We start from the raw sequence: 55,683 nt of genomic DNA on the forward strand, positions 1-55,683 counted from the left end.
CGGCCATCACCAGGCCGGAGAGCAGGGCGGCGGCGCCCGGGCGGCGGCCGACGCTGCGGCCCATCGCGGCGAAGCGGGCGTTGGACGGCTCGCGCTGCCAGGCCTTGGAGGGCCAGAACAGGACCTTCTCGGGGATCAGGCAGAGGATCGCGGGCACCAGGGTGACCGAGGCGATCGCCGTGACGGCCACCGCGATGGCCAGCGACGGGCCGAGCGCCTTGAACATGCCGAGGCTGGACAGGACGAGCACGGCGAAGGCGACCACGACGGCACCGGCGGCGGAGGCGATCGCCTCGCCGACCCGGCCGACCGCGTTGGCGACGGCCTGCTTGCGGTCGTCACCGGCCCGCAGCCGCTCGCGGTAGCGGAACATCAGGAACAGGAAGTAGTCGGTACCGACGCCGTAGAGCACGACGGTGAGGATCTGCTCCATCGAGTTGTCGGCCTTGAGCCCGAACAGCTTGCTGGCGTCCGCGATCAGGCCGTTGGCGACCATCGAGTAGATGATCACGGAGAGGATCGGCAGCAGCGCGATGATCGGGCTGCGGAAGATGATCCCGAGCGTGAGCAGGATGATCACGACCGTGCCGAGGCCGATGAGCATGCCGGCCGTCTTGCCGGCGTCCTTCTGGTCCAGGTTCATCGCGGCCGGGCCGCCGACCTGGAACTTCAGGGTGCTGCCGGAGGCGAGCGCGGTGCCCTCGTCGCGGAGCTTCTTCGCGGCGTCGGTGAACTCGTCCGACTGCATCTTGGTCTTGTCGATGGAGACCATCGACATCGCGTACTTGTGGTCCTGGGAGTAGGACGCCGGAGAGACCGGGACGACCAGCTCGACCAGCGGGATCTTCTTGTCGGCCAGCCCCTGGGTGACCTTGGCCATGGTCGCCGCGTCGCCCTCGTCCAGCTTGCCGCCGTCGGTGCGCTCGAAGAGCAGCAGCGCGGACGGCGAGATGTTGGACGGGAAGGCCTTCTGCTGGAGCTCGGCGGCCTGGATGGACTCGTAGTGCTTGGGCAGGAAGGCGGCCTCGTCGGTGTTCGCCTTCAGCGGCGGGGCGGTCGCGACGATCGCGACCGCGGCGATCAGCCATGCGCCGATCACCCACCAGGGGCGGCGAACGACGAATTGTCCTAGTCGGTGGAACATGCTCGTGTGCCTCCTGGGCATGGTTCACCGCAGCCCTTGGGGGACGGGACGCTGGGCGACGGCAGGACCGGCGCGGGGAGTGCCGACGGCACTCCCTTGCCGGTCGGCAGGTAAGTAGGTTTGGGGCATCATCCTACGAGTACTTGCTTGCCGCCCGGCAAGGAGCCCCCGTGTGCTTCAACCCCCGTCGGGCCGCCCGAAGCGGCCCCGGCCCAGTCTCTCCCGGACGCACCCCTCCTGACCTCGTGCTCCGGGTGGAGTCATCTCCCCCTCAGGGTGGAGGAGCATCCCCTACCCCCCAGGAGGAGATCTCGGGGTCGGAGGGTAGGGAAAACCCCACCCGGGCCCCGAAGGAAGCACCAGGAAACGGCCACCCGCCAGCCGGATTACCCGTCAGGACCGGCTTCCCTACTGTCGATCGGGACGCCGGAGCGCAGCCGGCGCACCCCAGAGCGGCGGTCCCCCGACCCAGGGCCCCCGCCGCTCCCGTCCGGCGACGACCGCCGCTCTCCCAGGGGGGAAACCACCGTGAAGCCCGTGAAGTCCAGACTCGGCCTGGCGGCCGCGATGGGCGCCTGGAGCGCCCGGCACCGCAAGACCGCCGTGTTCGGCTGGCTGCTCTTCGTCGTCCTGGCCGCCGCGCTCGGCTCCGCCCACGGCAGCGTCAAGATAACCGACGCCGAGTCGGTCCCCGGACAGGTCTCCCGGGCCGCGCGGATCCTCGACGAGGCCGGGCTGAAGAGCCCGGCCGGCGAGACCGTCCTGGTCCAGAGCGCCACCCGCACCGCCGACGACCCGGAGTTCCGCACCGCCGTCGGCCAGGTGGTCGCCGCCGTGAACGGCACCGGCCGGGCCGCCGAGGTCCGCTCGCCGTACGACACCAAGGCGGTCTCCGCCGACGGCCACTCCGCACTGGTGACGCTGACCCTCAAGGGCGACCGCACCGAGGCCGCCGACCAGGTCCAGCCGGTGCTGGACGCGGTGGCCGGCGTGCAGAGGCAGCACCCGGGCCTCACCGTCGTCCAGCTCGGCGACGCCAGCTCCGGCAAGTGGATGCGGGACCAGGTCGGGAACGACTTCGCGCGCGCCGAGTGGACGGCCGTGCCGCTCGCCCTCGGCATCCTGCTGGTCGCCTTCGGCGCGCTGGTCGCCGCCGTGCTGCCGGTGGTGCTCGCGCTCACCGCCTTCGTCGCGGCCGCCGGACTGGTCGCGCTCGGCAGCGGCTTCCTGCACACCAGCGGCGACGCCTCCTCGGTGATGCTGCTGGTCGGCCTCGCCGTCGGCGTCGACTACTGCCTCTTCTACCTGCGCCGCGAACGCGAGGAGCGGGCCGCCGGGCGCGACGCCGCCACCGCGCTGGCCGTGGCCGCCGCCACCAGCGGCCGGGCGGTGCTGGTCTCCGGCGTCACCGTGGTGGTCGCCATGGCCGGGATGTTCCTCACCGGGATCGCCACCTTCAAGGCGATGGCCTTCGCCACCATCCTGGTCGTGATCACCGCCGTGCTCGGCTCGCTCACCGTGCTGCCGGCGCTGCTGTCGATGCTCGGCGACCGGGTCGAGAAGGGCCGGGTGCCGTTCCTCGCCAAGCTGCGCCGCCCGGACGCCGCGCGGACCGGCGGACGCTTCTGGAACGCGGTGCTGACCCCGGTGCTGCGCCGCCCGCTGGCCGCCACCCTGCTCGCCGGCGCCTTCCTGCTGGCCCTGGCCGCGCCGCTGCTCACCATGCACACCGCCAAGCTGACCTTCCAGCAGCAGCTGCCCGCGGGCAACGCCCTGGTCGCCGCCTCGCAGAAGATCGAGGCCGCCTTCCCCGGCAGCCCCGCCCCCGCCACCGTCGTGATCAAGGCCGCCGACATCGACTCCCCCGCGATGACCGCCGCGATCGCCGACCTCAAGGCGAAGGCCCTGGCGAGCGGGCGGATGCACGGACCGGTGGAGGTCACGGTGCACGCCGACAGGAACGTCGCCACCGTCGACATCCCGCTCAACGGCACCGGCAACGACGCCACCAGCAACGACGCCCTGAGGACCCTGCGCGAGGAGCTGGTGCCCGCCACCGTCCTCACGGTGCCCGGCACCGAGGCCCCGGTCACCGGCGACACCGCCGGGTCGTACGACTTCAACCGGAAGATGGGCGACTCGATGCCGCTGGTCTTCGGCTTCGTGGTCGTCCTCGCCTTCCTGCTGATGCTCACCACCTTCCGCTCCCCGGTCGTCGCGGCCACCGCCGTGGTGCTCAACCTGCTCTCGGTCGGCGCCGCGTACGGCGTGCTGACGCTGGTCTTCCAGCACGGCGTGGGCGCCTCGCTGCTGGGCACCGCCGGGGTCGGCGCGGTGGAGTCCTGGGTGCCGCTGTTCCTCTTCGTGATCCTCTTCGGGCTCTCGATGGACTACCACGTGTTCGTGGTCTCCCGGATCAAGGAGGGCCACGACCGCGGCCTGCCGACCCGAGCCGCGATCGCCGACGGCATCCGCTCCACGGCCGGGGTGGTCACCAGCGCCGCGGTGATCATGGTGGCGGTGTTCTCGGTCTTCGGCTCGCTGTCCATGCAGGTGATGAAGCAGATGGGCGTCGGCCTCGCGGTCGCGGTGCTGATCGACGCCACGGTGATCCGCGGGGTGCTGCTGCCCTCGGTGATGACCCTGCTGGGCGACCGCAACTGGTACCTGCCGCGCTGGCTGAACTGGCTGCCGGACCTCTCCCACGGCGAGCCCGTCCCGCCGGCCGACGCCGACCGGGGCCTGCCCACCCAGTCGGCCGGGCCGGCGGAGGGGGCCCGCCACCGCCGGGCCGGGGTCTGAGCCTCCCCGGCCTCCCCGACCCGTCCGACCCGTCCGGCTTGTCCCACCCGCCCGACGCGTCCGGTGCCGGGCCCCGCAGCGCGCGGGGCCCGGCGTCCGTGCGTCATGATGATCACCGTCCGGGGTCCCCCGGATGAACGTCGGCGGAATGGGAACCCCAGTCATGATCCCCTTCGACGAGGGCCGCGCCCGGCTGCTCCTCGCCCAGGCCTGCGAGTCGGCCGGGCTGGCCGCCCCCGACGGGGCCACACTGCTCGCGCTCGGCGAGAACGCCGTCTTCGACCTCGGCGACCCGGCCGTGGTCGCCAAGGTCGGCCGCGGTCCCGAGCTGTACGACCGGGCGCACCGGGAGCTGGCGCTCGCCCACTGGCTGGCCGGCCAGGACGTGCCGGTGGTCCGCCCGTACGACGCGGTGGCGCCCGAGCCGCAGCTGGCCGACGGCCACCCCGTCACCTTCTGGCACCGGCTCGCGCCCGCCGTCCGGCCCGCCCGCCCGGTCGACCTCGCCCCGCTGCTGCGCGCCCTGCACCAGCTGCCGCCGCCGCCCTTCACCCTCGGCCGGCGCGACCTGCTGGCCCCGGTCGAGCGCTGGCTGGCCTCCGCCGAGGGCCACGTCGACCCGGCGGACGTCGCCTTCCTGCGCCACCGCCGCGACGCCTTCGAGGCCGCCCTGCCCGACCTCGTCCCGCGGCTGCACCCCGGGGTGATCCACGGCGACGCGCTGCCGCGCAACATCCACGTCGGCCCGGACGGGCCGGTGCTGCTCGACCTGGAGTTCATGGCGAACGACCTGCGCGAGCACGACCTGGTGGTCCTCGCGCTCAGCCAGGACCGGTACGGCGTGCCCGCCGAGGAGTACCGCGCGTTCACCGAGGCGTACGGCTGGGACGTGCGCGAGTGGCCGGGCTTCACGGTGCTGCGCGGCGCCCGGGAGACGGCCAGCGCCTCCTGGGTGGCGCAGCAGGCGGCCAGCAACCCGGCCGCGCTGAAGGAGTTCCGGCGCCGGGTCGACTCACTGCGGGACGGGGCCACCGAGGTGCGCTGGTACCCGTTCTGACGGGCGCCTCCGGTACCCGCGGCGGCGCGGGGCCGCCACCGGGGCGAGTGTGAGAAGACTCTTACGGCGGTTCGGTCCGGTCGGCAACCGGTGCACGTACGATCGGCGTCCTATCGGACAGTCATCCTGACCCGAGAGATCGGCACCGTACTCGCACCTCAGGAGCCGCCGCCATGCACCGGACCGCCCGCCGCCCCTCCGCCCCGAACCGACTGTCCCGATCCCGGCGCCGGCTGCTCGCGGGCTGTGCCGCGGTGGCCGCCGCCCTGGGGCTGGCCGCGTGCGGGACCGCCAGCGGGGCGCTCCAGCCGCCGAGCGCGGCGGCGACCTCCGGGACGGCGTCCCCGGCCGACGCCCGGCCGAGCGGGACGGCGGCGACCGCCCTCACGCCGACCCCCGGCTCCGACGCCGTACCGCCGGGCGCGGGCTCCCCGGCCGCCTCCCCCTCCTCCCCCTCCTCCCCGTCGGCGCCGGCCAAGCCGCACCCGACCGCGGCCACCGGCACCCCCCTCTCCGCCACGCCCACCGCACCGGCCACCCCGACCGCACCGGCCGCCGACCCGTCCTCGCCCGCCGCGCCGCCCCCGCACACCGGGGCGGGCACCGTGATCGGCTCCACCGCCTCCGGCGGCCGCACCGTCGCGCTCACCTTCGACGACGGCCCCGGCCCGGCCACCGGCCAGATCCTCGACCTGCTGGCCCAGTACCACGCCAAGGCCACCTTCTGCCAGATCGGCCAGAACGCCGCCGCCAACCCCGCCATGGTCAAGCGGATCCTGGCCGCCGGGCACCGGCTCTGCGACCACAGCGTCCACCACCCGCAGCCCTTCGCCAAGCTCCCCCACGACAAGGCCGCGTACGAGATCACCGCCGCCCGGAACATGATCCTCCAGGCGGGCGGCCCCGGCACCGAGGTCGGCTGGTTCCGCGCCCCGGGCGGCGGCTTCAACGCCGACAACGAGCACATCACCGCGAGCCTCGGGATGTCCTCGCTCGGCTGGTCCGTCGACCCGCGCGACTGGGCCCGCCCGGGGACGCCGGCGATCGTCTCGGCCGTGCAGAAGCAGCTCAAGCCCGGCGGCGTGGTCCTGATGCACGACGGGGGCGGCGACCGCGGCCAGACCGTGGCCGCGCTCAAGCAGCTGCTGCCCTGGCTGGTCGCCCAGGGCTACACCTTCGACTTCCCTGCCGCGTAGGGCCGTCGGGGCCCGCCGCCGCGGAGTTTCCCCCTCGTTCACCGACCGGACGGCGGGCGCGCGTACCGCCCGCCCCGGCCGTCGCACTAGCCTCCGGGCATGACTGCCGGTCCCCCGTCGAGCAAGCAACTCCCGCACCTGGAACCGCGCCTGGGCTTCGGCCGGGCGATCGCGGCACTGCTCCTGCTGGCGCTGTGCGCGGTGGCCGGCCGGCTGTTCGCGGCCGGGGTGGTCGCCTACCGGGAGCCGGAGACCTGCACCCAGCAGCTCTGCCTCGGCTCGGCCGCCACCCAGGCGTACTGGGCCGGCGCCCTGTTCTGCTGGCTGACCGGCATGCTGGCGGCGGGCCGGGTCGGCCGCTCCCCCGGAGCCGGGGCCCCGAACCGGCTTCCCCCCGGCGGCGTGCTCTTCCTCGCCCTGCTGCTCGGGCCGCTCGGCGCGGCCTTCGGCCCCGGCGGACCGTACCGGCCCGCCCTGCCCGCCCTCGTGATCCTGGCGGCGCTCACCCTGCCGCTGGTCGTCCACTCCGAGTCCCGGCTCCGCGCGCAGCACCGCGCGTACCGCGCCGCCCGGACGGTCGCCGACCGGCTCGCCGCCCACGGGGTGAGCACCGCCGGCACCGTCACCGCCGTCCAGCCCGGCGAGCCCAGCGGCTACGCCCAGCCCCAGTTCCGGCTCACCGTCGGCTACACCACCCCCGACGGCGTCCAGCGCAGCCTGGTCTGCGCGATCCGCATCCAGGCCTACCTCGCGCCGAGGGTCGGGCAGCTGATGACCGTCCGCTACGACCCGCTGGCGCCGGACACCGCCGAGGCCGCCATCGTGCCCCCGCCGGAGGGTGTCCGACCGCGGGCCTAGGTGTTCCGTCCCGTGAGGTCGGGGACGCGGCCGGCGGGCCTCACCGGGCGGGCCAGCGCGGGTCGACCACCGCCTGCGGGTCCTTGCCGCGGCGCAGCCAGGCCTGGAGGCCCTCGGCCCACTGCCGGTACCAGTCGATCTGCCGACGGTGCAGCTCCGCGAGCGGCACCGCCCCCACCTCGGCCGGGTAGCGCCCGGCCAGCGCGACGGCGACCCGGACGGCGGCCAGCGCGTCGCTGCCCGCCTCGTGGGCGTCCGTCAGCTCCACCCCGTACAGCTCGCAGACCCGTTGCAGGGTGCGCGAGCCCTTGCGGTACTTGTCCACGGCCCGGTCGATCACCAGCGCGTCCAGCACCGGCCCGACCGGCCGCCCCAGGCGCTCGGCGAGCGTCGCCAGCCCGTGCCGGCGCAGCTCGGCGTCGAGCAGCGACAGGTCGAACGGCGCGTTGAACGCCACGACCGGCCGCCCGGCGGCGATCCGCTCGCACAGCGCGGCGGCTATCTCCTCCACCGCCTCCTTCGCCGGCCTGCCCTTGCTCCGCGCCACCTCGTCCCCGATCCCGTGGATCGCCTCCGCCTCGGCGGGTATCGGCACCCCCGGGTCGATCAGCCAGTGCGCGGCGTCCACCCGGGCGGCCCCGACGGTGTCCACGAGCGCGGCCGTGACGATGCGGTCCACGGCCGGGTCGGTGCCCGTGGTCTCCAGGTCGAAGCCGACCAGTGGCTGCTGCCACCAGCTCATCAGGTGTGTCCTTCCGTCCTGCCTCTCGAAACAGCCCCTATCATCACCCGCCCCACCGACAACCCGTCCCGCGGGGAGCCCGATCATGGACCCGGTCGCCCTACGCTGCCCCTCGGACCCGCACGAAGGAGCCGACCATGAGTACCGCCCCGAACCTGCCCGTGCCCCCTCACCGGCACGACGAGCCCCATCCGCTGCGGACCATCAGAGAGATCCGCGGGTCACTGCCCGAGGACCAGGTCGAACACTTCGACGCCGAGCTCGCCGACACCGACATCGACGCGCTTCCCGCGATGCTGCACCGCTGGGCCACGCTGGGCACCGACGGCTTCCTGGACTTCCTCCTGACGACGCCCTTCGACGGGCTGGAGTTCGGGGCGCGCTCCTACGACGGCGAGGGGGACCCCGAGTGACCTATCTGCTGGACACGAACGTGGTCGCCGAGATCACCACGCGGCCGAAGCCGGCCCCCGCCGTCATCGCACGGGCCCGGTCCGTCCCGGCCACCGAGCACTCCCTCAGCGTCATCACCGTCGCGGAGATCGAGGCAGGCGTCAGAGCCGTCTCCGACCCGGTGCGTCAGGCCGCTCTCGGACGGGTCCTCGACGGCCTCCGGGCGGAGTACGAGGGGCGGATCGCCGTCATCGGAGAGCGGGAGGCCGCCGCATACCTCTCCGTTCACCGTCGACTCAAGAGCCTCGGGGCCACCATCGATCCGCCCGACGCGCTGATCGCGGCCACGGCCATCGCGAACGGCTGGACGCTCGTCAGCCGCAACGTCAAGCACCTGGCGCGGACCGGTGCGACCGTGCTGAACCCGTGGACGTACTGACAACCCGTCACGCCCGACCCGGCCGGGCGTGCCGGGAGGCACGCGCTACCGGGCCGGGGGCCGGGTGGGGAGGGCGAGGCGGGTGGGGAGGACGCTGGAGGCGACGGCGAGCAGCAGGCACAGGAGGGTGCTCGCGGCGAGCGGGGTCCAGGGCAGGCGGAGGGGGACGGCGGCCTGGCCGGCCAGGACGCGGTGGTCGAGCAGCGCGGTGGTGCCGTACTGGGTGAGCGCGGTGACGGCGAGGGCGAGCAGGGCGGCGGTGGCGACGACCAGGACGGCCTCCAGGGCGACCATCCACGTCACCTGGCGGCGCACCGTCCCGGCCAGCCGCAGGACGGCGAAGTCGCGGCGGCGGTCGGCGGTGCTCATCACCATGGTGTTGACGATGGCGATCAGCGCGTAGAGCAGGGCGGGCCCGAGGATGGTGGTGGTGGCGATCCAGGCGTAGTGGGCGCCGGGGTCGGGTCCTGGGTCGCGCGCGTCGGTGAGGGTGCCGCCGAGCCGGTCGGCCGGTTCGGCGTCGAGGTGGACGGCGGCGGGGCGGGCGTCGGCGAGGTGGCCGGCGGCGGCCTCGCCGCTGAGCAGGACCTCGTCCAGGCCGAGCTGGGTGCGGTAGACCAGGGCGAGCCGCAGGCTGGTGACGGTGCCGTCGGCGAGGCGCAGGTTGACCTGGTCGCCGAGCTTCCAGCCGTGGCCGCGGGCCTGGTCGGTGGAGGCGGCGAGGGTGGCGCCGTGCAGGTCGGCGGCGCTGCCGTCGACGGCGGGCAGGGTCCAGGCGGTGGCGAGGTCGCCGTCGACGACGGTGGCGGCGGAGGGCACGCTCGCGGGCGAGTCCTCGCCGTGGTCGTCGAAGTCGGCGGTGGCGGCGCCGAGGCCGGTGACCACGGTGGCGGTGGTGGCGGTGGCGTGCAGGTCGGGCCGCGCGGCGGTGAGCCGGTGGGCGGCGTCGGCGGGCAGCGGGGCGGCGGCGGGGCGCAGCACGTACCGGGCGGCGGTGGTGGCCCGGTTCTGGGCGGTCATGGCGTCGGCGAAGGCGGCGGTGGAGCCGATCACGGTGCCGGTGAGCGCGATGGTGAGGAAGGCCGGGGTGGCGGTGGAGACGGTGCGGCGCACGGCGGTGAGGGCGTTCTGCCGGGCGAGCAGCGGGGCGGCGGCGACGGCCCGGGTGAGCGGGGCGCTGAGCAGCCGCAGCAGCGGCGGTACGACGGCCGGTGCGAACAGGGCGAGCGCGGTGATGGCGAGCAGGTCGGCGCCGAGGACCCACTGGGAGGCGAGTTGCGGGTCGGCGGGCTGGTCGCCGGGGGCGGCGGGCAGGGTGGGCGCGGCCAGGTAGTAGCCGACGGTGGCGGCCAGGGCGGTCAGGGCGAGCAGCGCACCGGTCCAGCGCAGCGGGGTCATGACCCGGCGGTCGGCGGCGGCGTCGCCGAGCGCCTCGACGGCGCGCACCCGGCCGGCCCGCAGGGCGGCGGTGACGGCGCCGAGCAGGGCGACGAGCAGGCCGACGGCGGCGGCGAGCAGCATCGGCCCGGCGGCGGGGCGCGCGGTGAACCCGTCGGGGGCGGCGCCGCGGGCGGCCAGCCAGGCGGCGAGGGCGGGGGCGCCGGGCAGCGAGAGCAGGCAGCCGCTGACGGCGGCGGCGAGGGCGACGACGGCGGCCTCGCCGGTGATCAGCTGGACGATCTGCCGCGGTGTGGCGCCGACGGCGCGCAGCATCGCGATCTCCTGCCGGCGCTGGGCGACGGCGAAGGCGAAGGTTCCGGCGACGACGAAGACCGCGACGAAGGCGGCCATCGCGGCGGTGAACTGGAGCACCTTGTGCAGGGAGGGCGCGCCGAGCGGGGAGTCGTCGCCGACGGTCTCGTTCAGCAGGCTGCCGGTGGTGGCGACGAGCAGGACGCCGAGGGTGAGGGCGACGTAGGAGCCGGCGAAGGCGGCCTTGCGGCGGCGCAGGCTCGCGGCGGCGACGGGCAGCAGGGTGAGCGGTGAGGTCATGCCGCCGTCTCCAGGGCGGTCATCCGCTCGGCGACCTGCTGGGCGGTGGGGCGGGGCAGGTCGTCGACGATCCGGCCGTCGGCGAGGAAGAGGACGCGGTCGGCGTAGCCGGCGGCGACGGGGTCGTGGGTGACCATGACGGTGCTCTGGCCCTCGCGGTCGACGAGGTCGCGCAGCAGGGCGAGGACGTCCCGGCTGCTGGCGGAGTCGAGGGCGCCGGTCGGCTCGTCGGCGAACAGCATCCGGGGCCGGGTGATCAGGGCGCGGGCGATGGCGACGCGCTGCTGCTGGCCGCCGGAGAGCTGGGAGGGCAGGTGTCCGGTGCGCTCGCCGAGGCCGACCTGGGCGAGGGCCCGGCGCACCTGCGCGGGGTCGGGTCGGCGGCCGGCCAGCCGCAGCGGCAGGCCGACGTTCTGTTCGGCGGTGAGCGAGCCGACCAGGTTGAAGGCCTGGAAGACGAAGCCGATCCGTTCGCGGCGCAGCACCGTCAGTTCGGTCTCGCCCATCCCGGAGAGGTCGGTCCCGTCCAGGGTGACCCGGCCGCTGTCGGGCCGGTCGAGGCCGGCGCAGCACTGCAGCAGGGTGCTCTTGCCGGAGCCGGAGGGGCCCATGACGGCGGTGAACCCGCCGCGGGCGAACTCGACGTCCACCCCTCTGAGTGCCCGTACGGCCTCCGGCCCGGTTCCGTAGGTGCGGTGTACGTCGTCGAGGCGCAGTACGGCCCCGCTCTCCCCCGTGATCTTCACGGGGGCTACACCTACCACGGGGGTCACGGCCCTGACCAGGGCGTTTGGGGGAATCGTTATGCCGTCAGCCGCCCTGCCCCGGCGCGGGCTTCGGCTTCGCGGACTCCGGTCCCGCCGACGGGGCGGTGCAGGTGGACGTCGACCGGGTCCTCGTGGACGACGGTGAAGCCGTGGCGTTCGTACAGCCGCTGGGCGGCGCTGCCGCGGAGGACGACGAGGCGAAACGGTTCTCCGGCGGCGTCGGCCTCGGCGAGGAGGTGGCGCAGGACGGCGGTGCCCAGGCCCCGCCCCTGGAGGTGCGGGGCCAGGTAGAACAGTTCCAGGTGGCGTCCGCCCCGCTCGTCGGGGCGGACGGTGACGCAGCCCGCGAAGGCCCGGTCGACCAGGAGTACGGAGGTGTACCTGGTCGAGAAGGACGCCCGCACCCGCTCGCGGGAGCGAGCCGGGTCCCAGCGGCCGAGGCGTTCCAGGTCGGCGCGCATGACCCGGGCCTTGAGGTCCGTGACGGGTTCGAGGTCGTCGGGGGTGGCGGGGCGCAGGCTCCAGGCGGGGTCGCTGTTCACGGCCCGCAGTCTGGCAGCCGCGCCGCCGCCCCGACCAACTGCCCTAGGAGACGGACCGGGAGTCGGCCCAGATGCCCTCGAACTCCTCGCGGTAGACCTCCAGCAGTCCGGGCTCGGTGCCGCCGGGCTGCTGGCCGGCGCCGCCGCGCAGCACCAGGGCCGGGGACTCCATGCCGCGGGCGCGGCGCAGGTAGGGCTGGATGACGCCGAGGTCGCGGCCCTGGCGGCGGCCGCCCGCCTGGCCGGGCGTGCGGGGGCCCTCGACCAGGTAGGCGGTGAAGCGCGGGGTCTCGTCGAAGACCCGGATCTCGAAGCCGCCCTGGTCCCGCAGCCGGGCCCGGACCCGCCGTACGTGCATGATGTTCATCTCGATGGAGCGGGACAACTCGCTGCGCCCGAGGCCGAGTTCGCGTTCGCGGCGGCGGACGGCGCTGCTCGCCGGGTTGAGGAAGAGCAGCCGGACCCGGCAGCCTTCGCCGGCCAGCCGCACCAGGCGCTTGCCGGTGTAGTTCTGGCAGAGCATGCCGAGGCCGATGCCGAGCGCGTCCAGCCGCCGGGCGCCGTCCAGCAGGTCCTCGACGGGCAGGTCGCGCTGGAGCCGGACCCGGTCGGCGTGGACGGCGACGACGTCCGCGTACCGGCCGGCCACCAGGGACTCGACGACGTCGGCGGGCACCCCGCCGGCGCCGCCGTCCAGGACGGCCAGCAGCCGGGCGGCGGCGCGTTCGGTCTGGGCCAGCACGGTCTGGGTGAGCACCCGGTTGCGGGAGACGACGTGCCGGGCCACCTCCAGTTCGTCCAGCGCCAGTTCGATCTCGCGCCGGTCGGCGAGGTACGGCTCGAAGCAGGGCCAGTGCTGCACCATCAGCTCGCGCAGCTGGGGCAGGGTGAGGAAGACCAGCGGGTCGTCGTCGGCGGGGTCGAGCAGGTAGCCCTTGCGGCGGCTGACCTCGCGCACGGCGCCGGCCCGGTGCGCCCACTCCTCGCCGGCCGGGCCGGCCGCGGCGGTGACCCAGTCCTCGCCGTGGGCGGGGGCGTAGATCGGGTGCAGCACCTCGTCGACGAGGGCGCGCAGCCGCTGTTCGACCAGGTTGAGCCAGACGTAGGCGCGGCCGGACAGCCGGACCCGCTGGTAGGCGTCCTCCCACTCGGCGGCCGACCAGGCCAGGGCGGGTATCTCGACGGGGCCGCTCTGGGCGGGCACCAGGGCCCGGCCGGTCAGGGTGGGGCGCATGACCACCGTGGGCGCCTCGCTGCGGGCCGCGCCCCGGCCGGGCCCGTCGGGCCCGGTGCCGCGGCCGCCGGCGGGGAACACCATGCGCCACCTCATCTGGTCGCCGCACCGACCCCCGCGGGCGCGGGGACCGTTGACGGGCTGTCGGGAGTCGGCCCAGGCGGCCGGACGATCAAGGGTACTGCCCGTCGCGAGCCGCCCGCAGCCGGATGCCCGGGGGCTCTCCCGCACCACCGGGAGCACTCTTCACACGAATGCCCGACGGGCGCTCGTTCGGCCCAACCCGGGCCGGATCTCCCGGACGCCGGGGGAGGGCTCGGGGAGTATGCGCTGTGCCGCGCGTCACGGCGACTGTGCCGTGCGTCACGGCGCACGCTTGCGCACATGCCCGGCCGTCCGGCCGGGAAGAGAGCGTCCGGGTCCGGGCGGACGGCCGGGCCATTCATCGGACTACACGTCAGTTTCCGTCGGCAGCAAGGAAGTTGAGGAGTCATGCAGGTCTGGCCCGGTACTCCCTACCCGCTCGGCGCCACCTACGACGGGGCCGGCGTCAACTTCGCGGTGTTCTCCGAGAGCGCCGACCGGATCGAGCTGTGCCTGATCGCCGAGGACGGCTCCGAGACGGCCGTCGAGCTGCGCGAGACGGACGCCTTCGTCCGGCACGCCTACCTCCCGGGCATCCAGCCCGGCCAGCGCTACGGCTTCCGCGTGCACGGCCCGTACAACCCGGGCCTGGGCCAGCGGCACAACAGCGCCAAGCTGCTCCTGGACCCGTACGCCAAGGCGATGAGCGGGCACATCGACTGGGACGAGTCGGTCTACGGCTACCACTTCGGCGCCCCCGAGCGCCGCAACGACCTCGACTCCGCCCCGCACACCATGCACTCGGTGGTCATCAACCCGTACTTCGACTGGGGCACCGACCGCCCGCCGCGCACCGACTACCACCGCACCGTCATCTACGAGGCCCACGTCAAGGGCCTCACCCGGCTGCACCCGGGCATCCCCGAGGAGATCCGCGGGACGTACGCGGGCCTGGCCCACCCGGCGGTGATCGAGCACCTGGCCAAGCTCGGCGTCACCGCGATCGAGCTGATGCCGGTGCACCAGTTCGTCCGCGACCACCGGCTGCGGGACCTGGGCCTGGCCAACTACTGGGGCTACAACACCGTCGGCTTCTTCGCCCCGCACTCCTCCTACTCCTCCACCGGCGACCGCGGCCAGCAGGTGCAGGAGTTCAAGTCCATGGTCAAGGCGCTGCACGCGGCCGGGATCGAGGTGATCCTGGACGTCGTCTACAACCACACCGCCGAGGGCAACCACCTGGGGCCGACACTGTCGCTGCGCGGCCTGGACAACGTCTCCTACTACCGCCTCGCCCGGGACCAGCGCTTCTACGAGGACACCACCGGCACCGGCAACAGCCTGCTGATGCGCAGCCCGCACGTGCTCCAGCTGATCATGGACTCGCTGCGCTACTGGGTCACCGAGATGCACGTCGACGGCTTCCGCTTCGACCTCGCCGCCACCCTCGCCCGGCAGTTCCACGAGGTGGACCGGCTCTCCTCCTTCTTCGACCTGGTCCAGCAGGACCCGGTGGTCTCCCAGGCCAAGCTGATCGCCGAGCCCTGGGACCTCGGCGAGGGCGGCTACCAGGTGGGCAACTTCCCCCCGCTGTGGACGGAGTGGAACGGCATGTACCGGGACACCGTGCGGGACCTGTGGCGCGGCGAGACCGCCGCCCTCGCCGAGTTCGGCTCCCGGCTCACCGGCTCCTCCGACCTCTACCAGGACGACGGCCGCCGACCGATCGCCTCGATCAACTTCGTGACCTGCCACGACGGTTTCACCCTGCGCGACCTGGTCTCGTACAACGAGAAGCACAACCAGGCCAACGGCGAGGAGAACCGGGACGGCGAGTCCTTCAACCGCTCCTGGAACTGCGGCGTCGAGGGCCCCTCCGCCGACCCGGCCGTCGAGGAGCTGCGGGCGCGCCAGCAGCGCAACCTCATCGCCACCCTGATGCTCTCCCAGGGCGTGCCGATGCTCTCGCACGGCGACGAGCTCGGCCGCACCCAGCTGGGCAACAACAACGCCTACTGCCAGGACAACGAGCTCACCTGGGTGCACTGGCCGCAGGACGACGGGCCGCAGGCGCGGCTGCTGGAGTTCACCCAGGGGATGATCTGGCTGCGCCGCGACCACCCGGTGTTCCGGCGGCGGCGGTTCTTCCACGGCCGGCCGGTGTCCGGGCGGCCGGGGGCGGCCGGGCCCGCCTCCGGCGTACCGGGCCGGGGCGGGCACGGCCCCGGCCCGCAAGGCCCGGGCGGGCCGGCCGTCGGCGGGTTCGACGACCTCACCGACATCGCCTGGTTCACCCCGGCCGGCGAGGAGATGACCAAGCGCAACTGGGGCGCCAGCTACGCCAAGTCGCTGACCGTCTTCCTCAACGGCTACGCGATCTCCGAACCGGACCGGCGCGGCGGGCGGATCGTCGACGACTCCTTCCTGCTGCTGTTCAACGCCCACTTCGAACCGCTGGAGTTCACCGTGCCCGCCGACCACGGGCAGGAGTGGCAGGTCGTGGTCGACACCGCCCGGTCCCGGCTGCCCGCCCCGGGGACGGGCGCCCGGGTCAAGGCCGGGGACTCCCTCTGGCTCACCGACCGCTCGCTGATGGTGCTGCAACGGCCCGCGTAGCACGGTGACGGCGGCGCCGGACCGGCTCGTACGGGGGCGCGCGGCGCCGTCGGACGGCCGGGGCGGTCACCTGTTCGGGTCAGCAGCGGGTCTTGGCGGCGGCCTCCCCCGGGTACCTATGGAGCTATGACCCCCGCCGCCGAGCCCGCGCAGCCCCGCCCGGCCGCCGCCGTCCCCTCGTCGTCGTACCGCCTCCAGCTCCAGCCCGGCTTCACCCTCCGCGACGCCACCGCCGCCGTCCCCTACCTGGCCGCCCTCGGCGTCTCCCACCTGCACCTCTCCCCGCTGCTGGAGGCCGTCCCCGGCTCCACCCACGGCTACGACACCGTCGACCACACCAGGATCAGCGAGCAGCTCGGCGGCGAACCGGCGCTGCGCGCGCTGGCCGCCGAGGCGCACCGCCACGGCCTGCGGCTGATCGCCGACGTGGTGCCCAACCACATGGCCGTGCCCGCCCCCGAACGGCTCAACCGGCCGCTGTGGCAGGTGCTGCGCGACGGGCCCGACTCGCCGTACGCGCACTGGTTCGACATCGACTGGACCGCCCAGCCGGGCCCCGCCGACGCCCCCGGGCGCGGACGGGTGCTGCTGCCGCTGCTCGGCGACCGGCTCGGCGCCGTGCTGGACCGGCTCACCGTGGACGGCGACACCCTGCGCTACCACGAGCACGAGCTGCCGCTGCGCCCCGGCACCGCCGGGCTCCCGCTGGAGGAGCTGCTCGCCCGCCAGTGGTACCGGCTCGCCTGGTGGCGCCTGGCCCGCACCGAGCTCAACTACCGGCGCTTCTTCACCGTCAACGAGCTGATCGCCCTGCGCGCCGAGGACCCGGAGGTGTTCGCCGCCACCCACGCCGTCCTGCTCGCCCTGCACGCCGACGGCGTCCTGGACGGCTTCCGGATCGACCACCCGGACGGGCTCGCCGACCCGCGCGGCTACCTGCGGCGCCTGGCCGACGCCACCGGCGGCGCGTACGTGGTGGTCGAGAAGATCCTCACCGGCGAGGAGCGGCTGCCCGAGGACTGGCCGGTGGCCGGCACCACCGGCTACGACGCGCTGCGCCGGATCGACGGCGTGCTCCTCGACCACGCGGGCGCCTGCCGGCTGGCCGGGGCGTACGAGTCCTTCCTGCACGGCGGCCCGGTCCGGGACCTCTGCGCGGACCCGCACCCCGCGGTCGCCGAGGCCCGGCGCGGGCGGGCCGACATGACCGGGCCGGACGGCGAACTCGCCGCCGAGGTCGAGCGGCTGGTCCGGATCGCGCTGCGGATCGGCGCCGCCGAGCCCGCGCACGCCGACCACGCGCCGGGGCAGCTGCGCGCGGCGCTCGGCCGGCTGCTCACCGGCTACCCGGCGTACCGGCCGTACGCCCGGCCCGGCGAGGCCGTCCCGGCCGCCTCGGCGCGGCAGCTGCGGGCCGCCCTGGACGACTCCGCCGACCCGACCGACCGGCTGGTGGCCGCGCTCGCGCTCGGGGAGCTGGGCCGCGGCGCGGACAAGGACGAGTTCTGCGCGCGCTTCGCCCAGACCGCCGCCGCGGTGGCCGCCAAGGGCGTCGAGGACACCGCCTTCTACCGTTGGAACGCCCTGCCCGGCCTCAACGAGGTCGGCGGCGAGCCGGCCCGGCCCGGACTGCACCCGGCGGAGTTCCACGACTGGTGCCGCGCCCAGGAACGCACCTGGCCGCACGGCATGACGGTGCTCTCCACCCACGACACCAAGCGCAGCGCCGACGCCCGGGCCCGGCTCGCCGTGCTCGCCGAGCGGCCGGACGCCTGGGCCGCCGAGGTCGACGCCTGGTCCACCGCGGCGGGCCCCGCCGCGCCCGGCCTCGACCGGGACGCCGACTGGCTGCTCTGGCACACCCTGGTCGCCGCCTGGCCGATCGACCCGGACCGGCTGGTCGCCGCCCTGCTCAAGGCCGTCCGCGAGGCCAAGCTGCACACCTCCTGGACCACCCCCGACCCCCGCTACGAGCGGGCCCTGGAGCAGCGCGCCCGCTCCGTCCACGGCAACCCCGGGCTGCTCCCCCGGGTCGAGGGCGCCGTGCACGCCCTCGCCCCGTACGCCCGCGCCAACACCCTGGCCGCCGCGCTGCTGCACCTCACCGTGCCGGGCGTGCCGGACCTCTACCAGGGCAGCGAGGAGCCGCTGTACACCCTGGTGGACCCGGACAACCGGGGCGTGGTGGACCTCGGCGCGCTGGCCGTGCGGCTCACCGACGCGGCCGCGCCGCGCCCCGGCGACCTCGCCCGGGAGAAGCTGCACCTCACCGCCACCGCGCTGCACCTGCGCCGCTCCCGGCCGCTCGGCTCCTACCGCCCGCTGCCCGCCGCCGGCCCGGCCGGCGACCACCTGCTGGCCTTCGCCCGGGGCGCGGACGTGGTCACCGCCGTCACCCGGCTGCCGTACGGGCTGGAGCGGGCCGGCGGCTGGCGCGACACCGTGCTGGAGCTGCCGGCGGGCGGGCCGTGGACGGACGAGCTGACCGGGCGGGGCTTCCCGGCGGGCGCGGTGCCGGTCGCGGAGCTGCTGACGGCGCTGCCGGTGGCGCTGCTGACGAGGAGGGGCTGATGCCGGTCTACCAGGTGTGGGCGCCCCGCGCCGCCACCCGGGTACGGGTCGAAGTCGACGGCACGGCCCACGAGTTGGCCCGCCGCCCGGACCGGGACGGCTGGTGGTCCGGCGAGGCCCCGGCGGGCGACTACGCCTTCCGGCTGGACGACGGCCCGCCGCTGCCCGACCCGCGCTCGGCCCGGCAGCCGTACGGCCCGGACGGGCCCAGCCGCGCCGTGGACCACGCCGGGTTCCGCTGGTCGCGGACCGGCTGGCACGGCCGGGCCCTGCCCGGCGCGGTGCTGTACGAGCTGCACGTGGGCACCTTCACCCCCCGCGGCACCTTCGAGGCCGCCGCCGAACACCTGGACCATCTGGTCGAGTTGGGCGTGGACTTCGTCGAGCTGATGCCGGTCTGCCCGTTCCCCGGCAAGCACGGCTGGGGCTACGACGGGGTCTCCCTCTGGGCCGTCCACGAGCCCTACGGCGGGCCCGAGGGGCTCAAGCGCTTCGTGGACGCCGCCCACCGCAAGGGCCTCGGGGTGGTGCTGGACGTCGTCCACAACCACCTCGGCCCGTCGGGCAACTACCTTCCCGCGTACGGTCCGTACTTCACCGACCGGCACCACACCCCGTGGGGCGCGGCGGTCAACCTGGACGCGCCCGGCTCGGACGAGGTGCGCGCCTACCTGATCGGCAGCGCGCTGGCCTGGCTGCGCGACTACCGGATCGACGGACTGCGGCTGGACGCCGTGCACGCCCTCGCGGACGACCGGGCCGTCCACTTCCTGGAGGAACTCTCCACCGAGGTCGGGAAGTTAGCGGCCGCCACCAACCGGCCGCTGTTCCTGGTCGCCGAGTCCGACCGCAACACCCCGGCCACCACCACCCCGCGCGAGGCGGGCGGGCAGGGCCTCACCGCCCAGTGGAGCGACGACTTCCACCACGCCCTGCACTGCGCACTCACCGGCGAATCCCACGGCTACTACCGGGACTTCGCCCGCGAGCCGCTCGCCGCCCTCGCCCGGACGCTCACCCGGGGGTTCTTCCACGACGGCACCTGGTCCTCCTTCCGCGGCCGCACCCACGGGCGCCCGTTCACCCCGCTCGACGCGGGCCACCGGCTGCTCGGCTACCTCCAGACCCACGACCAGGTCGGCAACCGGGCGCTCGGCGACCGCGTCTCGGTCGGCCTCTCCCCCGGCCGGCTCGCCTGCGGCGCGGCCCTGGTGCTCACCTCTCCGTTCACCCCGATGCTCTTCATGGGCGAGGAGTGGGGCGCCGCCACCCCCTGGCAGTACTTCACCGACCACACCGACCCGGACCTCGCCGAGGCCGTCCGACAGGGTCGGCGGCGGGAGTTCGCCGAGCACGGCTGGGCCGCCGAGGCCGTCCCCGACCCGCAGGAACCCGCCACCGTGCTGCGCTCGGTCCTCGACTGGACCGAGCTCCGGCGCGCCCCGCACAGCGAACTCCTCGCCTGGTACCGACAGTTGATCCGGCTTCGGCGCGAGCGGCCGGAACTGTCCGACCCCGACCTCGGCGCGGTGCGGGCGACGTACGACGAGGCGGCGGGCCTGCTGGTGGTGCACCGGGGGCCGTACCGGATCGCCGTCAACCTCGGGCCGCGGGAGGCCGCGCTGCCGCTGGGGGCCGCCGGGCGCGAGGTGGTCGCGGCCTTCGGGGCGGCGGAACTGGACGGGACGGCGGTGCGGGTGGCGGCGGACGCGGTGGCGATCGTGCTGACCTGAGCCGTCGGCCGACCCGACCGGCTCACCCGGCCGGCTACCAGAGGAAGGTGCCGATCCGCTCCCGCAGCGACGGGGCGTCCAGGCCGTAGGCGGCCAGGTGCTCCTCGATCGAGCCGTAGTGCCGGTGCTCCTCGCGCGGCACCCCCAGGCCCAGCACCCGGTGCGGGCGGTCGGCGAGCGCCGCGTGCGCCTCGTTGGCGGAGGTGCCCGCCAGGTACGGCTCGACCAGCACCACGTCCGCCCGGTCGCCCAGCGCCGCGCGCAGCCCGGCGGCGTCGAAGGGACGCACCGTCGCCGCGTACAGCACGGTGACGTCCAGGCCCCCGGTGGCCGCGAGCACCGCGTCCAGCATCGGCCCGACGGCGAGCACCACGCCGCGCGAGCCCGTCCGGACGGTGGCGAAGCGGCCCGGCTCGACCGGCACCGCGGCCGCGTTCTGGTGCCCCGAGAGCCGCACGTAGACGTTGCGGTCGCCGTCCGCGTAGGCGTGGCGCAGCAGCCGCTCGGCCTCGTCCGGGTGGCCGGGGACGTGGACCGTCCAGTCCGGCAGGGTGTCCAGCAGGGCGACGTCGCCCGGGGACATGTGGGTACGGCCGCCGGCCGGCCAGTCGTACGAGCCCGCCGCGCTCACCAGCACGGCGCCGACGCCCTGGTGGACGAGGTCCAGCTTGACCTGCTCGAAGGGCCGCTCGATCAGGAAGCTGGCGAAGGTGTGGGCGATCGGGCGCATCCCGGTGAGGGCCAGCCCGCCGGCCGCGCCGACCAGCAGCTGCTCGCGGATGCCGACGTTGACGACCCGGTCGGGGTGGCGCTCCTGGGCCGGGGCGAAGGCGGCCGCGGTGATGTCGGCGAGCACCACGGCCAGCCGGGGGTCCTCGTCCAGCAGGCGGGTGGTGACGTCCACGAAGCGGTCGCGCATGGTGTCCATCGGTGAAGTGCCTTTCGTTGCGGGGGTGGTCGGTGGTCGGGTCCGGCGGGGGCGGGCCGCCCGCTCAGGAGTCCTTGGGCTCGACCCGGGCGACCACCACGTGCGGGCGGCCCGGGTGCTCGGCGGTGTAGGCGCGGTGCAGCGCCTCGTGGTCGCGGCCGTCCACCGTCGCGGTCGACCAGCCCTCGGCCGCGAACCGCTGGGCGAGGCCGCCCTGCCAGCCGTGCGTGGCCGAGGAGTTGTCGATCACCACCACGTGCAGCCGGTCCAGTCCGTACGCCCCGGCGAAGGCCACCGCCTCGGCGTTGGAGCCCTCGTCGAACTCCGCGTCGCCGACCAGCACCCACACCGCCGGGTCGGTCAGGCCCTGCGCCCGCAGCCCGAGCGCGGTGCCGACGGCCAGCGGCAGGCCGTGCCCGAGCGAGCCGGAGGCGATCTCCACGCCGGGGACCAGCGTGCGGTCCGGGTGGTGGCCGAGCGGCGAGTCGTAGCCGCCGAAGCTCGGCAGCACCTCCGGGGAGATGAAGCCCTTGGCCGCCAGCACCGCGTAGTAGGCCATCGGGCCGTGGCCCTTGGAGAGCAGGAAGCGGTCCCGGTCCTGGGCCTCGGCGGTGGCGGGGGTGACCCGCAGCACCCGGTCGTACAGCACCCAGATCGCGTCCAGCGTGGAGGTGGCGGCGGGGCCGTGCTTCTCGTCGCCGGTCATCAGGCCCATCAGGGCCGAAAGGTCCTCGAACCGGGCCCCGGTGGCGGTGCCCGCAGTCGCGTTCGTCGTCATGACCACGATGGTGCAACTTAAAGCCAGCTTGAGGTCAAGCGGTTACAGTGGGCTCCCATGACCGCCCATTCCGACGGCCGTCGGACCCCCGGCCCGCACCACACCGACCTGCTCACCATCGGCCAACTCGCCGACCGCAGCGGACTCGCCCCCTCCGCGCTGCGCTACTACGAGAGCCTCGACCTGATCCAGGCCACCCGCACCACCGGCGGCCAGCGCCGCTACACCCGCGGCACGCTGCGCCGGATCGCCTTCATCCGCGCCGCCCAGCGGGTCGGCCTCTCCCTGGACGAGGCCCGGGTCGCCCTCGACCGCCTCCCCGCGCGCCCGGCCCCCAGCGGCACCGAGTGGGACCGGGTCGCCGGGTCCTGGCAGAGCCGGATCGACGAGCAGATCGCCGAACTGGAGCGGCTGAAGGCCAAGCTCACCGGCTGCATCGGCTGCGGCTGCCTCTCGCTGACCCGCTGCGCCCTCTACAACGCCGCCGACCGCGCCGGCGAGGCCGGCCCCGGCGCCCGCTACCTGCTCACCCGCGACCCGGACACCGGGCCCGAGCCGGTCCCGCCGGCCGTCGAGGCCTGCGGCACCCGCCGGAGCGGGCGCTGACCGCCGGAGCCGGCGGTGACCGCCGGAGCGGGCGCTGACCACCGGCGCCGGCGCTGAAAAGCCTTTGCGCCACGGGTACCCGCCTGCTTACGGTGCCGCCGTGCTGCCCTTGGTGCTGACGGACGAGGAGTGGGACGCGGTCGTCCCCGACGAGACGGTGATGCGCCCCGGCGCGGAGGCGCTCTGCGCCCGGCTGGGCCTCGCCGGCCTGCCCCTGGAGCGGTTCCCGGAGGGCTCCGTCCCGGTGTACGCGGTCGGCGACGCGCTCGTGCTCAAGCTGTTCCCGGCGGCCGGCGCCCGGGACGGCATCGTCGAGGAGCGCGTGCTCACCCGGCTGGACGGCGCCCTGCCGATCCCCACCCCGACCCTCCACCAGGCCGGCGAGGACGCCAACGGCTGGCGCTACCTCCTGATGTCCCGGCTGCCCGGGCAGGGCCTCGCACCCGCCTGGCCGCGCATCCCGCCGCCCGACCGCGAACGGATCGCCCGCCGCTGCGGCGAGGCGCTCGCCGCCCTGCACGCCCTCGACCCCGAACCGCTCGCCGACACCCTCGGGCCCGGCGACTGGCCGGCCTTCCTCGCGCGCCAACGGGCGGGCGCGGTGGACCGCCAGCGCGAGCGCGGGCTGGCCGAGGAGTGGCTGGAGCAGATCCCGGACTTCCTCGCCGCCGCCCCGCTCCCCACCGCCCCCGGCCGTGCGCTGCTGCACACCGAGTTCATGCGCGAGCACCTGCTCACCGACCCGGCCGACGACTGGCGCCTCACCGGCCTGCTCGACTTCGAGCCCGCGATGATCGGCGACCCGGCCTACGACCTGGTCGCCGTCGGCCTCTTCACCACCCGGGCCGACCCGCACCTGCTCGGCCACCTGCTGGACGCCTACGGCCGAGCCGTCGACCCGCGCCTGCTGATGACGTACACGCTGCTCCACGTCTACAGCAACCTGCCGTGGTACCTCCGGGAGTTGAAGCCCTCGGCGCGGACGCTGGACGCCCTCGCCGAGGAGTGGTTCGGGGTTTCCTAGGGACGTTTTGCGGACGCTTTGCGACGCGGGTCAGGGACGCGGGTCGGTGCGAAGCAGGCTGTACCGGACGACGTCGCGCCACTCGCCGCCGCGGAAGGTCACCGCGCGCTGCACGCCCTCCCGGGTGAAGCCGAGCTTCTCCAGGACGCGCTGCTCCGCCAGGTTGCCCGCCTCGGTGTCCGCCTCCAGCCGCATCACCGGCGAATGCGCGAACAGGTAGTCCACCAGCAGCCGTTGGGCCCGGGTGCCGATCCCCCGTCCGCGCGCCCCCGGCACCAGCTGCACACCCAGGCTCCAGTACGGCGCGGACGGCCGCACCCCGCTGCGGTTGGCGGCGACGAAGCCGCCGAACCCGCCGTCGACGACGACCGCGAGCATCACCTGCTCGTCCTCCAGCAGCCCGCTCGCCGCCCAGCGACGGCGGTGCCGCTGCGGGTCCCGCCAGCCGTACCACTGGAATTCACCCAGCGCCTGCGGATCGTTCACCAGCTCCTCGAGGGCGCCGAGGTCGGCCTCGACCATCGGGCGCAGGGTGACGCTTTCTTCGCTCATGTCGGCGTCAACGCAGGATCCGGTGGCACCGGTTCCTCATTCCGTCGGAAATTCCGCGCGCCTGCCCCGCGTCCGTCCCATCGCCTCGCGATTCACCGCGCCGGGCACGACGTCGGCGCCGCCTTCACAGGACGATCGAGCGGGCGAGCCGGAATCCGACGTCGTCGATCCGCAGGGTCGGGTGGCTGCGGCGGCGGACGGAGGCGCGGCAGCTCCAGTGCTCATCGAACCAGCCGCCGCCGCGCAGGACGCGGTAGTCGCCGTACACCTCGGGGTCGTAGCGCTCCCAGCACCACTCCCAGACGTTGCCGAGCAGGTCGTACAACCCGTAGGCGTTCGGGAGCAGTTCGCCCACCGGGTGCGGCCGGTCGTCCGAGGTGCCGCGGTGCCAGGCGATCTCGTCCAGCGGGCCGTAGCGCGGGCCGTCCGTACCGGCGCGGCAGGCGTGCTCCCACTCGGCCTCGGTGGGCAGCCGGTAGCCGTCGGCGGCACGGTCCCAGGAGACCTCCTCGCCGTCCACCCGGTAGGCGGGGGCGAGGCCTTCCCGCCCGGAGAGCTCGTTGCAGTAGTGGACGGCGTCGAACCAGGAGACGCTGTGCGCGGGACGCCGGTCGCCGCTCGCGCCCTCGTACTGCTCACGGGTCACCGGACAGGCCGCCAGCTCGTACGCGGCCACGTTGACGGCCCAACTGCGCTGGGTACGACGGTCGGAGAGGGTGACGCGGCCGGCCGGAACGGTGATCATCCACCGATCCTAGGCGGCGCCCCGCAGCAGGGCGATCGCGGACTGCTCGGCCAGCTCCTCCGCGTGCGGCGGCAGCGGCGCACCCGCGTGCAGGGGGCCGCGGACGACGGCGAGCGGCAGGCCGGTGACGGCCAGGGTGACCCGGTCGAGGTCCAGCGGCGTGGCGGCGCCGAGCCGCCCGGCCAGCCCGGCCAGGGCCTCCCGCACCCGGAGGCCGCCCTGCCGGTCGCGCAGCCGCTGCTCCTCGGACCACTCCGCCCGACCGAAGGCCTCCGGGCCGTGCAGCAGGACGACGGCCCGCTCCCGGTGGGCCCGGCACCAGGTGACGACCTGCCGGGCGAGCGCGCCCGCCGCGAGGTGCGGCTCCTCGTGCACGTCGATGGCGGGCAGGCAGGCGTCCTGGAACTCCTCGACCGTCCGCAGCCACAACTCGGCCAGCAGCACGGCGCGTTGGGGAAAGCGGTGGTAGACGGACCCGTTGGGCGCGCCGCTCTCCCGGGCGACGGCGGACATCGTGACGGCGGCCGGCCCACCGGCGGCCGCGAGCCGTACGGCGGCGTCGAGGAGGGCGGATTCGTCATGGCGGGGTGGCCTGGGCATGTAGTAGAGAGTACTCTCCAATTCAATTGGAGGGGATCATCCAAAACCAGGAGGGGAGCCCCGGCATGGCCGTGCTCAACATCCACGAACGCACCGTCCCGGCACCGGCGGAGACCGTCGGCGCCCTCATCGACAGCCTCGCGAGCCCGGACGACCGGCTCTGGCCGGGCCCGCGCTGGCCCCGGATGCGGTTCGACCGCCCGCTCGCCCCCGGCGCCACCGGCGGCCACGGCCCGGTCCGCTACACCGTCTCCGACCACGCACCGGGCCAGTGGGTGCGCTTCCGCTTCGACGGCCCGCGCGGCTTCGACGGCCACCACGAGTTCACCGTCCACCCGGCGGGCGACACCACCGTCCTCCGCCACACCATCGCCATGCGCCTGCACGGCCCGGCCCTGCTCGCCTGGCCCCTCGCCTTCCGCTGGCTGCACGACGCCCTCCTGGAGGACTGCCTCGACCGGGCGGTACGGGCAGTCGGCGGCACCGTCCCCCACCCCGCCCGCTGGAGCCCGTACGTCCGCCTCCTGCACCGCCTGATCCCCCACTGACCGGCGAACTCCTCACCACGGGGCTGACGATGGGGGCGCCATGGGATCCGGACCAGTCTCGTAACCGCAAGGCACGAAGAGAGCTAAGACTTCCCCACCCCCTCACCCTCGGGCGGCCCCGCACCCAACGCGGGGCCGCCCACCTCTTATGGGCGCCGCGTCGCTTCGGCCAACGGATTCGCGACGCAGCGGTCCATCCGGAACCTGGTCGACCGCGGGCAAGTTCGAGCAAGTTCATCGCGCGGAGAGCCATCTCCACGGGAAGATCGTTCGAAGCGATCGACTCCGGCCACCAGGAGGCCCATCATGGCGCTGCACAAGCTCGGCCAAGACCCTGACAGTCCTGAAGGCAAGTCCCCGACCGTCTACTTCGACGACGTGACGGGCAACTACATCCTCCAGGGCTGGAAGGTGCTCGACCCGGAACGTCTCGCGCACATGGACATCCCCGCGCACGAGACCGTGATCGAATTCCCCAAGCGCATGATGCGGTTCTTCCCGGAGGTGAACGGTGGCGGTGGCCCCCACGCTTGAGGACCTGCTGCGGAGCTGCACCAGGTCGGCGCTCCACCTTGAGATGCGCGACGGCTACATGCGCGACGACCCGTTGTTCCTCCGTTGGCTCAGCGGGCACCGGGACGATCCGGCCGACCGCTCCTCATGGTGGAGCCCCTGGCTGCAGCTGATCGAGGAGACCACCGGTCGCGGAGTCGACGTGCGACGAGCCCGCATCGTCTCCGAACCGGCGAGCGAGTACATCCGCTTCGAGCACGAGATCACGTTCCGGAACCTCGCTTCCGGCGAACAGGTCCGGTGGCTCCCCCGCCGCCAGACGACGGATCTGGCGCTCCCGGGCAACGACTTCTGGCTCATCGACGGCCAGTACCTCCTGGTCCACCACTTCAGCGGCGAGGGCGACTTCGTGGACGACGAAGTCAGCACCGAACCCGACACTGTGGCTCTCTGTACCTCGGCCTTCGAGGCCGTGTGGAGGCGCGGGGTGCCGCACGAGGACTTCCGGCTGACCTGACCCGTGTCCGCGTCATCCAGTGTCCAGCAAGCGAAGCAAGCCCTCGGCCAGCGTCTGCGCGACATCCGGCGAGATTCCGGACTCAGCGCGCGGGCGCTGGCCGAAGCTGCGCGGTGGCACGAATCCAAATGTTCCAAGATCCAGAGCGGTCGCGTCATGCCGTCAGAGGCCGACATCCGTATCTGGACCGCCATCTGCGGCGCTCCCGATCAGGCAGCGGACCTCATCGCAACCGCCCGGAACATCGAGGGCATGTACATCGAATGGCGCCGGCTTGAGCGGACAGGTCTCAAACGGGCGCAGGAATCCGTGCGTCCCCTATTCGACCGCACACGCCGATTCCGCATGTACCAGTCGTGGGTCGTCCCTGGCCTGCTTCAGACAGCGGCCTACACGCGTGCCGTGCTCAACACGATCGTGTCGCTGCGCAGCACTCCCGACGACGTCGACGACGCCGTCGCGGTTCGGATGGATCGGCAGAAGGTGCTGCACACCGGAGACCACCGCTTCGCCGTCCTGGTCGAGGAGTGGGTACTTCGGACGGTCATCGGCACCCCGGACGTCCTCGTCGGTCAACTCGCCCATCTGATCGCGGTCGGCACCCTGCCGTCCGTCAGCCTCGGGGTGATCCCGCTCGGCTCGACCAGGGGGTCTGGCTGGCCGGTTGAGTCCTTCACGATGTATGACGACATGCAGGTGAACGTCGAACTCGTCTCCGCCCACCTCACCATCACTCAGCCCGCCGAGATCGCCGAGTACGGCCAGGCGTTTTCCGAACTGGCAGGCATCGCTGTCTACGGGGCCGATGCGAGGTCGCTCATCACCAGCGCCATCGATGCGCTCGGATGACTCCGAGCAAGCTCCGGCAAGTTCGTCGACTGCCGACGTCCCCACTGCCTACCGTCTCCAGCGTCACCACTCCTACGAGCTGAGCGGAGCAGTGCCTTGCAGGTCACCGACCCACCGCAGCCGAAACCGAAGTCCGAGCCCAGGCCGACGACACCGCGTCCGCCGGACCGGTACCGGCCCACCGGGCTGTACACCCGAAGCAACCCCCACGGAGGACCCGCGATCGGGATGGCCGGGAAGCACGCGGGCGACCAGGACCCGGGCAAGGACAAGCCGTCGAAGGACACCTCGCGCCCGGCGCCCGCCCCGAAGCACGAGAAGAAGGACAAGTGACGGAGAGCCTCCACCCGCAGCAGGCCGCCTCGCGCGGCCTGCTGCGGGCCATCAGCGAAGAGCTCAGCCGTCCCGTCCCGTCGGAGTGGAAGGACGCCATCACGGCGGTCCCGCGCCACCGTTTCCTCCCGGAGCGGATCTGGCTCTCCGACGACAGCGGCGACCTCGAACCGTGCGACATCCGCTCCGAGCCCGACCGCTGGTTCGCGGCCGCCTACGCCAACGCTCCGGTCGTCACCCAGGTCAATGACGGCGAGGAGCCGACCGACGGCTCCGACGCCTGGCCGTCGTCCTCGGCGTCCTCACCAGCGATGGTCGTGCGAATGCTCGAAGCACTCGATGTCCGCCCCGGCCAGACCGTCCTGGAGGTCGGCACCGGCACCGGCTGGAACGCGGCTCTGCTCGCGCACCGGGCCGGTCCCGGCCGTGTCGTCTCGATCGAGATCGACCCCGCGGTCACCTGGCGGGCCCACTCGTCCCTGAACGCGGCGGGCGTGGACGTGGAGGTCGTCTGCGGGGACGGAGCCCTTGGTTGGGCCCGGCGGCAGCCGTACGACCGGGTCGTCTCCACTTGCTCGGTCAGCCGGGTGCCGACGGCGTGGATCGAGCAGACCCGCCCCGGCGGCACCATCGTGACGCCGTGGGAGAGCCCGATGCTCTCCTGGGGACTGCTCACCCTCACCGTCGAAGGCGGGCGCGCGACCGGGCGGTTCAGCCCGGACGCCTCGTTCATGCTGATGCGCGGCCAGCGGATCGACCTGCGCATCTTCCGGGACATCGTCCGTGACGACCACGAACCCGAGGAGTCCACCACCCGGCTCTCACCGTGGCAGGTGAGCGGCGAGGACCTGGACGCGCGGTTCGCCCTCGGGCTGAAGCTCGGCGACGTGTGGACGGCCTGGCAGCACGAGCCGGATGCCGAAGGAGTGGCCTCCCGGCTCTGGGTGGCCACGACGGACGCGCGCTCGTGGGCCGCCGTCGACCACGACGGCCGGCAGGAGGACCGCTTCGCCGTCCGGCAGTACGGCCCGCGCCGCCTCTGGACCGAGATCGAGGACGCCCACGCCTGGTGGGAGAAGCAGAACCGGCCGGGCCCGGACCGGTTCGGGCTCCGTATCACCGGCGAGGAACAGCTCGTCTTCCTCGACGAGCCGACCGCCGCCGTCGGCCGGGTGCCGTAGCGCGCGACCGAGCCGGGGCGGCCGACAAGCCGCCCCGGCTGGTCGGGTGGCTACTCCCAGCGCCAGCCGTTGTTGTCCCGGCAGGTGAGAACACGGCCGTTGGCGTCGCTGCCGGTGTCGCCGTGGGCGCTGTTGGGGCAGATGCGACCCCGGACTATGCAGTTGCCCTTGGAATCCGTGGTGCAGGCTGACGCCTGGTGCTCCGAGGGCGCGGCGGGCTGCGGCGCCGGCGGGGCGTGCGTCGGGGCCGGGGCGGGCGGGGCGGCGGGAGCGGGGGCGACAGGGGCGGCCGGGGCGGGGGCCGCCGGAGGGGCGCTCGGTGCCGCCGGATCGGCCGGTGCGGTCGCGGTCGGGGAGGCCGGGGCCGGGGCAGGGGCGGGGTCCGCCGGGGCAGGCGCGGCGCCGCCCGGGCAGTCCTCCTCGTTCTTCACCACGGACAGCGTCACCGTCGTGTCCTTCGCCGAGGGTTCCCCGGCGGCCGGCTGCTGGGAGCAGACCTTCCAGTGGCTCGGCATGAGGACGGACCGCGTGTGGGACTCGCCCGCGTGGACGTCCTGGAACGTCACGGTCTTGGCGGCCCGGGCGTCCGGCTTCTGCAGGACGTCCTTGGCCTTGTCCCCGTGCATTCCGATCACACTCGGGATCGGAATCGGCGTCGCCGCCGACGACGTTTCGTCGGCCGAGGCCTTGCACCCGGCCGCGAGGAGGGTGGCGGCCAGCGCCGCGGCGGCGAGGGCGGTCGCCCGCCTCCGGCGGGAGGAGCGTGTCGGTCGGGCTTCGTGCGACGGAGCGGTCGTCGGCTGTATCACGGCAGGCAAACGTCTTCCGGATCGGCGGCGGGCATGGCGGGCGGAACTTCGAGCGGGCAAAACTTTTCGAACGTACACCACCTCACTGGCGGAAGCCTGGGAATCCCTGCCGGGAATCCTTGATCGAAGCGTGATGTCGACCCCCTCCCCGGCACCTCCCCCCGCCCGGCGGAAACGGCCCGTCCCGGCCTCCGGCGACAGCGCCGCCGCCCTCTTCCACGCCCCCGGGGCACCCGTCCACACCAGAGCAAGAGTGCCCCCAACAGCCCACCACCCAGCGGCTTTTGCCGCGATCGCGCCCACCCCCCGAGCGTCCTACGCTCGGCCGCATGAACCGTACGATCCGTACCACCGAAGACGTCCTCGCCCTCCTCGACGGCTTCTTCCGGCCGGCCGAACCGTTCTGGGACCGGTTCTACGAGGACCGGTCCGCCGAGCGCCCGTTCTTCGCGCCGAAGCCGGACGAGAACCTGGTCTCCTGGCTCGACTCCGGCCTGCTGCCGCCGGCCCCCGGCCGGGTGCTCGACCTGGGCTGCGGCGCCGGCCGCAACGCGATCCACCTGGCCTCGCTCGGCTTCGAGGTGGACGCCGTCGACCTCTCCGCCACCGCCCTCGCCTGGGCCGAGGAGCGCGCCCGCGAGGCCGGCGCCGGAGCCCGCCCGCGCTTCCACCGGGCGAGCATATTCGAGGTCCAACTCCCTTGCGACTCCTACGACCTGGTCTACGACTCCGGCTGCCTGCACCACCTGCCGCCGCACCGCCGGGTCGGCTACCTGGCCCTCCTGGACCGCGTCCTCGCCCCGGGCGGGCACTTCGCCGTCACCGCCTTCGCGGCCGGGGCGATGGGCTCCGAGCGGCCCGACGAGGAGCTCTACCGGCTCGGCTCGCTGGAGGGCGGGCTGGCCTACTCGCCGGCCGAACTGCGGTCGCTGTTCCGCGAGTTCGAGCCGCTGGAGATCCGCCCGATGGCGGCGCACGGCCCGGATTCCGAGGCCTTCGGCGTCCCCTTCCTCCTCACAGCACTCTTCCAGCGAACTGCCAGCCTCTAACCAGCCTCTCATCCTCCGCCCCTAGCCTCCGGCCCTATGAACGTCTCCCTGCTCGACGGCTGGTTCCCGTGGACGGTCCAGGCCGCGGCCCTCGCGCTGCTCCTGGCCACCGCCGCCCGACGGGAGCGGGCGTGGCTGCGGAGGCGGGGGCCGGTCGCGCTCGGGACGGCGCTGGCGCTCACCGCGGCCGGCGCCGTCGCCGTGCTGACGCTGGGCGGGATCACCGACCCGGTCCCGTTCGGGGTCTGGCTGTGGAGCGGGGTGGCGGTCGCGGCGCTGTGCGTGCTCGGCTTCGGCTGGAGCGGCGCGCGGTGGTGGCGCCGGGCGCTGGTGGCGCCGACCGTGCTGCTGGCGCTGTTCTGCGCGGCGAACAGCGTGAACATCGCCACCGGCTACTACCCGACGCTGGACGACGCGATCGGCGAGCTCGGCGGGCAGCCGCTGCCGGAGCAGATCACCCTGGACGAGCTGAAGTCGATCCACGGCCGGACGGGCACGGGCCGCATCGTCCAGGTCGACATATCGGACACCGCCGGCGGCTTCGCCCACCGCCAGGAGCTGGTCTACCTGCCGCCCGCCTGGTTCCGCAGCCAGACCCGGCCCAAGTTGCCCGTCCTGGAGATGATCGGCGGCGAGTTCGCGGCGCCCGACAACTGGATCCGCTCGGGCAACGCCGTGAAGACTGCCGACGCCTTCGCCGCCCGGCACAACGGCTTCGCCCCGATCCTGGTGTTCGTGGACGCCACCGGCGGCTTCCGGGTGGACACCGAGTGCGTGGACGGTCCGCACGGCCAGGCCGAGAGCCATCTCCTCAAGGACGTCCCGCCGTTCGTCCAGAAAACCTTCAACGCCGCCACCGACCCGCACAAGTGGGGCGTGGCCGGCTGGTCGATGGGCGGCACCTGCGCCGTCGACCTCACCGTCGAGCACCCGAACGTCTTCACCCACTTCGGCGACTTCTCCGGCGACAAGGGCCCGTCCACCGGCGACAAGGACCACACCGTCCAGGAGCTGTACGGGGGCGACGCCGCGGCCTGGGCCGCCCACGACCCGCTGACCGTGCTCGCCCACCACCCCAAGTACCAGGGCGTCTCCGGCTACTTCGCCCAGGGCGACGAGGAGCACGGCCAGATCGACTCCGCCAAGGCCCTGGAGGCGGCGGCCCGGAAGGACGGCATCCGCACCGTGAACGTGGTCGGCTCCGGCAGGCACACCTGGCAGACCGGCGCCGCGTCGTTCGCCCAGGCCCTCCCCTGGCTCGCCCAGCAGCTCGGCGTCCCGGGCACCCATGCGTAACGGCACCCACGCGTAACGGCACACCCGCACCACGGCACGTGCTCTCCTCCCCGTTCGACGGCCGCCGCCCGTCGCGCGGTTCAGCTCCGGGTGTTGACATCGCGCACCCCTCCGCCGCCGGTCGCCGGGCCCGGCACACCCGCCCCCACCAGCCCGGATGTGCCGCACCCGGCCCGCGCGCGGTGCCGGTCGCGCGCCCCGGGGATCCCCCGTACGCCGTCCGCCGTCCGACACCACCCGCCCCACAGGACCCACCAACCCCAAAGGGAATCCGGGCCTCCGGCCGGAACCCGGCTTTGCGAGCGGCCGTTCGGTGGCATAGGTTTCGACCGCCGCCGATGCGCCGCCACGACCCTGACCGCCCCTCATCTCCGAGGCGGGCGGCGGGCCGAGGAGCCGACGGCCCTAACGCACAGGGGGAGGCCCGCCATGCCGAGTGCCCGCGACCGCGCGTCGCGCGGGCGGCGAGGACGGACGGCCGGCGCCGCGCACCAGCGGCCCGCGGCCGACCCCGCCCTTCGCCCCCAACGGCAGGGCGGTGCGCGGCCGACCCCGTTCCACGCCACCGGACACCCGAGGAACAGTCAGTTGCGCACCACCAGAGTCGTCACCGCCACCGCCGCCGCCCTCGTCTGCCTGGGCGCGCTCAGCGCCTGCGGGCCCGACAGCGGGGACGGCGGCCAGACCGCCCTCCCCGCCGCGGCCCCCACGCCCAGCACCAACCCCACCAAGCCCGCCGGCTCCGACAAGGGCATCCCGGACAAGGCCTGGATGGACACCAAGAACATCCCGATGGACGAGAGCTACCACTACACGCCGCTGGCGGCCAACGCCAAGCAGGTCTCCGGGCCGGTCCAGTTCAAGGGCCTGGAGCTGTGCCGCGCCGCGATCGCCAAGGACGACGAGCCGCTGTTCACGGGCACCGCCGCCGCGAAGTCCGAGGTCGGCTTCGGCGGGGACCGCTGGGCGGCCCAGCAGACCCTGCTGTTCCACGGCGACCCGGTCCACAGCAGCGCCGCCAAGCAGTCCACCAACATGGCCGAGGCGCGCCTGGCGGAGGCGCTCAAGTCCTGTGCCAAGACCGCGCCCGGCGCCACCGTGAAGGTCGAAAGCGCCCCGGACGCGCCGTACTTCGCCGCCGTCCTGACCGTTCCGCAGGCCGACGGCGGCACCGTCACCCTGCACGAGTACGTGGTCGGCGACGGCGGTACGGTCAGCGAGCTGGCCGTCTGGGCCACCACCAAGGCCGGTGCCCAGCCCAAGGACGCCTGGAAGGCCCCCGAGGACAAGGCCGTCGGCACCGGCATGACGGCGGCGATGTGCGAGGCGCTCCCCGGCTGCGACGGGCGCTGACGTCCGGCGCGCGCCCGGTCCGCCCGCCCCTCCCGAGGACCGGGACGGGGCGGACGGACCGGGCGGCCCGATCAGATCAGGCCCGGGCTCACAGCCCCAGGACGCTGAGCGCGGTGGTCCAGTCCTTCGCGATCGCGGCGCGCGCGTCATCGAGGCCGGCCCGGCCGCCGCAGACCGCGTTCTTGAGCTTGGTCTCGACGGAGTCCTTGCTCTGCGCCGGCTGGCTGCCGTAGCGCGGCTCGGGCCACAGGTTGGCCGGGTCGCGCGGGGCGCCGCCGAGCTCCAGCGGGACGAGGTGGTCCTCCTCGTAGTCCGCCGTGCTGGTGTCCGCGTAGCCGTAGGCCGCGATCTGCTGCACCTTCAGCGCGTTGGTGTAGCTGCTCGGCGGGCGGACGGTGGCGGTCCAGCCGGAGACGCAGATGGTCTGGCCGATGGTCGCCTGGGTGACGTCCGGGTTGTACGCACCGGGGGTGCAGGACGGGTCGGGCAGCGGCAGGTACGCCTGCGAACAACTCGCCGCGAGCGTACGGGCCTTCTGGGCGGTGCCGTGGGCCGGGGCGGCGGCCTGCGCGGTGCCGGCGGCGAGCCCGGCGGCGGCGAGGGCGGCCGCCGAGGCGGTGACGGTGAGACGGTGACGGAGCATCATGGGGGAAGCACTCCTGGTCCGGCCCGGCCTCTCGCCGGGCGACTGTGCTCATGACAGCACCACCCGGCCGACCACCGTCAGATCCGTGACGTGAACGCCTGGTGACCGCGTCTCCACAACCGCGCCCCGACGAGCGCCCCGCGCGAGGACCCCGCGCGAGCGCCCCGCGCCCGTCTCCCCGCCCCCGCCTCCCGGCCGTGCGGTCAGCCCCGCAGGACCGCCAGCTCGACCTCCCGGCCGGCCAGGCCGTCGGGCGCCGGCAGCGTCACCCCGGAGGGCTCGAAGCCGGCCTTCCGGTACATCGCCTCGGCCCGGGGGTTGTCCTCGTGGACGAACAGCCGCACCCGCTCGATCCTGGGCCCGGTGAGCGACCACGCCCACTCCTGGAGGGTCCGGATCAGGTCGAGCGCCAGCCCGGTGCCCCGCGCCTCCGCGCGGACGAACACCCCGACCACGTGCACCTGGTCGACCTCGATGACGTCGCCCTCCAGGGCGCCGTTCCCGCCGGCCGGCTCGACCACCCCGGTCATGCTGCCGAGCCAGCGCCCGTCCTCGGCCTCCGCGATGAACTGCGCCGCGTGCGGGTCCGTCGCCGCCCGGGTCGTGCGGTCCTGCCAGAACTCGTCGGGCTTGGTGACGGCCTGCTCGTAGACCTCCAGGAAGGCCACGGCCGCGACCGGGTCCCGCAGCGCGTCGAGGCGGAGGTCCCGGGCCCGCTGCCAATCCTCGACCCGTACCCGTCTGATGATGATTCCGGTGCTCATCGCCTGATCATTCCATCGGCACCATTGGCCCGCGCAACCGATTTCCAAGGCCGAAGACCTCTAGCCCCGGGACGACTCCAGCAGCCGCGCCAGCAGCGCCGCCGGCCCCTCCGGCAGGCTGCCGTGGACGAGTTCGGTGCGGTGCACCAGCCGGGGCGCGGCGATCGGCGCGTACCCGACCCCGGGCGCCGCCGCGAGCACCGGCTCGGGCAGCAGGGTGAGCCCGTGCCCGGCCGCCACCAGCGCGAGCAGTCCGTGCAGGTCGGTGCCCTGGTAGCGGGTGGCGGGCCGGAAGCCGTCGACGCCCGCGGCCGCGCGCAGCCGGGCCGCGGGCGGGGTGAGGTCGGGGGCGTCCAGCCAGCGGGCGGCGGAGAGGTCGGCGAGCGCGAGGCCGGCGCGCCCGGCCAGCGGGTGGCCGACGGGCAGCGCGACGGCGACCGGTCGCTCGGCCACCGCGACGGTGCGCAGCGGGCCGACGTCGGGCAGCGGCAGCGGGTCGCTGGGCGCGGCCAGTCCGTCGACCAGGGCGAGGTCGACCTCGCCGGTGGCGACCTGGGCGGGCAGCACGTCCTGGGCGAGGACCCGGACCACCGGTTCCACCCTCGGGTACGCCCGGCGCACCTCGCCGAGCGCGCGCCCCAGTGCCGCACCGACCGCCAGCGCGGTGGCCCCGAGCATCAGCCGGGTGTTCGGGGCGCCCGCCAGGCGTGCGACGTCGGCGCGCGCCGCCTCCAGCCGGACCAGCAGCGGTGCGGCGTGCTCCAGCAGCCGCTGCCCGGCCCCGGTCGGGCCGACCGGGCGGCGGAGCAGCAGCGCGGTCCCGAGGTCCGCCTCCAGCGCGGCGATCTGCTGGGAGACCGCGGACTGGGTGTAGCCGAGCTCCCGTGCCGCCTCCGAGAAGGAGGCGAGGCGGGCGACGGTGACGAAGGTGCGCAGCTGCTGCGGGTCCACGGTGGACATCAACCGTTCTGATCGAAGCTTAAGGAATCATCGTTGGCGCTGATCTCGGGTGCGGGGTCAGGATAGCCGCATGACGCATCAGACCCCGCGGATCGCCCTCGTCGGCGACCGCTCCCCCGCCGTCCGCTCGCACGCCCGGATCCCCGGCCTGCTGGACGCCCTCGCCGAGCACGACCACCTCGTCCTGGACGCCTACTGGATCCCGACCGGGGACGCCGCCGCGCCCGGCGCCCTGGACGGCTTCGACGCGGTCTGGCTGCTGCCCGGCAGCCCGTACCGCAGCGAGGCCGGCGCGCTGGCCGCCGTCCGGACCGCCCGCGAGCGCGGCATCCCCTTCCTCGGCACCTGCGCCGGGTTCCAGCACGCGGTGCTGGAGTACGCCCGGAACGTCTGCGGCCTGGCCGGGGCCGTGAACGGCGAGGACCACCCGGACGCGGAGCAGCAGGTGATCGTCCCGCTGGCCTGTTCGCTGGTCGGCCACGAGGGGGCCGTCACCGTCACCCCGGGGAGCCTCGCCGAGCGGGTCCTCGGCGCCACCCGCACCCTGGAGCGCTACCACTGCGCGTACGGACTCAACGGCGCCTACCTGGAGCGGCTGGCCGCGCACGGCCTGCGGTTCAGCGGCGCGGACGAGTCGGGCGAGGTGCGCGTCCTGGAACTGCCCGGCCACCCGTTCTTCCTGGCCTCGCTCTTCCAGCCCGAGCTGTCCGGCGACGGCACCCGGGCGCACCCCATGATCCGTGCCCTGGCCGGCGCCGCCGTGGCGCACGCGGACGCGGGCACCCCGGCCGCGACGGTCACAACGGTCACAACGGCCTGATCAAGCCCCGCACCTGAGCGCGCCTCATGCGCGAGCGCGTCTCACATCGGCAGCGACCGCAGCCGCACCGGCCCCTCCGGCCACCCGGCCCCGACGGCCAGCGGCGCCCACATGGTGCGCAGCGGCATCTCCGCCAGCCGCCCCTCCGGCTGTTCCACCGTCACGCCCTCGGCCACCTCCCGGAAGCCGAGCCCCCGGTAGAACGCGGCCAGCGGCGGGCGGCAGAACAGCAGCGCGTACCGGTGGCCGAGCGTGCGCGCGTGGTCGAGGGCGGCCCCGACCACGGCCTGCGCGAGGCCGCCGTGGCGCCGGTCGGGCGCGACGCAGACCCCGCCGACGCCCATCACGGCGAGGTCGGTGCCGCCCACGGTGAGCGGCAGCGGCACCAGTCCGGTGTGGGCGACGAGCCGGCCGTCGGCGGCCCGGACGCCGAAGTGGATCTCCTTGGGGCGGAAGGTCAGCCCCGTGTACGCGACGCCGTACGGGTCGTCCCCGGGGCCGAGGATCTCAGCCTGCTCGGCACGGCCGTACTGCGCGAGCCGTTCGACCACGGGCGCTCCGACGAGCGGCTGTTCGGCGGGAGGCTGTCCGGCGGGAGGCTGTCCGACGAGCGGCGGCGCGGGCGAGAAACGATCATCCATTCCGCCATGCTCCCCTCCCGCCGGAGCCTTCCACCAGTCCCTTCCCGGCCACTCGGTCCGACGACTGCTCGGTCCGCCAGCCGACGGCCGCCGGGCGCCCCGATCGGTCGCCGGGGGCCGACCCGGCGTCAGGCCGCCGCGCGCCGCACCAGCTCCGCCCAGACCTCGGCCACCCGCGCCTCCAGCTCCGCCAGGCCGCCGCCGTTGTCGATCACCAGGTCCGCGATCTCCAGCCGCCCGTCCCGGGAGGCCTGCGCGGCCATCCGGGCCCGGGCCTCCTCCTCGGCCATCCCGCGCAGCCGCACCAGCCGGTCCAGCCGCACGTCGTCGGCCGCGTCCACCACCACGACCAGGTCGAACAGCGGCGCCAGGCCGTTCTCGGCCAGCAGCGGCACGTCGTGCACCACGACCGCGTCCGGCGCGGCCGCCGCCTCCAGCTCGGCGGATCGGGTCCGCACCAGCGGGTGGACGATCGCGTTCAGCGCCTTCAGCCGCTCCGGGTCGGCGAACACGACCGCGCCGAGCGCCGGACGGTCCAGCGAGCCGTCCTCCCGCAGCACCCCCGATCCGAACTCGGCGACCACGGCCGCCAGACCGTCCGTTCCGGGGGCGACCACCTCGCGGGCGATCACGTCGGAGTCCACGATCACCGCGCCGTGCGCGGCGAACAGCCGGGACACCTCGCTCTTGCCCGCGCCGATGCCGCCCGTCAGTCCGATCTTCAGCATGGCGTCAGGCTACCGGTGCCCCCTCGAACCCGTCAGCAGAGGCCCGGTCGGCCCAGGCCCGGTCGGCCCGGCTCCGACCCGAACAGGCCCGGCTCCGATCCGAACAGGCCCGGCGAAGCCCGGATCCGGTCGAGCACAGGCCCGGTCAGCCCAGCTCCAGGCTCTCGCCCTCCCCCAGCACCAACAGCTCCGCACCCGTCCCCGGCCCGTCCGGCCCGACCAGCCGGGTCTGCACGGCGAGCCCGATCGGGCTGAGCACCGCCTCGTGCACCGGCACCGCACGGCGCGGCGAGGCTTCCCGGACGTAGTCGACCACCTCGGAGGCCTTGCTCCAGGGGGCCGCGATCGGCAGCAGCAGGGTCTCCACGGCGTGCGGCGGCACGGTGAACGCGTCGCCGGGGTGGAACAGCCGGCCGTCGAAGAGGAAGCCGATGTTCCGCACCGGCGGGAGGTCCCGGTGGATCTCCGCGTGCCACTCGCCGTGCACCGAGACGCCGAGCCCGCCGACCTCGAAGGCGTCGCCCTCGCCGACCACGCCGACCCGCTGCGCCACGCCGTCCAGCTGGTCGGCGACGGCCCGGTTGGTCCACACCCGCAGCGCCGGGTCGGCTTCCAGCGCGACGCGCAGCCGGGACTCCTCGAAGTGGTCCATGTGCTCGTGGGTGATCAGGACGGCGTCCGCCCCGGCCAGGGCGGCGGGGTCGGTGAAGCTCCCGGGGTCGACGACGACCGTGCTGCCGCCGTGCTCGACACGTACGCAGGCATGTCCGAACTTGGTGATTCGCATGCTCGAAACCCTACAGCAAGGCTGTACAGCAGTGCTGGACATTGTGCCGATAGACTTCCCCCATGACCAGCGAAGCCCCGCACCCGGACACCCTGGAACTCGCCGCCGACCTGCGCGCCGCCCTCGGCAGCCTGGTCCGCTCCCTGCGCGACAGCGACGAACTGCCGCAGAACCAGGCCGCCGTCCTCGGCCTGCTGGTCCGCGACGAACGCTCCTGCACGGTCGCCGAACTCGCCGCCCTCCAGCGGGTCCGCCACCAGTCGATGGCCCGCACCGTCGCGCTGATGACCGAGGCCGGACTGGTCGTCCAGCAGCCCCACCCCACCGACGGCCGCAAGCTGCTCGTCACCGCCACCGGAGCCGGCCGCACCGCCCTGCTCGACCAGCGCGCCCGCCGCGAACACCGGATCGCCACCGCCATCGAGTCCCGCCTCGACCCCGCCGAACGGGAACGGCTCCGCGCGGCGGTCGACCTGCTACGCCGGCTGGGCTGAGCCCACCAGGCCGTCGCGGGCCGCCGCCTCCCCGTCGGCCGGCCTCGGCGCCGGGACCACCGCCGACCCGATCTCCGGCACCGGCCCGCTCTCCGCCGCAGGGCCCACCGGCCGCGGCACCGGGACATCCGCCGCCCCGATCTCCGGCAGGTCGACGTGCTCGCTCAGCCCGAACCGCCGGTGCAGCCGCCGTAGCGGGGCGGGCGCCCACCAGTTGAACTCGCCGAACAGGCTCATCGCGGCGGGCACCAGCAGGCACCGCACCAGGGTGGCGTCCACCGCGACGGCGACGGCCAGCGCGATGCCCATCTGCTTGACCATCAGCATGTCCCCGAGCGCGAACCCGGCGAAGACGATCACCATCAGCAGCGCCGCCGAGGTGATGATCCGACCGCTGCGCTGCACGCCCAGCTCCACCGCCCGGACGCAGCCGTGCCCGCGCAGGGTCAGCTCCCTGATCCGGGCGAGCAGGAACACCTCGTAGTCCATCGACAGCCCGAAGGCGAAGGCGAAGACCAGCACCGGTATGAAGGTCTCCAGCCCGCCGGTCGGGCTGAACCCGAGCAGCCCGCTGAACCAGCCGTCCTGGAACACCAGGGTGAGCGCGCCGAGCGAGGCGCCCAGCGAGAGCAGGTTCATCAGCAGCGCCTTGACCGGCATCACCACCGAGCCGGTCATCAGGAAGAGCAGCACCAGCGTCCCGGCCGCGACCAGGCCCAGCGCCCACGGTCCGCGCGAGAGCAGCTCGTCCTGGAAGTCCACCACCGAGGCCGCGCCGCCGGTGACGTAGGTGGTCAGCCCGCCGCGGTCGGCCCGCAGCTCCTCGACCACCTGCCTGGCCTGCCCGCCCTGCGGGTCCCCGGGCACCAGGACGTCGATCGTGGAGACCGCGTCGCCCACCGGCGACACGGCCCGCACCCCGCTCACCCCGGGCAGCTTGGCGACCACCTCGTCCGCGTACGCCTGCGCCACCGGCGCCCCGCCCTCGACCACCACGGTGATCGGCGCGGCCGAGGCCTGCGGGAAGCGCTGGTCGATCGTCTCCGCGACCTGCCGCCCGGCCGAGGAGGCGGGCAGGACGGCGGCGCCGGAGCTGCGCATCTCGGCGTGGAGGAACGGCGCCCCGGCCGCCAGCAGCAGCGCCACCGAGGCGAGCGTGACCAGGACCGCCCGCTTGCGCACCCGGCGCACGGTCCGGCTGAAGAACCCCTCGTCGGCCACGGGCGCCGCGGGCGCCTTGATCCGCGCGCCGGCGAAGCCGAGCAGGGCGGGGATCAGGGTCAGCGCGGCGGCGACGGCGATCACCACCACGCTCACCCCGGCCGCGGCCACCGCGCCGAGCACCGGGCTGGTGAAGACGAACAGGCCGGAGAGGGCGACGGCGACGGTCAGCCCGGAGAAGGCCACGGTGCGCCCGGCGGTCGCCGCGGTCCGTTCGACGGCGGCGGCGATGTCCGCGCCGTGGCCGCGTTCCTCGCGGAAACGATTCACCATGAGCAGCGCGTAGTCGATCGAGAGCCCGAGCCCCAGCACCGTGGCGATCGGCAGCACGCTGGTGTCGATGTCCATGATCCGGCTGAACCCGAACATCGCCAGCAGCGCGCCGCCCACCGAGGCGACCGCCCCGATCGCCGGCAGCGCGGCCGCCGCCAGCCCGCCGAAGACCAGCACCATGACGATCAGCGTGAGCGGCAGCGTCACCAGCTCGCCGAACCGGGTGTCCTTCTCGGTCTGCTTCTTGACCTCCTGCTGGAGCACCAGGTCCCCGCCGACCGTGACGTGGGCGCCGCCCGCCCCGTTCAGCGCGGCGAGCCGCTGGGTGACGGCGTCGGTCTGGGCGGTGCTCGCGGTGTCGGCCATCCGTACGGTGACCAGGCTCGCCGTCCCGTCGGCGGAGCGCAGCGCGGCCGGCGCCGGTCCGGTGCCGTACGCGTCGAGGGCGGAGGAGACCCCGGGCAGGGCGGCGATCTCGGCGGTGGCCCGCTCGACGGCGGCCCTCACCTGCGGATCGTCCACCGGCCGGCCGTCCACCACGGCGGTGACGGTGCCCTTGGCCGGGTCGGCCGCGGCGACCACCGCACCGCCCCGGTCTGCCTCGGCGCTGGCGGAGGAGGCCCCGGCCACCGAGCCCTCGAAGACCCGGCCGCCGATCAGGACGCCGACCACCAGGACGACGGCCCACAGGCCGAGCACCCAGCGGCGGTGGCGGAAGCAGAACCGGCCGACGGCCGCGAGCCTGCCGCCGACCACGGCGGTGGGGGCGGCGGGAGAGGGAGTGCGCATGAGGAGCCTTTCGGGCGGCTCCCCTCAATCTAGGGGCAACCCGAACTACGGCCTATAGATGGGCAATGAGCCCCATCTCACACTTTCCTTCACATAAACCACACATAAGTCAGGGCGTGATAAGTCATGGCGAAAAGCAAATGACGGAAAGCGCATGGGGAAAAACAAACGGGCCCCACCCGGAAATCCGGGTGGGGCCCACCGTCTAGCTATCGGCTAGCGGGAAGCGAGAGCCTCAGCTCTGGCCGCCGGCCAGCTTCTCGCGCAGAGCGGCCAGGGCCTCGTCGGAGGCCAGGGCGCCCGAGCCCTCGTCGCTGCTGGACGAGTAGGAACCACCGGCGGCAGCGGCGACGGCGTCGCCACCCTCCTCGGCGGCCTGGGCGTCGGCCTCGCGGCTCTTGATGACCTGCGCCTGGTGCTGCTCGAAGCGCGACTGCGCCTCGGCGTACTGGCGCTCCCACTCCTCGCGCTGCTTCTCGAAGCCGGGCAGCCAGTCGTTCGCCTCGGGGTCGAAGCCCTCCGGGTAGATGTAGTTGCCCTGGTCGTCGTACGAGGCGGCCATGCCGTACAGGGTCGGGTCGAACTCGACCTCGGCCGGGTTGGCACCCAGGGCCTCGTTGGCCTGCTTGAGCGACAGGCTGATGCGGCGACGCTCGAGGTCGATGTCGATGACCTTGACGAAGATCTCGTCGCCGACCTGGACGACCTGCTCCGGGATCTCGACGTGGCGCTCGGCCAGCTCGGAGATGTGGACCAGACCCTCGATGCCCTCGTCCACGCGGACGAACGCACCGAACGGAACCAGCTTGGTGACCTTACCCGGAACGACCTGGCCGATCTGGTGGGTACGGGCGAACTGCTGCCACGGGTCCTCCTGGGTCGCCTTCAGCGACAGGGAGACGCGCTCGCGGTCCATGTCAACGTCGAGAACCTCGACGGTGACCTCCTGGCCGACCTCGACAACCTCGGACGGGTGGTCGATGTGCTTCCAGGACAGCTCGGAGACGTGCACCAGGCCGTCGACGCCACCCAGGTCCACGAAGGCACCGAAGTTGACGATCGAGGAGACGACGCCGGAGCGCACCTGGCCCTTCTGCAGGGTGGTGAGGAAGGTCTGGCGGACCTCGCTCTGGGTCTGCTCCAGCCAGGCACGGCGGGACAGGACCACGTTGTTGCGGTTCTTGTCCAGCTCGATGATCTTGGCCTCGAGCTCCTTGCCCACGTAGGGCTGGAGGTCGCGGACGCGGCGCATCTCGACGAGCGAGGCCGGAAGGAAGCCACGGAGGCCGATGTCGAGGATGAGACCACCCTTGACGACCTCGATGACGGTACCGGTGACGATGCCGTCCTCTTCCTTGATCTTCTCGATCGTGCCCCAGGCACGCTCGTACTGAGCGCGCTTCTTGGACAGGATGAGACGACCCTCCTTGTCCTCCTTCTGGAGAACCAGGGCCTCGATGTTGTCACCGACGGCGACGACCTCGTGCGGGTCAACGTCGTGCTTGATCGAGAGCTCGCGGGACGGGATGACGCCCTCGGTCTTGTAACCGATGTCGAGGAGGACCTCGTCACGGTCGACCTTCACGATGACGCCCTCGACGATGTCGCCATCGTTGAAGTACTTGATGGTCTCGTCGATGGCGGCGAGGAAGGCCTCCGCGTCGCCGATGTCGTTGACCGCGACCTGCGGGGTGGTGCTGAGGGAGGAGTCGGTGGGGCTCGTCATTAGGAAAAGGGCTCCGGTACGGACATGAAAGTCGTAGGTAATGCCACGCGGAGGGCCCGTATCGCTCCCACCGAAAGCCGGACAGCCAAGAACACGGCACACCGGTGGTCCCGTAACAACGAGAACCGGCGTCCGTCTTGCGACCGTGGGGTCTTCGACAGATGCGAGCGCGACCTGCTCCGTCCGAGGCGCGCAGGCCCGCAGCGCAACTTGTAGCATACGGGGACGGCCAGGCACGGTCAATGCCGAAGGACGGCAAGACGGTGGAGCCCGGTACGGATCAGGCCATATCCTCCGAATGCGCGCCTCGCGGCGGCGCCCGAAGGGGCCACGTCCCCGGATGCCACCGCCAGGATCCGGACCCTGACGGGCCGGTTCGCGGCAGCGGCGCTTCCGCACTCCATACCCTACGCGATGGGCATTGTCACCGTGGCCACCACCCCCCAAGCAGACCTGCACGATCTTGACACCTCCGCCGCGCGGGTCGAGGAAGAGGGCGACGACGCGGTGCGCCGCGCGGCCGGCACCGGGGAGAGCAGCCGGGCCAGCCGGCACTGGTGGGACCGCAACGCCGACGAGTACCAGGACGAGCACGGCGAGTTCCTCGGCGACGACCGCTTCACCTGGTGCCCCGAGGGCCTGGACGAGGCCGACGCCCGCCTGCTCGGCGACGTCGCCGGCCGCGACGTGCTGGAGATCGGCGCCGGCGCCGCCCAGTGCTCCCGCTGGCTGGCCGCCCGGGACGCCCGGCCGGTCGCCCTCGACATCTCCTACCGCCAGCTCCAGCACTCCCGCCGGATCGACCTCGGCCGCGGCACCACGCCCGTCGCCGTCGTCCAGGCCGACGCCGCCGTCCTCCCCTTCGCCGACGCCTCCTTCGACCTCGCCTGCTCCGCCTACGGCGCCGTCCCGTTCAGCGCCGACACCGCCGCCCTGATGCGCGAGGTCCACCGGGTCCTGCGGCCCGGCGGGCGCTGGGTGTTCTCGGTGACCCACCCGATCCGCTGGGCCTTCCCGGACGAGCCCGGCGTCGAGGGCCTCACCGCGACCTCCTCCTACTTCGACCGCACCCCCTACGTCGAGCAGGACGAACAGGGCCGCGCCACCTACGTCGAGCACCACCGCACCGTCGGCGACCGGGTCCGCGAACTCGTCGCCGCCGGCTTCCGGCTGGTCGACCTGGTCGAGCCCGAGTGGCCGGCCGGCCTGGAGCAGGAGTGGGGCGGCTGGTCCCCGCTGCGCGGGCGGCTGATCCCCGGGACCGCGATCTTCGTCGCCGAACGGGGCTGATGTCTTGCTGAACCCGGCCTGGCGCGAACTGCCCGTCCGCACCGCCCTGCCCGCCCTGCACGACGCGCTGGACGGCCCCGGCACCGCCGTCCTCGCCGCGCCGCCCGGCACCGGCAAGACCACCCTGGTGCCGCTCGCCCTGGCCGGACTGCTCGCCGACGGCCGGCCCGTACGCCGGGTGCTGGTCGCCGAACCGCGCCGGCTCGCCGTACGGGCCGCCGCCCGGCGGATGGCCTGGCTGCTCGGCTCGTCCGTGGGCCGCGAGGTCGGGTACACGGTGCGCGGCGAGCGCCGCACCGGGCCGGACACGGTCGTCGAGGTCGTCACCACCGGCGTCCTGCTGCAACGGCTGCAGCGGGACCAGGAGTTGCCCGGTGTGGACGTGGTGGTGCTGGACGAGTGCCACGAACGGCACCTCGACGCCGACACCGCACTCGCCTTCCTGCTGGACGTCCGGGCGGCGCTGCGGCCCGAACTGCGCCTGGTCTGCGCCTCCGCCACCTCCGACACCGAGGCCTGGGCCGAACTCCTCGGCGGCGCCCCGGTGGTGGAGGCCCGCGGGACCTCCCACCCGGTCGAGGTGGTCTGGGCACCGCCACCGCGCGCCGTCCGGCCCGCCCACGGCACCCGGGTCGACCCGGCGCTGCTCGACCACGTCGCGGCGGTGGTGCGGCGAGCGCTGAGCGAGCGGGACGGGGACGTGCTCTGCTTCCTGCCCGGCGTCGGCGAGATCTCCCGGGTCGCCGGGCAGCTGGGCGGCCTGCCTTCCGTTGATGTCCTCCAGCTGCACGGCCGCGCCCCGCAGGCCGTCCAGGACGCCGCCCTCACCCCGTCCCCTTCGCGGCGGGTCGTGCTCACCACCGCCGTCGCCGAATCCTCGCTCACCGTGCCCGGCGTCCGGGTCGTCGTCGACGCCGGACTGGCCCGCGAGCCCCGCACCGACCACGCCCGCGGCCTGGCCGGACTCGTCACCGTCCGCGCCTCGCTCGCCGCCGCCCGCCAACGCGCCGGCCGCGCCGGGCGCGAAGCCCCCGGCACCGTCTACCGCTGCTGGAACGAAGCCGAGGACGCCCTCGCCGCCCGCTTCCCCACCCCCGAGATCGCGCTCGCCGACCTCACCCCCTTCGCCCTCCAGGCCGCCTGCTGGGGCGACCCGGACGCCACCGGCCTCGCCCTGCCCGACGCCCCGCCCGCCGGGGCGATGGCCGCCGCCCGACAGACCCTGACCGCCCTCGGCGCCGTCGATCCGGACGGACGGGCCACGCCGCGCGGGGTGCGCCTCGCCCGCACCGGGCTGCACCCCCGACTGGGGCGCGCCCTCGTCGACGGGGCGGCGGCGGTCGGAGCGCGGCGGGCGGCCGAGGTCGTCGCACTGCTCTCCGAGGAGCCACCGCGGGCAATGGGCGACGACCTCGGCGCGGTCTGGCGGACCGTCCGGTCCACGAAGGACCCGTACGCCGGCCGCTGGCGCGACGAAGTCCGCCGCCTGCTCCGTGCCACCTCCGACGAACCCGCCACCGACCTGCCCGACGCGACCGCCGCCGGACTCGTCGTCGCCCTCGCCTTCCCGGAGCGGATCGCCCGCGCCCGCGTCGAACGGCCCGCCCCCGGCGAGCGCAGCCCGTACCTGATGGCCTCCGGCACGGCCGCCGAACTCGCCCCCGGCACCGTGCTCGGCGCCCTGCCCTGGCTCGCCGTCGCCGTAGCCGACCGCCCGGCGGGGTCGCACTCGGCGCGCATCCTGCACGCGGCGGCGCTCGACGAGGCCACCGCCCTGGCCGCCGGGGCGCCGCTGCTCAGCAACCGTGCCGAGGTCCACTGGGACACCCGGCGAGGCGAAGTCGTCTCCCGCCGGGTGGAATCGCTGGGCGCCATCGAGCTGGCCGAGAAGCCGCTCGACCGTCCCGACCCTTTGCTCGTCCGGTCTGCCCTCCTCGAAGGCCTCGCCCGCGAGGGAGTGAGCACCCTGCTGACGTTCCGGTCCAACCTGCGCGAGCGCCTCGCCTTCCTCCACAGCGCCATCGGCGCCCCCTGGCCGGACGTCAGCGACGAGGCCCTCCTCGACCGCGCCGACGAGTGGCTGGAGCCCGAACTCTCCCGCGCCCGCCGCCGCACCGACCTCGCGAGGATCGACACGACGGCCGCCCTCCAACGCCTCCTCCCCTGGGCCACCGGTGAAGCCGGCCGCCTGGACGACCTGGCCCCCGAGCGCATCACGGTGCCCAGCGGATCGAAGATACGAGTCGACTACACGACCGAACGCCCAGTGCTGGCCGCCAAGTTGCAAGAACTCTTCGGCTGGACCAAGACCCCCACCCTGGCAGGCGGACGAATCCCCCTCACCATCCACCTCCTCTCCCCCGCCGGCCGCCCCGCCGCCGTCACCGGCGACCTGGAGTCCTTCTGGCGCGAGGGCTACCGCGCCGTCCGCGCCGACCTCAGGGGCCGCTACCCCCGCCACCCCTGGCCCGAAGACCCCACCACCGCCGAACCCACCCGCCGCCTCAACGCCCGGAAGTGACAGGAGAGGACGACCCCCGCATGACACTGACCGCCCCGACCGTCACCCGCCCCGGCGAGGCCGGACTCCCCTTCGCAGCTCTGATCCTGGACTTCGTCGGCGTACTGACCGCCAATGCCGGCCCCGCACACGGCGAGTGGTGCCTCGCCCAGGGCCTCGACGCCGGGGCGTGGCGGCAGACGCTCGGGTACGAGCCGGAAGCCAGCCGCCTGTACACCGAACTCGAAGCCGGCCGGCTGAGCCAGGCGGAGTGGAACCGGCGGGTGGCTCCCATCCTCGGCGTGCCGGAGCACGAGAACCTGATGGGCCGGGCATGGTCGGGCGTCCGGCCCGCCGACGACATGATCGCGCTCGCCCGCTCGGCACGGCGGGCCGGCCTCAAGGTAGCGCTGCTCTCCAACTCCTTCGGCCTCGACCCGTACGACCCGTACGAGGCCCTGGGCGTGTGGGAGTTGTTCGACGTGACGGTGGTCTCCGAGCGGGAGGGCGTGGCCAAGCCCGATCCGGCGATCTACCAGCTCACCCTGGACCGACTCGAACTGCCCGGCGAGGCCTGCCTGTTCGTGGACGACCACCCGAGGAACCTGCCCCCGGCCGAAGCACTCGGCATCACCACCGTCCTCGCCGACGGGCAGCCTGGCACTCCCGCCCGGATCGCAGCTCTGCTGGGATTCCCTGCCGAGCTCTGAGCCTTCACAGCGCGTTGGACCTGCGGCCGAACAACGAACAGTGGCTGGCGCACCACGAGAATCGCCCCGGAGCGCCAGTCAGCCAACCGCTTCCGGATGTCGGGACGACCATGGAAGCGGCCAAAACCAGTGAGTCCGCCGCGGAGCGTCCGGGGCACCCTCCTAGACACGCCTGGACATGGCCCACCACCTCCGCCGCCTGGCCTGTCACAGCAGGTGACGACCGTCATGAGCCCGGACACTTGGCGCAGCGTCGCCCCGAAGCCCGTCCAGGACACGTACGGCATAGACCTCGGCCATGCGTTCGGAGACCTCGGCCGGCGAGAGCCAAGCGACCTCGACCGACTCCTCCGAGAGCCGCATCGCCTCGTTCTCCGGTCGGCATCGAAGGACGAGGGCGACAATACCTCGGCTCACGTTCTTGTAGACGCCGGTCAGCCGCTCCACGCCGACCTTGATCCCGGTCTCCTCGTAGATCTCGCGGCGCACGCCGTCCTCGATGGTCTCGCCCAGTTCCAGCACGCCACCCGGGGGTTCCCAAGTTCCGTTGTCAGCCCGACGAATCGCCAGCACGCAGCCGTCCTCGCGCACCACCACTCCGGCGACGGACACCGAGTGGAGCGGCGTCTTCCCGGCACCGTTGCTCATGTGCAGGAGGATAAGAGCCCTGAAGGACTATCGCGAGTAGCGAGGTGGCCTCGTCGACCACAGCGATCGGACACACCGTCGTCCTGGGCCCACCTTAGATGCGCCATCCGGGCGTCATGGCCGATCCTACCGAGCAGCGGTAACGTCATGATCATGTCGCCGTCGAAGCGCTCGGCATCACTGCCGTCCTCGAAGCCCAGACACTCTCCGAGCTGCCGCCAACACGGCTGACAGCCAGGTCGTTCCGGCACCGGGAGCGGAGTGGCGGGGGTACGGTCCGTTCTGAGGCCGCTCACCTTCGGAGGCTCCCATGACGCAGTGGTCCGACTACTCCACCGGCCAGCGCATCAAGATGTTGCGGGCAGGCATGACGCAGGAAGAACTCGCCGAGGCCGCCGGGGTGTCCGTGCCGACCGTTCGCAAGGCCGAGAAGGAAGGGGGCACCATCGGCCTGCCGTCACTGCTCAAACTGTCCGCCGCACTGCATGCGGACGTGTCGGTGATTCTTGGACAGCAGGCACCCCGAAGGGCATCGCTGATCGGCGACAGGGCCATGCTGCGAGGGCTCTCCCGCACCGTGCACGACACCGCCGCAGGGGTCGGAACCGACGTCGAACCTCCGGACGCCGCAGTACTGCGCGCCGATCTGGCTCGGGCATGGGCGGATTACCGGGCCGGGGACTACACCCGCGCCGGCAGTCTCGCGGCCCCCGCCATCACCGAGGCCGCCGCCCTCCTGCGCTCTGCCCCGGACAGCGAGCAGTGCGCCGCTCATGGCCTCCTCGCCGACGCCTACCGACTCGCCTCCTACACCGCCCAGTTCCACGGCGCCCGAGACCTGGCCTACGCGGCGATCGGCCACGCCCGCCACCACGTCCACAAGGCCGCCGACCCGCTGCGGGCCGCCATGGTGGACTGCGGCCGGTCCTGGCTCTACATGCGTGATGCCCGCCTCGACCAGGCCACCACCACCGCCGAGGAAGCGTTCGCATCGATCGAACCCCGTTACGCGGAACGGGATCTAGAGACGCTGGCCACGTACGGGTGGCACGTCACCTTCGCCGCCGTGGTCGCCTCCCGCCGCGGTGACGCCGACCGGGCCCGAGACCTGCTCTCCCAGGGACACGCGGTCGCAGCGCGGATGGGCCGCGATGTGATGATCAACGGCACCAGCTACGGGCCGACCACGGTCACCGCTCAGGCCATCGGCATCCACACCGTCATGGGGGACCCCGGCAAGGCCCTGACACTCGCCCGCAACCTCGGCGACCTGTCCCCGCTGCCGCAGGCCGCCCGCAATCGGCTCGGCCTTGACATCGCACTCGCCCAAGCCGACACCCGCCAGTACGACGCCGCCCTGGACACTCTTCTCCAGGTGTGCAGCGCACACCCCGACTGGGCCCGCCACCAGGCCCTTCCGGGGGCGATCATGCAGCGCGCCGGTCACGCCGGCACCACCCGCGTGCGGAAGCTCGGCGGCATCCTCGGTATCAGCCTGTTCACTCACTGAGATCGGACTGATACAAGGCGTATCACGCGGGCCCGGTATTACTTCCAAAAGTGGCACGCCCCGCACGTTCACGATCGTCGAACTCGACGGCAGCCTTGGCACCATGACGCCAACTCATCCCGACTGGCCGCCCATCCGCCGCGTTCCCGTCGCTCTGTACATCACGACCAGCGACGAGGGTGCCGCCCTCATCCTCACCAGTCTCATCCGCGCCTTCGCCGAGGCCCGCGACTGGACGGTCGCCCTCACCCTGGCGGACAACGACCCCACACTCCCGCTCGACCGGCGGCCCGGCTGGCAGGCCATCATCGATGCCCTCACCGCCCGCGCCATCCATGGCGTGGTCACCTGGACCCACGACATGCTGTCCAGCGGCCAGGCCGTACGGGGCATCGGGTCCTACGACCGCCTCCCCACCGCCCTCGGCGACCGTGGCAGCTTCCTCGCCGCTGCCTGCCCCGACAGCGCCATCGCGGACCACGGCAACGGGCACCCGCCGCGTCGAACCTCGGCTGACCGTGCGCGCCGCCGAGCCCTCGCGGACGCCGCCACTGGATTCGCCACTTTCCGGTCCTCGTTCGGCGGCGACCCGAGCGCCGTCTGACACCGCCCGCCGACCGGCCCACCCTTCCCCTGAGGCACTCCCCCATGCTCAAAACCACCACGGAGGTACAGCGCGTCAACGACGCCCTCCTCCATCTGGCCCTTGCCGCGCCTGGCCACCTGTCAGAACACCGGCGGCCGACCCAACTTCGCCATCCGCCACACCGTGCTCCACCGCATCGGCCGTCGTGGCGGACAGGGCGTGCGCACGCCCTCGAAGAAGCCGGACCACCACGCCTTGAGACCGGACAGCGGCGGCCGGCGGACCACCGTGTAGGCCGCCCAGGAGGTGAGGTAGACCGGCACCAGGATGGCCGGCAGGTGGCGCTTGGCCAGCCAGACCCGGTTGCGGGCCGTCAGCCGGTAGTAGGTGGCGTGCCTGGCCGGGTCAGTGCGGGGGTGCTGGAGCACCATGTCGGCGCGGTAGTCGATGTGCCAGCCCGCGTCCAGGGCGCGCCAGGCGAAGTCGGTCTCCTCGTGGGCGTAGAAGAACGCGCCGGGGAACAGCCCGACCTGGTCGATCACGCTCATCCGGATGGCGTGGCCGCCGCCCAGGAACGTGGTGACCGGCCCGGACCGCATCGGATCACTGGCGCCGAGGCGGGGAACGTGCCGGCGCTGGGTGAACCCGGTCTCGTCCGCGATGCGGAAGGACACGATCCCGAGCTGCGGGTCCTGCTCGAAGGCTTCCCGGACCAGCCGGAAGGTGTCGGCGCGGGGCAACAGGCCGTCGTCGTCCAGGACCACCAGCACGTCCGTGCCGCCGAGTTCGCGCAGCCGCTCGACGCCGGCGTTGCGGCCGCCGGGGATGCCGAGGTTCTCCGGCAGTTCCACGGGGTCCACCCAGTCCGGCAGTTCGGGCAGCTCCACGCCCTGCCCGAGCACCACGGTCCGCACGCCGTCACTGCCGCCGTCCTGGGCCCGCACCGAGTCCAGCAAAGCCGTCAGCTCCGCCGGCCGGTTTCCCATCATCAGCACCACCACGCCCAGCGTGACACCCATAACACCGACCCCAACATGAGAGACCCTTGCCGATCTTGCCGGCGCCGTTCCTCGGGGACGCGTCGGTGCGCGTGGCAGCCGAGACGGACCGGCTCCCGGGCCACCGGCCCGGATATCCCGGTCACCCTCCCACAGCCCCCGCTCCCACTGGCGCCCAAAAGCCTCTGATTCGCCCGTAGGGAGGGTGCCGACTTCATTCATGGCATCGCTCCCGGCATCAGAGCGAGGTCACCTCAAGCGCGCCCAATCCACGGCGCTCCCCCCCATTCGCACGCCCCTTCCGAGGTATCCCCATGCCCACGTCCCGCCGCCCCCGCGCGTTCGCCGCCCGGCTCGACTCCCGCACCGAATCCACGCCCCTGGCAAGGTACTTGCTCCGGGCATACCTCTCCGGGCTGCCCTCGGGAGACCGCTACCGCGACACCGCCGAACTGCTCCTCGGCGAACTCTTCGCCAACGCCGTCCAGCACTCCGACGCCCCCGACGACCGTCACATCGAGATCCGCTTCGCTCTGATCGACTCCCGCCTCCGGCTGGAGGTCCACGACGCCGGCAGCGGCCACCCCACCCTCCGATCTGCCGCGCCCTCCGACGAGCACGGGCGCGGGCTCTTCCTCGTCAACGAACTCGCCGAACGCTGGGGCTTCACCCCGCGCCCCTGCGGCATCGGCAAGTTCATCTGGGCCCACATCGCCCCCGCCACCACCATCTGAAAGCCCGCCCCCATGCACCTCACGACCCTCGCCCGCCACGCCCTCTCCCGCGGCCGCACCCCCGCCGACACCTACGCCCTCCTCGCCCGCCGCACCCGCAAGCCCCTCCCCTCCGCCCGCGCCGTCTGCCTCGCCCTCACCATCCCCCTCGCCGAAACCACCCGCCGCCTCAACGACTGCTACGACGCCCTCCTCGCCGACCCCACCCCCGACTCCGAGACCGACACCGGCGAACTCCTCGAAGCCCTCGGCGTCTTCGACATCCCCAAGTCCCTCACCGACACCGAACTCGCCATCGTCGACCACCTCCTCACCGCCATCGACGCCCACGGCAGCCTCCGCCCCGGCCACCACCACGGCCTCCAGCGCTGGTTCACCACCGGCAACCTCACCACCGCCTACCTCTCCCTCACCACCACCCACCCCCACCCCCGCACCGGCAACCCCACCCGCTACTGGACCACCCTCACCACCGCCGGCGAGCTCCTCACCACCACCCACCCCGACACCCGCATCACCTACGCCCTCACCCACTGCCGCACCCAAGCCACCCGCACTACCCGCACCTGAACCCCCGCCGTACACAGGAAGTCGGCCGGTCCGACTTCCTACGCAACAGCCCAGCCCCGGAACCACGCAGAACGGAGAGGGCCACTGTGAACCCCACGACAGTCCCGCAGGAGACCGCCCTACTGCGCCGCTACCGACACCGGATCCACGGCGTTCCCCGAAACCTGGTGATCCAGCCGACCGGCTTCTGCAATCTGGACTGCACGTACTGCTACCTGCCCGACCGCGATGCCAAGGCACCCATGCCGACAGCGGTCGCCGAAGCCGTCGCACGGTCGGCGAGCGAGTTGGTGGGCGAGTTGGTGGGCGGCCACTCCCGAAAGCCCCTCGGGCTGATCTGGCACGCCGGAGAGCCGCTGGCACTCGGGCGGCGGCGGTTCACGGAACTGCTCCGGCCGTTCGAGGAACTACGCCGCGAGGGCCTGCTGGAGCACGCCGTCCAGACGAACGCCACCCTGCTCAACGACGAGTGGTGCGACCTCCTGACCGAGTACGGGTTCCGGGTCGGTGTCAGCGTCGACGGCCCTGCGGACCTGACGGCGCGACGCATCGACCGCAAGGGCCGCCCGGCGTTCGACCGGATCATGAAGGGAATCGAGCGACTGCGGCGCCACGGTGTCCCCTTCTCGTTGATCGCCGTCGTCAGCCGGGAGACCATCACCCATCCCGATCGGCTCCTCGACTTCCTCGCCGCACTCCGGCCGGTCAGTATCGGCCTCAACATCGAGGAGTCGGAGGGCGTCAACACCGAGCGGCACCCGCCCACCCGCGAACAGGCCGTCGAGTTCTGGCGCAAGGTCCTTGCCTGGTCGCGCCGTCAGCCGGGCGGCACCGCCCCGGTACGGGAACTGGAACGCCTCGGCCGGTACCTGCGGATGAGCCGCGCCCAGCGGCCCGACCGTACGCACCTGAGCCGCGCGGACCCGCTGCCGGCCATCGCCAAGAACGGCGACGTGTTCCTGCTGTCACCCGAACTGGCGGGTGTCACCGCACCCGCCTACAACGACTTCCGGGCCGGGAACGTCCTCGAACAGTCGATCGGCGCCATCCTGGGCCAGGCACACCGACTGACCTACGTGGGCGAGTTCCTGACCGGCCTGGAGGAGTGCGAGTCCACCTGCGAGTTCTTCGACTACTGCCGGGGCTCACAGGCCGGGAACCGCTACTTCGAGCACCAGACCTTCGCCGTCGCCGAGACCGACTACTGCCGCGTCACCGAGCAGGCCCCGGTCCTGGCGCTGGCCGACACCGTACGCGAGGAGCAAGCCACGTGACCGTTCTGGAACAGCTCGCCGCCGACGACGCCCCCGCCGTCGCGGATCTGATCGCCGCCGTCATCACGTCGGACGGGACGCCCACGATCGAGTGGGGCAACCAGCCGACCTGGGACAACAGCGGCGGAGGCCCCTGGGACAACGCCCCGTCCTGGGACAACTGGCAGAGCGCCCCTTGGGACAACTGGAACAACGGGCCGTCCTGGTCCGACTGGTCCAACCGCTGACAGCACCGGCAGCACAATGGGGCCCTCCTCCCACCCTGTCGGCCCGCCGCCTCCCGGGGCAGCGGGCCGGCGCCCGATCATCGACCGGAGAACCGCGTGCCCGCCCGCCACTACGGCCGTACCACCATCACCCTCCCTGACTTGGACGACGACCCCTACCTGGGCGTCATCGCCTCCCCGCCCAGGCCCGGCAGCACCGTCACCGAGTTCCGCTACACGGATCAGGACATCCGGGACCTCGACCTCACCGAGGCCGATCTGCGCAACGGCATCCTGCACAACGTCTCCGCCCAGCGCACCACCATCGAGAACGTCCGCTTCAGCTCCGTACAGATCACCGCCTGCGACCTCGGCGCGCTCCATCTGAGCGGCAGCAAGGCTTCCCGCACCCTGTTCCGCGGCTGCCGGCTCATGGGCTCAGCCATCACCGGCGCCGTCCTGGACAACGTCCTGTTCGAGAACTGCCGCCTCGACTACGCCACCTTCGACCGGATCCGCGCGAGCGGCCCGCTGGTCTTCGACCGGTGCGTGCTCACCGAGGCCGCCTTCACCGGCTGCGACCTCACCGACGTGGTGCTGCGCGACTGCACGCTGCTCGCCACCGCGTTCGGGACCGGCACGTACAAGGGCCTCGACCTCAGCGGCAGCGACCTGTCCGCCGTTCGCGGCGTCGGCAACCTGCGGGAAGCCGTCGTCAGCCGCGCCCAGCAGCTCCAGATCACCGACGCCCTCCTCGCCGAACTGAACGTCACCTACAGCGAGGACCTGCCGCAGAGCCGCTGACCACCACGCGAAGGGAGAGCCCATGTGAGGCCGTTCATCGTCTTCACCGACTATGCCGAGCTCCGCGACCGCTGCGAGATCGCCACCGTGGCGGTCGCGTACGGCCGTCCGGCCCACGAGGAGGGGGCTGTGGTCCCGGCCGGCCCGTGGACA

The 55,683-nt window shown here is 73.6% G+C and carries 54 protein-coding genes (2 of these 54 cut by a window edge); 32 read left to right on the forward strand and 22 right to left on the reverse strand.

The window, feature by feature from the left end:
- On the reverse strand, window positions 1–1,144 hold the 5' portion of the coding sequence (locus tag ACWDD9_RS07630) for an MMPL family transporter (RefSeq protein WP_380738717.1). The gene continues 1,055 nt to the left of window position 1, outside the view; the window shows 1,144 of its 2,199 coding nt (coding positions 1–1,144); its start codon is at window positions 1,142–1,144; the stop codon falls past the left edge of the window.
- Between the two features lie 567 nt (window positions 1,145–1,711).
- Between ACWDD9_RS07630 and ACWDD9_RS07635 the strand changes: the two genes are divergently transcribed.
- The 4 genes from ACWDD9_RS07635 (at window position 1,712) to ACWDD9_RS07650 (ending at window position 7,057) form a co-directional block, all read left to right on the forward strand.
- On the forward strand, window positions 1,712–3,946 hold the full coding sequence (locus tag ACWDD9_RS07635) for an MMPL family transporter (protein ID WP_449811172.1): 2,235 nt from the start codon (window positions 1,712–1,714) through the stop codon (window positions 3,944–3,946).
- 148 nt (window positions 3,947–4,094) lie between these two features.
- Window positions 4,095–5,003 carry a phosphotransferase enzyme family protein gene (locus ACWDD9_RS07640; protein WP_234348599.1) on the forward strand — a complete coding sequence of 303 codons (909 nt, stop codon included), beginning with the start codon at window positions 4,095–4,097 and terminating at the stop codon, window positions 5,001–5,003.
- Between the two features lie 173 nt (window positions 5,004–5,176).
- The gene (locus ACWDD9_RS07645; RefSeq protein WP_449811088.1) at window positions 5,177–6,199 is read left to right on the forward strand and encodes a polysaccharide deacetylase family protein; all 1,023 of its coding nucleotides are present in this window, start codon (window positions 5,177–5,179) and stop codon (window positions 6,197–6,199) included.
- Window positions 6,200–6,298: 99 nt separating this feature from the next.
- Window positions 6,299–7,057: a hypothetical protein gene (locus ACWDD9_RS07650; RefSeq protein WP_449811089.1), complete on the forward strand. Its 759-nt coding sequence runs from the start codon at window positions 6,299–6,301 to the stop codon at window positions 7,055–7,057.
- A 40-nt stretch (window positions 7,058–7,097) separates the two neighbouring features.
- Here the strand turns inward: ACWDD9_RS07650 and ACWDD9_RS07655 are convergent, their stop codons facing one another.
- Window positions 7,098–7,799, reverse strand: coding sequence for an exonuclease domain-containing protein (locus ACWDD9_RS07655; RefSeq protein ID WP_049659490.1), 702 nt, complete (start codon window positions 7,797–7,799; stop codon window positions 7,098–7,100).
- Window positions 7,800–7,936: 137 nt separating this feature from the next.
- Here ACWDD9_RS07655 and ACWDD9_RS07660 point away from each other — a divergent pair, with 137 nt between their 5' ends.
- Window positions 7,937–8,212, forward strand: a complete 276-nt coding sequence (locus tag ACWDD9_RS07660) for a hypothetical protein (protein WP_049659491.1) — start codon at window positions 7,937–7,939, stop codon at window positions 8,210–8,212.
- On the forward strand, window positions 8,209–8,631 hold the full coding sequence (locus ACWDD9_RS07665; RefSeq protein WP_380778480.1) for a type II toxin-antitoxin system VapC family toxin: 423 nt from the start codon (window positions 8,209–8,211) through the stop codon (window positions 8,629–8,631). The genes ACWDD9_RS07660 and ACWDD9_RS07665 overlap by 4 nt, the downstream gene beginning before the upstream one ends.
- 45 nt (window positions 8,632–8,676) lie before the next feature.
- Here the strand turns inward: ACWDD9_RS07665 and ACWDD9_RS07670 are convergent, their stop codons facing one another.
- The 4 genes from ACWDD9_RS07670 to ACWDD9_RS07685 all read right to left on the reverse strand — a co-directional run bounded on the left by ACWDD9_RS07670 (window position 8,677) and on the right by ACWDD9_RS07685 (window position 13,250).
- Window positions 8,677–10,623, reverse strand: coding sequence for an FtsX-like permease family protein (locus ACWDD9_RS07670; protein ID WP_449811090.1), 1,947 nt, complete (start codon window positions 10,621–10,623; stop codon window positions 8,677–8,679).
- A complete protein-coding gene (locus tag ACWDD9_RS07675; protein WP_369808346.1) occupies window positions 10,620–11,363 on the reverse strand; it encodes an ABC transporter ATP-binding protein in 744 nt (247 codons plus the stop codon). Before ACWDD9_RS07675 ends, ACWDD9_RS07670 begins: the two co-directional genes overlap by 4 nt.
- Window positions 11,364–11,425: 62 nt before the next feature.
- Complete coding sequence (locus tag ACWDD9_RS07680) at window positions 11,426–11,932, reverse strand: GNAT family N-acetyltransferase (RefSeq protein ID WP_449811091.1); 507 nt, start codon at window positions 11,930–11,932, stop codon at window positions 11,426–11,428.
- 43 nt (window positions 11,933–11,975) lie between these two features.
- Window positions 11,976–13,250, reverse strand: a complete 1,275-nt coding sequence (locus ACWDD9_RS07685; protein WP_063780326.1) for an SAV2148 family HEPN domain-containing protein — start codon at window positions 13,248–13,250, stop codon at window positions 11,976–11,978.
- A 408-nt stretch (window positions 13,251–13,658) separates the two neighbouring features.
- Between ACWDD9_RS07685 and glgX the strand changes: the two genes are divergently transcribed.
- The 3 genes from glgX to treZ all read left to right on the forward strand — a co-directional run bounded on the left by glgX (window position 13,659) and on the right by treZ (window position 20,170).
- Complete coding sequence (gene glgX / locus ACWDD9_RS07690) at window positions 13,659–15,866, forward strand: glycogen debranching protein GlgX (RefSeq protein ID WP_449811092.1); 2,208 nt, start codon at window positions 13,659–13,661, stop codon at window positions 15,864–15,866.
- A gap of 126 nt (window positions 15,867–15,992) precedes the next feature.
- Entirely contained in the window at window positions 15,993–18,437 is a 2,445-nt protein-coding gene (gene treY, locus ACWDD9_RS07695; RefSeq protein ID WP_449811093.1) for a malto-oligosyltrehalose synthase, read from the forward strand.
- The gene (treZ, locus tag ACWDD9_RS07700) at window positions 18,437–20,170 is read left to right on the forward strand and encodes a malto-oligosyltrehalose trehalohydrolase (protein WP_449811094.1); all 1,734 of its coding nucleotides are present in this window, start codon (window positions 18,437–18,439) and stop codon (window positions 20,168–20,170) included. The genes treY and treZ overlap by 1 nt, the downstream gene beginning before the upstream one ends.
- A gap of 34 nt (window positions 20,171–20,204) precedes the next feature.
- Here treZ and ACWDD9_RS07705 read toward each other — a convergent pair whose 3' ends face one another.
- Together ACWDD9_RS07705 and ACWDD9_RS07710 are read right to left on the reverse strand one after the other, a co-directional pair.
- Complete coding sequence (locus tag ACWDD9_RS07705; protein ID WP_049654926.1) at window positions 20,205–21,098, reverse strand: transketolase family protein; 894 nt, start codon at window positions 21,096–21,098, stop codon at window positions 20,205–20,207.
- Between the two features lie 64 nt (window positions 21,099–21,162).
- The gene (locus tag ACWDD9_RS07710) at window positions 21,163–21,876 is read right to left on the reverse strand and encodes a thiamine pyrophosphate-dependent enzyme (RefSeq protein ID WP_449811095.1); all 714 of its coding nucleotides are present in this window, start codon (window positions 21,874–21,876) and stop codon (window positions 21,163–21,165) included.
- A 57-nt stretch (window positions 21,877–21,933) separates the two neighbouring features.
- Here ACWDD9_RS07710 and soxR point away from each other — a divergent pair, with 57 nt between their 5' ends.
- Both soxR and ACWDD9_RS07720 read left to right on the forward strand, forming a co-directional pair.
- A complete protein-coding gene (soxR, locus tag ACWDD9_RS07715; protein WP_388043560.1) occupies window positions 21,934–22,482 on the forward strand; it encodes a redox-sensitive transcriptional activator SoxR in 549 nt (182 codons plus the stop codon).
- A 100-nt stretch (window positions 22,483–22,582) separates the two neighbouring features.
- Complete coding sequence (locus tag ACWDD9_RS07720; RefSeq protein WP_449811096.1) at window positions 22,583–23,506, forward strand: phosphotransferase family protein; 924 nt, start codon at window positions 22,583–22,585, stop codon at window positions 23,504–23,506.
- A 30-nt stretch (window positions 23,507–23,536) separates the two neighbouring features.
- Here the strand turns inward: ACWDD9_RS07720 and ACWDD9_RS07725 are convergent, their stop codons facing one another.
- The 3 genes from ACWDD9_RS07725 to ACWDD9_RS07735 all read right to left on the reverse strand — a co-directional run bounded on the left by ACWDD9_RS07725 (window position 23,537) and on the right by ACWDD9_RS07735 (window position 25,403).
- The gene (locus ACWDD9_RS07725; RefSeq protein ID WP_074000991.1) at window positions 23,537–24,058 is read right to left on the reverse strand and encodes a GNAT family N-acetyltransferase; all 522 of its coding nucleotides are present in this window, start codon (window positions 24,056–24,058) and stop codon (window positions 23,537–23,539) included.
- Window positions 24,059–24,182: 124 nt separating this feature from the next.
- Entirely contained in the window at window positions 24,183–24,803 is a 621-nt protein-coding gene (locus ACWDD9_RS07730; protein ID WP_449811097.1) for a formylglycine-generating enzyme family protein, read from the reverse strand.
- Between the two features lie 9 nt (window positions 24,804–24,812).
- Complete coding sequence (locus tag ACWDD9_RS07735) at window positions 24,813–25,403, reverse strand: TetR/AcrR family transcriptional regulator (RefSeq protein ID WP_449811098.1); 591 nt, start codon at window positions 25,401–25,403, stop codon at window positions 24,813–24,815.
- Between the two features lie 65 nt (window positions 25,404–25,468).
- Between ACWDD9_RS07735 and ACWDD9_RS07740 the strand changes: the two genes are divergently transcribed.
- From ACWDD9_RS07740 to ACWDD9_RS07760, 5 genes are all read left to right on the forward strand, one after another.
- Window positions 25,469–25,951: an SRPBCC family protein gene (locus tag ACWDD9_RS07740; RefSeq protein WP_449811099.1), complete on the forward strand. Its 483-nt coding sequence runs from the start codon at window positions 25,469–25,471 to the stop codon at window positions 25,949–25,951.
- 306 nt (window positions 25,952–26,257) lie between these two features.
- Window positions 26,258–26,485 carry a hypothetical protein gene (locus tag ACWDD9_RS07745; protein ID WP_074000987.1) on the forward strand — a complete coding sequence of 76 codons (228 nt, stop codon included), beginning with the start codon at window positions 26,258–26,260 and terminating at the stop codon, window positions 26,483–26,485.
- Window positions 26,469–26,981, forward strand: coding sequence for a DUF6879 family protein (locus ACWDD9_RS07750; protein ID WP_074001204.1), 513 nt, complete (start codon window positions 26,469–26,471; stop codon window positions 26,979–26,981). The genes ACWDD9_RS07745 and ACWDD9_RS07750 overlap by 17 nt, the downstream gene beginning before the upstream one ends.
- Before the next feature lie 3 nt (window positions 26,982–26,984).
- A complete protein-coding gene (locus tag ACWDD9_RS07755) occupies window positions 26,985–27,830 on the forward strand; it encodes a helix-turn-helix domain-containing protein (protein WP_074000986.1) in 846 nt (281 codons plus the stop codon).
- A 329-nt stretch (window positions 27,831–28,159) separates the two neighbouring features.
- Window positions 28,160–29,344 (forward strand): methyltransferase domain-containing protein, encoded by a 1,185-nt coding sequence (locus tag ACWDD9_RS07760; protein WP_449811100.1) that lies wholly within the window; start codon window positions 28,160–28,162, stop codon window positions 29,342–29,344.
- Between the two features lie 50 nt (window positions 29,345–29,394).
- Here the strand turns inward: ACWDD9_RS07760 and ACWDD9_RS07765 are convergent, their stop codons facing one another.
- Window positions 29,395–29,979 (reverse strand): hypothetical protein, encoded by a 585-nt coding sequence (locus ACWDD9_RS07765; RefSeq protein WP_449811101.1) that lies wholly within the window; start codon window positions 29,977–29,979, stop codon window positions 29,395–29,397.
- A 503-nt stretch (window positions 29,980–30,482) separates the two neighbouring features.
- Here ACWDD9_RS07765 and ACWDD9_RS07770 point away from each other — a divergent pair.
- The 3 genes from ACWDD9_RS07770 (at window position 30,483) to ACWDD9_RS07780 (ending at window position 33,851) form a co-directional block, all read left to right on the forward strand.
- Window positions 30,483–31,202, forward strand: coding sequence for a class I SAM-dependent methyltransferase (locus ACWDD9_RS07770; RefSeq protein ID WP_449811102.1), 720 nt, complete (start codon window positions 30,483–30,485; stop codon window positions 31,200–31,202).
- Window positions 31,203–31,238: 36 nt separating this feature from the next.
- Window positions 31,239–32,498 (forward strand): alpha/beta hydrolase, encoded by a 1,260-nt coding sequence (locus tag ACWDD9_RS07775; protein ID WP_449811103.1) that lies wholly within the window; start codon window positions 31,239–31,241, stop codon window positions 32,496–32,498.
- Between the two features lie 588 nt (window positions 32,499–33,086).
- Entirely contained in the window at window positions 33,087–33,851 is a 765-nt protein-coding gene (locus ACWDD9_RS07780) for a hypothetical protein (RefSeq protein ID WP_380738760.1), read from the forward strand.
- Window positions 33,852–33,939: 88 nt separating this feature from the next.
- On the opposite strand, the gene ACWDD9_RS07785 is transcribed toward ACWDD9_RS07780, so the two are convergent.
- The 3 genes from ACWDD9_RS07785 to ACWDD9_RS07795 form a co-directional block, all read right to left on the reverse strand.
- Window positions 33,940–34,497 carry a hypothetical protein gene (locus ACWDD9_RS07785; protein WP_380738762.1) on the reverse strand — a complete coding sequence of 186 codons (558 nt, stop codon included), beginning with the start codon at window positions 34,495–34,497 and terminating at the stop codon, window positions 33,940–33,942.
- 203 nt (window positions 34,498–34,700) lie between these two features.
- Entirely contained in the window at window positions 34,701–35,261 is a 561-nt protein-coding gene (locus tag ACWDD9_RS07790; RefSeq protein ID WP_449811104.1) for a GNAT family N-acetyltransferase, read from the reverse strand.
- 60 nt (window positions 35,262–35,321) lie between these two features.
- Window positions 35,322–36,212, reverse strand: coding sequence for a LysR family transcriptional regulator (locus ACWDD9_RS07795; protein WP_449811173.1), 891 nt, complete (start codon window positions 36,210–36,212; stop codon window positions 35,322–35,324).
- Between the two features lie 79 nt (window positions 36,213–36,291).
- On the opposite strand from ACWDD9_RS07795, the gene ACWDD9_RS07800 reads away from it, so the two are divergent.
- Complete coding sequence (locus ACWDD9_RS07800) at window positions 36,292–37,041, forward strand: CTP synthase C-terminal region-related (seleno)protein (protein WP_449811105.1); 750 nt, start codon at window positions 36,292–36,294, stop codon at window positions 37,039–37,041.
- 41 nt (window positions 37,042–37,082) lie between these two features.
- Here ACWDD9_RS07800 and ACWDD9_RS07805 read toward each other — a convergent pair whose 3' ends face one another.
- The 3 genes from ACWDD9_RS07805 to ACWDD9_RS07815 form a co-directional block, all read right to left on the reverse strand.
- Window positions 37,083–37,682: a GNAT family N-acetyltransferase gene (locus tag ACWDD9_RS07805; protein ID WP_449811106.1), complete on the reverse strand. Its 600-nt coding sequence runs from the start codon at window positions 37,680–37,682 to the stop codon at window positions 37,083–37,085.
- A gap of 128 nt (window positions 37,683–37,810) precedes the next feature.
- Entirely contained in the window at window positions 37,811–38,410 is a 600-nt protein-coding gene (gene coaE / locus ACWDD9_RS07810; protein ID WP_449811107.1) for a dephospho-CoA kinase, read from the reverse strand.
- Window positions 38,411–38,555: 145 nt separating this feature from the next.
- Window positions 38,556–39,197, reverse strand: coding sequence for an MBL fold metallo-hydrolase (locus tag ACWDD9_RS07815; protein WP_449811108.1), 642 nt, complete (start codon window positions 39,195–39,197; stop codon window positions 38,556–38,558).
- A gap of 62 nt (window positions 39,198–39,259) precedes the next feature.
- On the opposite strand from ACWDD9_RS07815, the gene ACWDD9_RS07820 reads away from it, so the two are divergent.
- Entirely contained in the window at window positions 39,260–39,691 is a 432-nt protein-coding gene (locus ACWDD9_RS07820) for a MarR family winged helix-turn-helix transcriptional regulator (protein WP_117487382.1), read from the forward strand.
- Here the strand turns inward: ACWDD9_RS07820 and ACWDD9_RS07825 are convergent.
- Window positions 39,674–41,974 (reverse strand): MMPL family transporter, encoded by a 2,301-nt coding sequence (locus ACWDD9_RS07825; protein ID WP_449811109.1) that lies wholly within the window; start codon window positions 41,972–41,974, stop codon window positions 39,674–39,676. The two genes, ACWDD9_RS07820 and ACWDD9_RS07825, sit on opposite strands and share 18 nt — an antisense overlap.
- A gap of 235 nt (window positions 41,975–42,209) precedes the next feature.
- Window positions 42,210–43,700, reverse strand: coding sequence for a 30S ribosomal protein S1 (rpsA, locus tag ACWDD9_RS07830; RefSeq protein WP_049653883.1), 1,491 nt, complete (start codon window positions 43,698–43,700; stop codon window positions 42,210–42,212).
- A gap of 414 nt (window positions 43,701–44,114) precedes the next feature.
- On the opposite strand from rpsA, the gene ACWDD9_RS07835 reads away from it, so the two are divergent.
- From ACWDD9_RS07835 to ACWDD9_RS07845, 3 genes are read left to right on the forward strand one after another with little or no spacing between them, the layout of a single operon-like run.
- A complete protein-coding gene (locus tag ACWDD9_RS07835; protein WP_079271777.1) occupies window positions 44,115–44,990 on the forward strand; it encodes a class I SAM-dependent methyltransferase in 876 nt (291 codons plus the stop codon).
- A gap of 4 nt (window positions 44,991–44,994) precedes the next feature.
- Complete coding sequence (hrpB, locus tag ACWDD9_RS07840) at window positions 44,995–47,511, forward strand: ATP-dependent helicase HrpB (RefSeq protein WP_449811110.1); 2,517 nt, start codon at window positions 44,995–44,997, stop codon at window positions 47,509–47,511.
- A 20-nt stretch (window positions 47,512–47,531) separates the two neighbouring features.
- Complete coding sequence (locus tag ACWDD9_RS07845) at window positions 47,532–48,200, forward strand: HAD family hydrolase (RefSeq protein ID WP_449811111.1); 669 nt, start codon at window positions 47,532–47,534, stop codon at window positions 48,198–48,200.
- A 207-nt stretch (window positions 48,201–48,407) separates the two neighbouring features.
- Here ACWDD9_RS07845 and ACWDD9_RS07850 read toward each other — a convergent pair whose 3' ends face one another.
- Entirely contained in the window at window positions 48,408–48,860 is a 453-nt protein-coding gene (locus ACWDD9_RS07850; protein ID WP_449811174.1) for an NUDIX hydrolase, read from the reverse strand.
- A gap of 298 nt (window positions 48,861–49,158) precedes the next feature.
- On the opposite strand from ACWDD9_RS07850, the gene ACWDD9_RS07855 reads away from it, so the two are divergent.
- Window positions 49,159–50,358 (forward strand): helix-turn-helix domain-containing protein, encoded by a 1,200-nt coding sequence (locus tag ACWDD9_RS07855; RefSeq protein ID WP_449811112.1) that lies wholly within the window; start codon window positions 49,159–49,161, stop codon window positions 50,356–50,358.
- Window positions 50,359–50,461: 103 nt separating this feature from the next.
- Window positions 50,462–50,962: a hypothetical protein gene (locus ACWDD9_RS07860; protein ID WP_449811113.1), complete on the forward strand. Its 501-nt coding sequence runs from the start codon at window positions 50,462–50,464 to the stop codon at window positions 50,960–50,962.
- A gap of 122 nt (window positions 50,963–51,084) precedes the next feature.
- Here ACWDD9_RS07860 and ACWDD9_RS07865 read toward each other — a convergent pair whose 3' ends face one another.
- Window positions 51,085–51,963, reverse strand: a complete 879-nt coding sequence (locus tag ACWDD9_RS07865; protein WP_449811114.1) for a glycosyltransferase family 2 protein — start codon at window positions 51,961–51,963, stop codon at window positions 51,085–51,087.
- 293 nt (window positions 51,964–52,256) lie between these two features.
- Between ACWDD9_RS07865 and ACWDD9_RS07870 the strand changes: the two genes are divergently transcribed.
- From ACWDD9_RS07870 to ACWDD9_RS07895, 6 genes are all read left to right on the forward strand, one after another.
- Complete coding sequence (locus ACWDD9_RS07870) at window positions 52,257–52,676, forward strand: ATP-binding protein (protein WP_449811115.1); 420 nt, start codon at window positions 52,257–52,259, stop codon at window positions 52,674–52,676.
- Window positions 52,677–52,688: 12 nt separating this feature from the next.
- Entirely contained in the window at window positions 52,689–53,246 is a 558-nt protein-coding gene (locus tag ACWDD9_RS07875) for a hypothetical protein (RefSeq protein ID WP_449811116.1), read from the forward strand.
- Window positions 53,247–53,332: 86 nt separating this feature from the next.
- Window positions 53,333–54,520: a cyclophane-forming radical SAM peptide maturase AmcB gene (amcB, locus tag ACWDD9_RS07880; RefSeq protein WP_449811117.1), complete on the forward strand. Its 1,188-nt coding sequence runs from the start codon at window positions 53,333–53,335 to the stop codon at window positions 54,518–54,520.
- Entirely contained in the window at window positions 54,517–54,747 is a 231-nt protein-coding gene (gene amcA, locus ACWDD9_RS07885; RefSeq protein WP_449811118.1) for a multiple cyclophane-containing RiPP AmcA, read from the forward strand. The genes amcB and amcA overlap by 4 nt, the downstream gene beginning before the upstream one ends.
- 141 nt (window positions 54,748–54,888) lie before the next feature.
- Window positions 54,889–55,530, forward strand: coding sequence for a pentapeptide repeat-containing protein (locus ACWDD9_RS07890; protein ID WP_449811119.1), 642 nt, complete (start codon window positions 54,889–54,891; stop codon window positions 55,528–55,530).
- Between the two features lie 24 nt (window positions 55,531–55,554).
- Window positions 55,555–55,683, forward strand: the 5' end (the start) of a protein-coding gene (locus tag ACWDD9_RS07895; RefSeq protein WP_449811120.1) for a hypothetical protein. It continues 603 nt past the right edge of the window; the window shows 129 of its 732 coding nt (coding positions 1–129); its start codon is at window positions 55,555–55,557; the stop codon falls past the right edge of the window.

The organism is Kitasatospora sp. NPDC001119 (assembly GCF_053598475.1).

Excerpts from the sequence above, each read along its gene's own strand:
- ACWDD9_RS07635 (WP_449811172.1), top strand. The coding sequence starts at position 1,712 with ATGGGCGCCTGGAGCGCCCGGCACCGCAAGACCGCCGTGTTCGGCTGG.
- ACWDD9_RS07640 (WP_234348599.1), top strand. The coding sequence starts at position 4,095 with ATGGGAACCCCAGTCATGATCCCCTTCGACGAGGGCCGCGCCCGGCTG.
- ACWDD9_RS07645 (WP_449811088.1), top strand. The coding sequence starts at position 5,177 with ATGCACCGGACCGCCCGCCGCCCCTCCGCCCCGAACCGACTGTCCCGA.
- ACWDD9_RS07650 (WP_449811089.1), top strand. The coding sequence starts at position 6,299 with ATGACTGCCGGTCCCCCGTCGAGCAAGCAACTCCCGCACCTGGAACCG.
- ACWDD9_RS07655 (WP_049659490.1), bottom strand. The coding sequence starts at position 7,799 with ATGAGCTGGTGGCAGCAGCCACTGGTCGGCTTCGACCTGGAGACCACG.
- ACWDD9_RS07660 (WP_049659491.1), top strand. The coding sequence starts at position 7,937 with ATGAGTACCGCCCCGAACCTGCCCGTGCCCCCTCACCGGCACGACGAG.
- ACWDD9_RS07670 (WP_449811090.1), bottom strand. The coding sequence starts at position 10,623 with ATGACCTCACCGCTCACCCTGCTGCCCGTCGCCGCCGCGAGCCTGCGC.
- ACWDD9_RS07685 (WP_063780326.1), bottom strand. The coding sequence starts at position 13,250 with ATGGTGTTCCCCGCCGGCGGCCGCGGCACCGGGCCCGACGGGCCCGGC.
- glgX (WP_449811092.1), top strand. The coding sequence starts at position 13,659 with ATGCAGGTCTGGCCCGGTACTCCCTACCCGCTCGGCGCCACCTACGAC.
- treY (WP_449811093.1), top strand. The coding sequence starts at position 15,993 with ATGACCCCCGCCGCCGAGCCCGCGCAGCCCCGCCCGGCCGCCGCCGTC.
- treZ (WP_449811094.1), top strand. The coding sequence starts at position 18,437 with ATGCCGGTCTACCAGGTGTGGGCGCCCCGCGCCGCCACCCGGGTACGG.
- ACWDD9_RS07705 (WP_049654926.1), bottom strand. The coding sequence starts at position 21,098 with ATGGACACCATGCGCGACCGCTTCGTGGACGTCACCACCCGCCTGCTG.
- ACWDD9_RS07710 (WP_449811095.1), bottom strand. The coding sequence starts at position 21,876 with ATGACGACGAACGCGACTGCGGGCACCGCCACCGGGGCCCGGTTCGAG.
- soxR (WP_388043560.1), top strand. The coding sequence starts at position 21,934 with ATGACCGCCCATTCCGACGGCCGTCGGACCCCCGGCCCGCACCACACC.
- ACWDD9_RS07725 (WP_074000991.1), bottom strand. The coding sequence starts at position 24,058 with ATGAGCGAAGAAAGCGTCACCCTGCGCCCGATGGTCGAGGCCGACCTC.
- ACWDD9_RS07730 (WP_449811097.1), bottom strand. The coding sequence starts at position 24,803 with ATGATCACCGTTCCGGCCGGCCGCGTCACCCTCTCCGACCGTCGTACC.
- ACWDD9_RS07735 (WP_449811098.1), bottom strand. The coding sequence starts at position 25,403 with ATGCCCAGGCCACCCCGCCATGACGAATCCGCCCTCCTCGACGCCGCC.
- ACWDD9_RS07740 (WP_449811099.1), top strand. The coding sequence starts at position 25,469 with ATGGCCGTGCTCAACATCCACGAACGCACCGTCCCGGCACCGGCGGAG.
- ACWDD9_RS07745 (WP_074000987.1), top strand. The coding sequence starts at position 26,258 with ATGGCGCTGCACAAGCTCGGCCAAGACCCTGACAGTCCTGAAGGCAAG.
- ACWDD9_RS07770 (WP_449811102.1), top strand. The coding sequence starts at position 30,483 with ATGAACCGTACGATCCGTACCACCGAAGACGTCCTCGCCCTCCTCGAC.
- ACWDD9_RS07775 (WP_449811103.1), top strand. The coding sequence starts at position 31,239 with ATGAACGTCTCCCTGCTCGACGGCTGGTTCCCGTGGACGGTCCAGGCC.
- ACWDD9_RS07785 (WP_380738762.1), bottom strand. The coding sequence starts at position 34,497 with ATGATGCTCCGTCACCGTCTCACCGTCACCGCCTCGGCGGCCGCCCTC.
- ACWDD9_RS07790 (WP_449811104.1), bottom strand. The coding sequence starts at position 35,261 with ATGAGCACCGGAATCATCATCAGACGGGTACGGGTCGAGGATTGGCAG.
- ACWDD9_RS07800 (WP_449811105.1), top strand. The coding sequence starts at position 36,292 with ATGACGCATCAGACCCCGCGGATCGCCCTCGTCGGCGACCGCTCCCCC.
- ACWDD9_RS07805 (WP_449811106.1), bottom strand. The coding sequence starts at position 37,682 with ATGGATGATCGTTTCTCGCCCGCGCCGCCGCTCGTCGGACAGCCTCCC.
- coaE (WP_449811107.1), bottom strand. The coding sequence starts at position 38,410 with ATGCTGAAGATCGGACTGACGGGCGGCATCGGCGCGGGCAAGAGCGAG.
- ACWDD9_RS07815 (WP_449811108.1), bottom strand. The coding sequence starts at position 39,197 with ATGCGAATCACCAAGTTCGGACATGCCTGCGTACGTGTCGAGCACGGC.
- ACWDD9_RS07820 (WP_117487382.1), top strand. The coding sequence starts at position 39,260 with ATGACCAGCGAAGCCCCGCACCCGGACACCCTGGAACTCGCCGCCGAC.
- ACWDD9_RS07825 (WP_449811109.1), bottom strand. The coding sequence starts at position 41,974 with ATGCGCACTCCCTCTCCCGCCGCCCCCACCGCCGTGGTCGGCGGCAGG.
- rpsA (WP_049653883.1), bottom strand. The coding sequence starts at position 43,700 with ATGACGAGCCCCACCGACTCCTCCCTCAGCACCACCCCGCAGGTCGCG.
- ACWDD9_RS07835 (WP_079271777.1), top strand. The coding sequence starts at position 44,115 with ATGGGCATTGTCACCGTGGCCACCACCCCCCAAGCAGACCTGCACGAT.
- ACWDD9_RS07845 (WP_449811111.1), top strand. The coding sequence starts at position 47,532 with ATGACACTGACCGCCCCGACCGTCACCCGCCCCGGCGAGGCCGGACTC.
- ACWDD9_RS07855 (WP_449811112.1), top strand. The coding sequence starts at position 49,159 with ATGACGCAGTGGTCCGACTACTCCACCGGCCAGCGCATCAAGATGTTG.
- ACWDD9_RS07860 (WP_449811113.1), top strand. The coding sequence starts at position 50,462 with ATGACGCCAACTCATCCCGACTGGCCGCCCATCCGCCGCGTTCCCGTC.
- ACWDD9_RS07865 (WP_449811114.1), bottom strand. The coding sequence starts at position 51,963 with ATGGGTGTCACGCTGGGCGTGGTGGTGCTGATGATGGGAAACCGGCCG.
- ACWDD9_RS07870 (WP_449811115.1), top strand. The coding sequence starts at position 52,257 with ATGCCCACGTCCCGCCGCCCCCGCGCGTTCGCCGCCCGGCTCGACTCC.
- ACWDD9_RS07875 (WP_449811116.1), top strand. The coding sequence starts at position 52,689 with ATGCACCTCACGACCCTCGCCCGCCACGCCCTCTCCCGCGGCCGCACC.